Annotated in this window: 41 protein-coding genes and 1 pseudogene; 30 read left to right on the plus strand and 12 right to left on the minus strand. The window is 46.7% G+C overall.

The features are described 5' to 3' along the window. The 5 genes from ACZM6M_RS14230 to ACZM6M_RS14250 all read left to right on the plus strand — a co-directional run. The coding region (locus ACZM6M_RS14230; protein WP_489490513.1) for an efflux RND transporter permease subunit at window positions 1–1,694 on the plus strand (1,694 nt) is incomplete at its 5' end. Then, window positions 1,684–3,909 (plus strand): hypothetical protein, encoded by a 2,226-nt coding sequence (locus tag ACZM6M_RS14235; RefSeq protein ID WP_489490514.1) that lies wholly within the window; start codon window positions 1,684–1,686, stop codon window positions 3,907–3,909. The genes ACZM6M_RS14230 and ACZM6M_RS14235, both read left to right, overlap by 11 nt. An 82-nt stretch (window positions 3,910–3,991) precedes the next feature. Further along, the gene (locus ACZM6M_RS14240) at window positions 3,992–4,555 is read left to right on the plus strand and encodes a TetR/AcrR family transcriptional regulator C-terminal domain-containing protein (protein WP_066543702.1); all 564 of its coding nucleotides are present in this window, start codon (window positions 3,992–3,994) and stop codon (window positions 4,553–4,555) included. Window positions 4,556–4,701: 146 nt separating this feature from the next. Further along, a complete protein-coding gene (gene fucO, locus ACZM6M_RS14245; RefSeq protein ID WP_066543707.1) occupies window positions 4,702–5,850 on the plus strand; it encodes a lactaldehyde reductase in 1,149 nt (382 codons plus the stop codon). A gap of 314 nt (window positions 5,851–6,164) precedes the next feature. Then, on the plus strand, window positions 6,165–7,835 hold the full coding sequence (locus ACZM6M_RS14250; protein WP_066543708.1) for a Na/Pi cotransporter family protein: 1,671 nt from the start codon (window positions 6,165–6,167) through the stop codon (window positions 7,833–7,835). Window positions 7,836–7,942: 107 nt separating this feature from the next. Here ACZM6M_RS14250 and ACZM6M_RS14255 read toward each other — a convergent pair whose 3' ends face one another. The 4 genes and pseudogenes from ACZM6M_RS14255 to ACZM6M_RS14270 form a co-directional block, all read right to left on the minus strand. Further along, complete coding sequence (locus ACZM6M_RS14255) at window positions 7,943–8,599, minus strand: trimeric intracellular cation channel family protein (RefSeq protein WP_066543710.1); 657 nt, start codon at window positions 8,597–8,599, stop codon at window positions 7,943–7,945. A gap of 20 nt (window positions 8,600–8,619) precedes the next feature. Further along, window positions 8,620–9,627: an aspartate--ammonia ligase gene (gene asnA / locus ACZM6M_RS14260; RefSeq protein WP_066543711.1), complete on the minus strand. Its 1,008-nt coding sequence runs from the start codon at window positions 9,625–9,627 to the stop codon at window positions 8,620–8,622. Window positions 9,628–9,699: 72 nt separating this feature from the next. Then, window positions 9,700–9,930: a DUF3006 domain-containing protein gene (locus ACZM6M_RS14265; protein WP_066543713.1), complete on the minus strand. Its 231-nt coding sequence runs from the start codon at window positions 9,928–9,930 to the stop codon at window positions 9,700–9,702. A 48-nt stretch (window positions 9,931–9,978) separates the two neighbouring features. Continuing rightward, window positions 9,979–10,728, minus strand: a pseudogene (locus ACZM6M_RS14270) (ComEC/Rec2 family competence protein); the annotation flags it as partial. Window positions 10,729–11,038: 310 nt separating this feature from the next. On the opposite strand from ACZM6M_RS14270, the gene ACZM6M_RS14275 reads away from it, so the two are divergent. Beyond that, the gene (locus ACZM6M_RS14275; RefSeq protein WP_066543717.1) at window positions 11,039–11,284 is read left to right on the plus strand and encodes a nuclease; all 246 of its coding nucleotides are present in this window, start codon (window positions 11,039–11,041) and stop codon (window positions 11,282–11,284) included. Window positions 11,285–11,288: 4 nt separating this feature from the next. Here the strand turns inward: ACZM6M_RS14275 and ACZM6M_RS14280 are convergent, their stop codons facing one another. Beyond that, window positions 11,289–13,037 carry an ABC-ATPase domain-containing protein gene (locus tag ACZM6M_RS14280; protein WP_296037239.1) on the minus strand — a complete coding sequence of 583 codons (1,749 nt, stop codon included), beginning with the start codon at window positions 13,035–13,037 and terminating at the stop codon, window positions 11,289–11,291. A gap of 258 nt (window positions 13,038–13,295) precedes the next feature. Here ACZM6M_RS14280 and ACZM6M_RS14285 point away from each other — a divergent pair, with 258 nt between their 5' ends. The 4 genes from ACZM6M_RS14285 (at window position 13,296) to ACZM6M_RS14300 (ending at window position 16,915) form a co-directional block, all read left to right on the plus strand. Continuing rightward, entirely contained in the window at window positions 13,296–14,486 is a 1,191-nt protein-coding gene (locus ACZM6M_RS14285; RefSeq protein WP_066543719.1) for a coenzyme F420-0:L-glutamate ligase, read from the plus strand. 135 nt (window positions 14,487–14,621) lie between these two features. After that, window positions 14,622–15,326: a hypothetical protein gene (locus tag ACZM6M_RS14290; RefSeq protein ID WP_418493831.1), complete on the plus strand. Its 705-nt coding sequence runs from the start codon at window positions 14,622–14,624 to the stop codon at window positions 15,324–15,326. After that, a complete protein-coding gene (locus ACZM6M_RS14295; protein WP_066543722.1) occupies window positions 15,307–15,981 on the plus strand; it encodes a uracil-DNA glycosylase in 675 nt (224 codons plus the stop codon). The genes ACZM6M_RS14290 and ACZM6M_RS14295 overlap by 20 nt, the downstream gene beginning before the upstream one ends. A gap of 91 nt (window positions 15,982–16,072) precedes the next feature. Beyond that, the gene (locus ACZM6M_RS14300; protein ID WP_066543724.1) at window positions 16,073–16,915 is read left to right on the plus strand and encodes an undecaprenyl-diphosphate phosphatase; all 843 of its coding nucleotides are present in this window, start codon (window positions 16,073–16,075) and stop codon (window positions 16,913–16,915) included. 70 nt (window positions 16,916–16,985) lie between these two features. Here the strand turns inward: ACZM6M_RS14300 and ACZM6M_RS14305 are convergent, their stop codons facing one another. Then, a complete protein-coding gene (locus tag ACZM6M_RS14305) occupies window positions 16,986–18,017 on the minus strand; it encodes a 3-deoxy-7-phosphoheptulonate synthase (protein ID WP_337932765.1) in 1,032 nt (343 codons plus the stop codon). A gap of 582 nt (window positions 18,018–18,599) precedes the next feature. Between ACZM6M_RS14305 and tyrS the strand changes: the two genes are divergently transcribed. Both tyrS and ACZM6M_RS14315 read left to right on the plus strand, forming a co-directional pair. Beyond that, the gene (gene tyrS, locus ACZM6M_RS14310; RefSeq protein ID WP_066543728.1) at window positions 18,600–19,826 is read left to right on the plus strand and encodes a tyrosine--tRNA ligase; all 1,227 of its coding nucleotides are present in this window, start codon (window positions 18,600–18,602) and stop codon (window positions 19,824–19,826) included. Between the two features lie 25 nt (window positions 19,827–19,851). Continuing rightward, window positions 19,852–20,595 carry a hypothetical protein gene (locus ACZM6M_RS14315; protein WP_066543729.1) on the plus strand — a complete coding sequence of 248 codons (744 nt, stop codon included), beginning with the start codon at window positions 19,852–19,854 and terminating at the stop codon, window positions 20,593–20,595. A gap of 81 nt (window positions 20,596–20,676) precedes the next feature. Here the strand turns inward: ACZM6M_RS14315 and ACZM6M_RS14320 are convergent, their stop codons facing one another. Then, window positions 20,677–21,240: a manganese efflux pump MntP gene (locus tag ACZM6M_RS14320; RefSeq protein WP_066543730.1), complete on the minus strand. Its 564-nt coding sequence runs from the start codon at window positions 21,238–21,240 to the stop codon at window positions 20,677–20,679. Window positions 21,241–21,375: 135 nt separating this feature from the next. Here ACZM6M_RS14320 and ACZM6M_RS14325 point away from each other — a divergent pair, with 135 nt between their 5' ends. Then, window positions 21,376–22,728: an MATE family efflux transporter gene (locus tag ACZM6M_RS14325; protein WP_296037222.1), complete on the plus strand. Its 1,353-nt coding sequence runs from the start codon at window positions 21,376–21,378 to the stop codon at window positions 22,726–22,728. Window positions 22,729–23,532: 804 nt separating this feature from the next. On the opposite strand, the gene ACZM6M_RS14330 is transcribed toward ACZM6M_RS14325, so the two are convergent. Both ACZM6M_RS14330 and ACZM6M_RS14335 read right to left on the minus strand, forming a co-directional pair. Beyond that, window positions 23,533–24,477 carry a radical SAM protein gene (locus tag ACZM6M_RS14330; protein WP_066543735.1) on the minus strand — a complete coding sequence of 315 codons (945 nt, stop codon included), beginning with the start codon at window positions 24,475–24,477 and terminating at the stop codon, window positions 23,533–23,535. Beyond that, on the minus strand, window positions 24,474–25,712 hold the full coding sequence (locus tag ACZM6M_RS14335) for a 6-phosphofructokinase (RefSeq protein WP_066543737.1): 1,239 nt from the start codon (window positions 25,710–25,712) through the stop codon (window positions 24,474–24,476). Before ACZM6M_RS14335 ends, ACZM6M_RS14330 begins: the two co-directional genes overlap by 4 nt. A 252-nt stretch (window positions 25,713–25,964) precedes the next feature. Here ACZM6M_RS14335 and kduI point away from each other — a divergent pair, with 252 nt between their 5' ends. The 3 genes from kduI (at window position 25,965) to ACZM6M_RS14350 (ending at window position 28,465) form a co-directional block, all read left to right on the plus strand. Then, complete coding sequence (gene kduI, locus ACZM6M_RS14340; protein WP_066543739.1) at window positions 25,965–26,807, plus strand: 5-dehydro-4-deoxy-D-glucuronate isomerase; 843 nt, start codon at window positions 25,965–25,967, stop codon at window positions 26,805–26,807. Window positions 26,808–26,851: 44 nt separating this feature from the next. Next, window positions 26,852–27,658, plus strand: a complete 807-nt coding sequence (locus tag ACZM6M_RS14345) for a gluconate 5-dehydrogenase (protein WP_066543741.1) — start codon at window positions 26,852–26,854, stop codon at window positions 27,656–27,658. A gap of 99 nt (window positions 27,659–27,757) precedes the next feature. Continuing rightward, complete coding sequence (locus ACZM6M_RS14350) at window positions 27,758–28,465, plus strand: GntR family transcriptional regulator (protein ID WP_066543743.1); 708 nt, start codon at window positions 27,758–27,760, stop codon at window positions 28,463–28,465. Between the two features lie 19 nt (window positions 28,466–28,484). On the opposite strand, the gene ACZM6M_RS14355 is transcribed toward ACZM6M_RS14350, so the two are convergent. Further along, a complete protein-coding gene (locus ACZM6M_RS14355; protein WP_066543747.1) occupies window positions 28,485–28,685 on the minus strand; it encodes a hypothetical protein in 201 nt (66 codons plus the stop codon). Between the two features lie 175 nt (window positions 28,686–28,860). Here ACZM6M_RS14355 and ACZM6M_RS14360 point away from each other — a divergent pair, with 175 nt between their 5' ends. From ACZM6M_RS14360 to ACZM6M_RS14390, 7 genes are all read left to right on the plus strand, one after another. Next, the gene (locus ACZM6M_RS14360) at window positions 28,861–29,079 is read left to right on the plus strand and encodes a helix-turn-helix domain-containing protein (protein ID WP_066543748.1); all 219 of its coding nucleotides are present in this window, start codon (window positions 28,861–28,863) and stop codon (window positions 29,077–29,079) included. Window positions 29,080–29,208: 129 nt separating this feature from the next. Continuing rightward, on the plus strand, window positions 29,209–30,648 hold the full coding sequence (locus ACZM6M_RS14365) for a sensor histidine kinase (RefSeq protein ID WP_337433188.1): 1,440 nt from the start codon (window positions 29,209–29,211) through the stop codon (window positions 30,646–30,648). A 65-nt stretch (window positions 30,649–30,713) separates the two neighbouring features. After that, window positions 30,714–31,484: a response regulator transcription factor gene (locus ACZM6M_RS14370; protein ID WP_417045676.1), complete on the plus strand. Its 771-nt coding sequence runs from the start codon at window positions 30,714–30,716 to the stop codon at window positions 31,482–31,484. Window positions 31,485–31,558: 74 nt separating this feature from the next. Then, window positions 31,559–32,608, plus strand: a complete 1,050-nt coding sequence (locus ACZM6M_RS14375) for a TRAP transporter substrate-binding protein (protein ID WP_066543751.1) — start codon at window positions 31,559–31,561, stop codon at window positions 32,606–32,608. 1 nt (window position 32,609) lies between these two features. After that, on the plus strand, window positions 32,610–33,113 hold the full coding sequence (locus tag ACZM6M_RS14380; protein WP_066543752.1) for a TRAP transporter small permease: 504 nt from the start codon (window positions 32,610–32,612) through the stop codon (window positions 33,111–33,113). Beyond that, the gene (locus ACZM6M_RS14385) at window positions 33,110–34,417 is read left to right on the plus strand and encodes a TRAP transporter large permease (RefSeq protein ID WP_337433187.1); all 1,308 of its coding nucleotides are present in this window, start codon (window positions 33,110–33,112) and stop codon (window positions 34,415–34,417) included. Before ACZM6M_RS14380 ends, ACZM6M_RS14385 begins: the two co-directional genes overlap by 4 nt. Window positions 34,418–34,533: 116 nt before the next feature. Beyond that, window positions 34,534–35,442, plus strand: coding sequence for an AEC family transporter (locus tag ACZM6M_RS14390; protein WP_296037197.1), 909 nt, complete (start codon window positions 34,534–34,536; stop codon window positions 35,440–35,442). A 123-nt stretch (window positions 35,443–35,565) separates the two neighbouring features. Here the strand turns inward: ACZM6M_RS14390 and ACZM6M_RS14395 are convergent, their stop codons facing one another. Continuing rightward, window positions 35,566–36,507 carry a helix-turn-helix domain-containing protein gene (locus tag ACZM6M_RS14395; protein WP_317438829.1) on the minus strand — a complete coding sequence of 314 codons (942 nt, stop codon included), beginning with the start codon at window positions 36,505–36,507 and terminating at the stop codon, window positions 35,566–35,568. 169 nt (window positions 36,508–36,676) lie between these two features. On the opposite strand from ACZM6M_RS14395, the gene ACZM6M_RS14400 reads away from it, so the two are divergent. The 6 genes from ACZM6M_RS14400 (at window position 36,677) to ACZM6M_RS14425 (ending at window position 42,950) form a co-directional block, all read left to right on the plus strand. Next, window positions 36,677–38,056, plus strand: coding sequence for an MFS transporter (locus ACZM6M_RS14400; RefSeq protein ID WP_066543761.1), 1,380 nt, complete (start codon window positions 36,677–36,679; stop codon window positions 38,054–38,056). Window positions 38,057–38,100: 44 nt separating this feature from the next. Beyond that, window positions 38,101–38,970, plus strand: coding sequence for an amidohydrolase family protein (locus ACZM6M_RS14405; protein ID WP_337433186.1), 870 nt, complete (start codon window positions 38,101–38,103; stop codon window positions 38,968–38,970). A gap of 32 nt (window positions 38,971–39,002) precedes the next feature. Beyond that, window positions 39,003–39,851 (plus strand): creatininase family protein, encoded by an 849-nt coding sequence (locus tag ACZM6M_RS14410; protein ID WP_296037190.1) that lies wholly within the window; start codon window positions 39,003–39,005, stop codon window positions 39,849–39,851. A 163-nt stretch (window positions 39,852–40,014) separates the two neighbouring features. Then, window positions 40,015–40,977 (plus strand): tRNA dihydrouridine synthase, encoded by a 963-nt coding sequence (locus ACZM6M_RS14415; protein ID WP_489490515.1) that lies wholly within the window; start codon window positions 40,015–40,017, stop codon window positions 40,975–40,977. A gap of 253 nt (window positions 40,978–41,230) precedes the next feature. Then, complete coding sequence (locus ACZM6M_RS14420; RefSeq protein ID WP_296037183.1) at window positions 41,231–41,734, plus strand: GreA/GreB family elongation factor; 504 nt, start codon at window positions 41,231–41,233, stop codon at window positions 41,732–41,734. A 37-nt stretch (window positions 41,735–41,771) separates the two neighbouring features. Next, complete coding sequence (locus ACZM6M_RS14425) at window positions 41,772–42,950, plus strand: AfsR/SARP family transcriptional regulator (protein ID WP_337433183.1); 1,179 nt, start codon at window positions 41,772–41,774, stop codon at window positions 42,948–42,950. Between the two features lie 2 nt (window positions 42,951–42,952). On the opposite strand, the gene ACZM6M_RS14430 is transcribed toward ACZM6M_RS14425, so the two are convergent. Beyond that, a complete protein-coding gene (locus tag ACZM6M_RS14430; RefSeq protein ID WP_489490516.1) occupies window positions 42,953–44,125 on the minus strand; it encodes an AAA family ATPase in 1,173 nt (390 codons plus the stop codon). Between the two features lie 405 nt (window positions 44,126–44,530). On the opposite strand from ACZM6M_RS14430, the gene ACZM6M_RS14435 reads away from it, so the two are divergent. Further along, the coding region (locus ACZM6M_RS14435) for an InlB B-repeat-containing protein (protein ID WP_489490517.1) at window positions 44,531–51,840 on the plus strand (7,310 nt) is incomplete at its 3' end.

The following is a 51,840-nucleotide window of genomic DNA, read 5'->3' on the forward strand; positions in this document are numbered from 1 at the left end:
ATCTTTTAGGGGAAAAGGGCTGCTATACCGGGATGGCCGTGCAGAACAAATCCTTAAAGGAAAATATAGAAAGCGAAATGCAGCTGATCATGCTGGTAGCGGTGATCATGATTTTTACGATCCTATGTATTACCACGGCCGCCTGGTCCGAACCGTTCCTGTTTTTGATCGTTATGGGCGTTGCCATTCTTTTAAATCAGGGAACCAATATTTTTCTAGGAACTGTATCCTTTCTTACCAACAATGTGGCTATGGTGCTGCAGCTTGCAACGTCCATGGATTATTCCATTTTCCTGTTGGATGCATTTGAAAGGAAGAGGAAAAAGGGGCTGGGAAACAAAGAGGCCATGACAAATGCCATTGACGCTGCCATCAACTCTATTTTTGCCAGCAGCCTTACTACCGTAGTAGGCTTTCTGGCTCTCGTATCCATGAAGTTCAGCATTGGTTTTGATATGGGACTGGTGCTTGCAAAGGGGATTGTATTCAGTCTTCTTACTGTGGTATTTTTTATGCCGGCCATGATCTTGAAGTTTGCAGACTGGAATGAAAAGACGGCTCACCGTCCCTTTCTTCCGGCGTTTAACCGTTTAAGCCGGGGAATTTACCGGTTTCGCTATGCGGCCTTGATCATTATGGCTCTTTTGGTGCCTCCGGCTTATGTGGCCCAGGGGATGAATGATTATCTTTACGGAAACAGTGCAGTGGGTGCCAGTGAGGGAACAAGGGTTTATGAGGATGAGAAGGAGATAGCAGCCATTTTCGGGCGGAGCAATATGCTCTTGGTGATGTATCCAAACACCTCCATGGTGACGGAAAAAGCACTGTCCGGGGAGCTTGAGGATCTTCCCTATGTAAAAAGCGTCACTTCCATGGCCAATACGCTTCCGGAGGGTATCCCTGAGGAATTTCTTCCATATTCTCTTACCAGTGAGCTTCACAGGGGAGATAAAGGCAGGATGCTGGTGTACATCCGTACAAAGACAGAGAGCAGGGAAGCATTTCAGGATACAGGGAAGATTGAAGAAATTGTAAAGAAATATTATCCGGAGGATTCTTTTGTGCTGGGAGAAACTCCCTCTACTATGGATATTAAAACCTTTATTACAGCCGATAATACACGCGTAAATATCCTGTCCCTGCTGGGCGTATTTTTAGTCGTCATGTTCAGTTTCCGTTCTCTTTTGGTGCCGGTGATCGTTATGATCCCCATTGAGGCGGCTATTTTCCTGAATATGGCAATGCCGTATCTGGCCGGAGATACCATGGTATATATGGGATATATCATTGTGAGCAGTATTCAGCTGGGAGCCACTGTGGATTATTCTATCCTGCTGACGAACAGCTATATGGCATGCCGAAAAGAGATGGAGAAGAAAAAAGCCTGCATTCAGGCAGTGAAAATGTCGTGTACTTCCATTTTTACCTCAGGAACTATTATGATTCTGGCCGGTTATATTATTCATTTTATATCGAATACGGCTGCCATCGGAGATCTGGGGCATCTGATCGGCCGTGGAGCTCTTTTCAGTGTGATCCTGGTGCTGACAGTGCTTCCGTCCCTTCTTGTTCTCTTTGATTCGATCATTACAAGAAAAGAATGGGAACGGATACGAAAGAAGTTTATGGGAAAGCGGCGTTCTTTGACAGACAGCAAAATGGAAGGAATGGAGGCGAAGAGCAATGAAAAGTAGAAAAAGACAGATGATGGCAGCTGTTCTTGCAGCTGTGGTTACAGCCGGAAATGCGCCCCTGTCCTATGGCGCTGCGGCTGCAGTGGAAACGGATGAGACCATGTATGTGAATCTGGATGTTTACGGAAAGGCTCAAAAGGTAAATGTAGTAAAGAGCTGCAGTTTAAACGGCGTCACAGATTTTACAGATTATGGAAATTATCTGGCGGTGGAAAATATGTCAACTCAGGATGAACCGCAGCTGGGAGAGGGGGAAGTGGTCTGGAAGCTTCCGCCGGATCGCAGGGAACGCTTTTACTATAAATGTACGCTGGATCAGGAGCAGACAGCGCTTCCGTGGAATTTTGATGTGTCCTATAAGCTCAACGGGGTTCCCACAGACGGGGAAAAGCTGGCCGGAGCTTCCGGGCTGGTGGAAATTCACATAAAGGCTGAGCCTAATGAACAGGCAGATCTGTATTACCGTAATAATATGCTTTTGCTGGTGGCAGTTCCCGTGGACATGTCCAAGTGCTTCAGCGTGGAAGCAGAGGGATCTCAGACCCAGAATATGGGGGAGCTTACAGCGGTTGTATTTACAGCTCTTCCGGGGGAAGAGGGGGATTATACGGTGCGCATCGGTTCGGATTCCTTTGAGACAACGGGAGTCATCATGGCAATGACGCCGGGAACGGTGGAGGATCTGGAGCATATTAAGGATTTAAAAGAGGCAAAGGATACCTGGCAGGATGCGGGAGATGAACTGTATGATAGCTTAGAGCAGATGGCTCAGTCCATAGAGGATATGAGGGGCGGAGTTGATCAGATGCAGTCCGGCCTGAATGCAGCAGAGAATGCAAGGCAGAAATGGAGCAGCTCAAAGGACGCCATACTGGCAGGAAACGATCGGTCACTGGAATCCCTCAGGGCTATGTCCGGCCAGCTGGAAACCCTGGTGCCTCATCTGCAGACGGCAAAGGAAGAGGCAGAGATCGTACATAAAAGTATGGGCGACATTGTGGGAACACTGGGAGAGATGCAGGAGCCTCTGGGAAAGCTGTATACAAGACTGAGAAATATTAAGAGCAGTACGGCTTCGATGGGAGAACAGCTGCCGGATCTGAGAGACGATCTGGGTTATCTGATAGAAACGAACGCATCTTTTCAGGTGCAGACCACAGAGGCTTTGGAGGCTCTGGGACAGCTGATTGGGGAGCTGGAGGAATATGATGATGAGGCCTTGGAAATAGAAGTGCCAGAGATTGAAATTCCAGAGGCTCAGGGAGAGGAAGAGTTAGAGGAACCGGAAGCTTCGGAACCGGAGGGCTCAGAGAAACCAGAGGAGTCGGAGGAGCAGGAGAAGCCGGAGGGCTCAGAAGAACCGGAGGCACCGGACGCTTCGGAACCAGAGAAAGACGAAAACTTGGAAATCAATGAGCCTGAGAACGAGAATACCGGCAGCCAGACCATCAGCCGTGCGGTTGTTCCAAAGGCACAGATTGAAAAACGAGAGGTGCCTTTTGTGGCTTCTTCAGGCTCCCAGCTGCAGCAGCTGATGCAGATGCTCAGAAAAATCGACAAAGACAGCCGGAAATTTACCCAGACAGCAGGAAACTTGATGGAGGATATTTCCGATTCTGCCCAGTACAGTGCGGATCTGGTGGACAATATGGACTTTCTTATTGAGGATCTTACGGCGCTCCATGATTCGTTGGATACATACTATCCGGATCTTCAGAGCGCATTGGACGATCTGAGTGCACTTACGGAAAGAACCACGGAGGCTTTAAACAGCACTACAGATACCCTGACACTGGTTCAGAATACGCTTAAAGCCTCCAGCGACGAGATGGATGTGGCAGCAAAAGACAGCCTTATGGCAAGTATGGAGCTTTTAAATAAAAGTCTGAATGTGCTTGACAGTACAGCCGGGATCCGTCGGGCCGGCCGTACCATGAAGGATGTGATCGACAGCCAGCTTGATAAATTCGATACGGAAAACAGATTCCTGTTTATGGATCCGGACGCGGAAAAGGTATCCTTTACATCTTCTAAAAATCCGGAACCCAGAACCCTGCAGGTTGTGCTCCGCACAGATGAGATCAGTTTGGAGAATGAGGAACACAAGACGCTGGACGCAGAAACAGAGGAGCCGGAGGTAAGTCCTCTGAAACGGATGTGGAACGTACTGGTAAAAATGTGGCGTTCTCTGGTGGACATCTTTAAAAACAGATAGAAAAGCAGCTGATTTTCTGGTATGCTTAAGAAAGAGCAGGCGGTACTCTCTTTGCACAGCAGTGCCGGAAAGGATGAGCTTCATGGAACTTACAAAACAGGAGAAAACAAAATACCGGCTGGCAGCTTCGGTGAAGGAGTGTATGAAGACTGCTTCGGTAGATAAGATAACCGTAAAAAATATTGTGGAAGGCTGCGGCCTTACCCGCCAGACATTTTACCGGAATTTTCTGGATAAATACGACTTAATTAACTGGTATTTTGACAAGCTGGTTCTTCAGTCCTTTGAGCAGATCGGCATGGGGCATACTGTGGGAGAAAGCCTGACACAGAAGTTTGCGTTTATCCGTGCAGAAAAGGTCTTCTTTACGGAAGCATTTCGAAGCGATGACCGCAATTCCGTAAAGGAACATGATTTTGAGCTGATCCTTCAGTTTTACAGGGATCTGATCAACCGCAGAACCAGCCGTCCTTTAAGTGAAGAAATACAGTTCCTTCTTGAGATGTACTGCCGTGGTTCCGTCTATATGACTGTAAAATGGGTTTTAGGGGGCATGAAGGACTCGCCTGAGGAAATGGCTAAAAAGCTGGTAGAAGCCCTGCCCCCCAAGCTTGCCAGAGTATTTGACGAATTGCAGCTTTTGTAACATCTGCATAAACCATTTTGTGATAATTCACAAAAAAGACATAGAAAGTGACAGACTACCCTGTTTGTCACTTTTATTTTTTTTAGGCGCTGTTATAATATTAACAAACAGGGAAGATCCTGAGAAAGAAAAGGAGAAGAGGAACCATGGCAAACAGAATTGTATTAAATGAAACTTCTTATCACGGTGCAGGTGCAATTGCAGAGATTGCAAATGAAGCAAAGGCAAGAGCCTTTAAGAAAGCATTCGTATGCTCGGATCCTGATTTGATCCGTTTTAACGTGACAAAAAAAGTGACAGATGTTCTGGATGAAGCAGGCCTGTCCTATGAGATTTACTCCAATATAAAGCCGAATCCTACGATTGAAAATGTACAGACCGGCGTAGCCGCTTTTAAGGCATCCGGCGCTGATTATCTGATCGCCATCGGCGGAGGATCCTCCATGGATACGGCCAAGGCCATTGGAATCATCATTGCAAATCCTGAGTTTGAGGACGTAAGAAGCTTAGAGGGTGTTGCTCCTACCAAGAACCCGTCTGTTCCGATCATTGCAGTTCCCACTACAGCAGGAACCGCAGCAGAGGTTACGATCAACTATGTCATTACAGATGTGGAGAAAAAGCGCAAATTCGTATGCGTAGATACACATGATATCCCTGTAGTAGCAGTAATTGACCCGGATATGATGGCTTCCATGCCAAAGGGTCTGACTGCATCTACCGGTATGGACGCTTTAACCCACGCCATTGAGGGATACACAACAAAGGGGGCATGGGAGATGACCGATATGTTCCACTTAAAGGCAATCGAGCTGATCTCAAAATATTTAAGAGGCGCCTGCGAAAATACAAAGGAAGGCCGCGAGGGTATGGCTCTGGGCCAGTACATCGCCGGAATGGGCTTTTCCAATGTAGGACTTGGTATTGTCCACTCTATGGCGCATGCTCTGGGCGCTGTATATGATACACCTCACGGCGTTGCAAATGCCATCCTTCTGCCGACTGTTATGGAGTATAACGCCCCCTGTACGGGAACCAAGTACAGGGACATCGCTATTGCCATGGGCGTAGAAGGAGCAGAGAACATGAGCCAGGAGGAATACCGGAAGGCTGCCGTAGAGGCTGTAAAGAAGCTGTCTGCAGATGTAGGTATTCCCGCTGACTTAAAGGAAATCGTTAAGCCTGAGGATGTAGATTTCCTGGCGCAGTCTGCAATGGATGATGCCTGCCGTCCCGGCAATCCAAAGGATCCGACCTTTGAGGATATCAAGGCGCTGTATCAGTCACTGATGTAACGATCATATCACAGAAAGGGGCTCTGGTTTTCAGAAGGAAACCGGAGCCTTTTTACATATAATTTACACAGACTTTACATTACCTCAGGGAAACTATATTGACTAGAAATGAAATATCCCGTATAATGAGAATACGTAAACAAAAGGTAAAGAAAATGTAAAAAAAAGGGAAAAGAGGACAGAGACATGGTGGAGCGTATCTGCTGCGGTATACAGGCTATGTCTTATATTTTGTGCCTGTTTTGATGGATAAATGGATATTATCCGAAAAACGATATCAAATGTCTCTGAATCTGAACCAAAAAGGAGAAATCATGGGATTTGAATTGCTTTTAGGACTTTTAGGCGGCCTGGCACTGTTCCTTTACGGAATGCAGATGATGAGTACCAATCTGGAAGCGGCAGCCGGAAACAAGATGAAGCAGATCTTGGAGCGTCTGACCTCCAACCGTTTTCTGGGCGTTTTAGTGGGAGCTGTGATCACGGCGCTGATCCAGTCCTCATCCGCTACCACGGTTATGGTAGTGGGCTTTGTTAACTCCGGTCTGATGACTTTAAATCAGGCTGTATGGGTTATCATGGGCGCCAATATCGGTACGACCATCACAGGTCAGCTGATCGCTCTGGATGTTGGAGCTCTGGCTCCTCTGATCGCCTTTGTCGGAGTAGCCATCCTTGTATTTGTAAAGAATAAGAAGATCCAGCATATTGCCGGTATTGTTGCAGGCATCGGCGTACTCTTTATTGGTATGGATATGATGAGCTCTGCAATGTCTCCTTTAAGAGAAGAACCGCAGTTTGTGGAAATGATGACGAAATTCAGCAATCCGCTTCTGGGCATTCTGGTAGGCGCGGGCTTCACGGCGCTGATCCAGTCCTCCTCCGCGTCTGTCGGTATCTTACAGGCTCTGGCCATGAGCGGCGTCATTGATCTGCACAGCGCGGTATTCGTTCTGTTCGGACAGAACATCGGTACCTGTATTACGGCAGTTCTGGCTTCCATTGGAACGACCCGCAACGCAAAGCGCGCTACAGCGATCCATCTGCTGTTTAACCTGATCGGTACAGTGGTATTTGTTGTATTAAGCCTTGTAACTCCATTTACAGATGTGATGATCAGCCTGGCTCCGGGAAATCCCATGGCGCAGATTGCAAATGTCCATACGGTATTCAATCTGGGAACGTCCCTGCTTTTGCTTCCCTTCGGCAGTGTGCTGGTTAAGATCGTAGAGCGGATTCTTCCTGATACCGAGGTTAAGGTTATGGACGAAGATCACTGGCTTCAGGGACTTATGGTTTCTAAGCATCACCTTGGAGTATCCACCATTGCCATCAGCCAGATCCATGAAGAAATCCGTGATATGTTGTCTGCGGCTTCTAAAAACGTAGACGCCAGCTTCCTGGCAGTAGAGCAGGGACCCGGCGAAGACGGGATCGGAGAGATTGAAAACAGAGAAGAGGAGATTGATCTTGCAAATGTCCGTCTTTCCAAAAAGATATCCCGTGTTCTTGTTTTGGACCAGACGCCAAAGGATATTGAAACACTGAATAAGATGTATTCTATTCTGGGAAATATTGAGCGTATCGGCGATCACGCCATGAACCTGGCTGAGTATGCCCAGACCATTTTAGAAAAGGATCTGTCCTTTTCCGAGTATGCCCAGAGCGAGTTTTCCGTTATGGCGGACAGTTGCTCCAAGGGAATGAAGCTTCTGGAGCAGGCGGCTGCAGGAGAGAAGAAGTTTGAATTGGCGAAGGTACAGGAAATCGAACAGAAGATTGATGATATTACCCGTAAATTCCGCCAGAATCAGATTGACCGCATGAGAGCGGGAAGCTGTAATGTTGAGGCGTCGATTCTTTATTCTGAGATGCTTACAGATTATGAGCGTATCGGCGATCATATGTTAAATATTGCAGAGGCTTATGATGTGATCAACAAAAATGACGAAGGGATTTCCGACACACAGCCGGCCAATGCCTGAAATGTAAATACTGAAATATAAAAATGCGTTTCCCGTGGGAGGAGTTTCTTCCTGAGGGAAACGCATTTTTGATTGATGCATTTGACAGATATGCGTTTTTAATGCATCTATCCGATCTCATCTGTTGTAGCCTTGGGGAGATCCCAGCAGTAGCGGGTAGCTAACAGGCGGATCAGAACCACCAGGAATGCAGCTGCTACCATGGAGATACTTTCTCCCAGGAAGTCGGACAGATATACATAAAACAGAGCCCCGGCTAAAGATGCGCAGGCATACACATGCTTTTTCAGGATATAGGGCGTCTGTCCGGCCATGATATCTCTGAGAACGCCGCCGCCTACTCCGGTAAGAACTCCCAGAAAGATAGACAGGAAACGATAATCGCCATAGCCTGCCATCATGGCAGTGTCGATGCCTGTGACCGTAAAGGCAGCCAGCCCGACGGCGTCAAAAATATTCATGATCCGTTCGTAGATTACAATGTAAGGGCCGGTAAGAATATGCTGGTTAAAACGGATGATAAGAAAAAGAACCAGCACGGTAACAAAGGCCATGATCACATAGATCGGGTTGATGAACAGGCTGGGAGGCACCCTTCCAAGAAGAATGTCTCTGAGCATACCGCCGCCGACGGCGGTTGTTTCCCCCAGGATGATCACTCCCAGAAGATCCAGACGCTTTCGGATCGCAGTCATAGCACCGGAGGAGGCAAAGGCAATAGTGCCGATAGCCTCAATGAGAAAGAAAAGAGAAATAGTTTCCATGGCGGCGCCCTCGTTTCTCTTTACAGAAGATAGATCTTATGCTGGCTGCATACAGCCCGCATATCAGCAGGCCAGATACTGGCCTGTACTTCTCCGATGTGGGCACGGTCAAGCAGAAGCATACACAGACGGGACTGTCCGATACCGCCTCCGATGGTGTAGGGAAGTTCTCCGTTTAACAGCATCCTGTGGTAAGGAAGGTTCATGCGGTCTTCGCAGCCGGCTTTTTTTAACTGCTCTTTAAGAGAAGCTTCATCCACGCGGATGCCCATGCTGGAGATTTCCAGGGCACAGTTTAAGGTATCAAACCAGAACAGGATATCGCCGTTTAATTTCCAGTCATCATAGTCCGGTGCGCGTCCGTCATGGGGCTTTCCATCTGCCAGCTTATCGCCGATCTGCATTAAGAATACGCAGCCATGCTCTTTGGTGATCAGGTTTTCTCTCTCCTTTGGCGTTTTGTCGGGATACATCTGTGCCAGCTCGCCTGTAGTAATAAAAAAGATGTCATCCGGAAGCTCTTTTACGGCCTGGGGATACTTGTACCAGACCTCATGCTGCATATGCTTGATGATCTTGAAGATTTCCCGTACCGTAGCCATCAGGGTTTCCATGGTGCGCTCTTCTTTGGTGATCACCTTTTCCCAGTCCCACTGGTCTACATAGCAGGAGTGGAGATTATCCAGCTCTTCATCCCTGCGGATGGCGTTCATATTGGTATAGAGACCTTCTCCCGGCTGAAAGCCGTATTCCTTTAAGGCAATGCGCTTCCATTTGGCCAGTGAATGGACAACCTCCAGAGTTTCACCGGGAAGGCCGGCCATATCAAACTGGACCGGACGCTCTACGCCGTTTAAGTTGTCGTTTAAACCGCTGCTTTGTTCTACAAACAAGGGAGCGGAGATACGCTCCAGATGAAGCTCACGCCCCATTTCCTTCTGAAAGGTATCGCGTATGTACTTGATGGCATCCTGTGTTTCACGGATCGTAAGCCTGGGGTCATATTTCTTGGGTAATATCAGTTCCATTGATCCATCCTCCATAAAAAAGCTCTGTATGCTGTGGGATACAGGCGTGATAAAATTACTCCTATGGTATCATTAAAGGAAAAAAGGTGCAAGAGAAAAAAGATTTTTCATTTTTTGCCGGATGCGTTTTCTTCGTTCACTGGTTTCGTCCGGGTCAGTTTTGAAAACTCCGTTTTCTTCCCGGAGGACATCTCCCTCCTTTACGCCCTGAGGCAGACAGGACAGCGGGAGAGTAAAGACAGAGCGGTCCTCTCTCTGGCATACAGCTGTGGTTTCTTCGATTCGGTCAACAATGCAGATCATAAAATATCCCTCCTATAGCGTTTCTATAATGTTTTATTTTTTGGTATAAGTCCAGGTAAGTCCTTCCGGAGAACTGGATGCGATGATGGTACCCTTTTCATCCGTACGCAGTACCTGAATGCGGTGTTCAGCGTATTTTTTTAAGGTTTCCTCATGGGGATGGCCGTAGGAATTGCCCTTGCCGCAGGAAATCACGGCCCAGGATGGAGATACAGCTTCTAAAAATTCAGGGCTGCTGGAGGTGCGGCTGCCATGATGGCCTGATTTTAATACATCAGCCGAAAGATTCAGGCCGCTGCGTGCCATATCTTCCTCAGCCTCTGTTTCCGCATCGCCGCACATGACAAAGGAATGATTTCCATCTGTGAGGCGGATGCCCACAGACCAGTCATTCAGCTCATCTGCGTAATCGCCCACAGGACCTAAGACGGTAAACTGGGACTGTCCCAGATCATAGGTATCACCGGGAACGGGCTTTGTGATCTTAAGCCCCTGGCCGGCCACTGCATCCAGAACATCTTCAAAGGTTGCAGTCGTATGTTCAACCGGCGGCATAATAACGGTTTTGGCCGGAAATGTTTCCAGTACGTCGTCCAGCCCGCCGATATGATCCGAGTGGGGATGGGTACCGATCACATAGTCCAGAGAGGTGACGCCCTGCTCTTTCAGGTAGTTTACAACCGTATCGCCCTGATCATTTTCCCCTGCATCGACCAGCATAAAATGAGTTCCGTCCTGGATCAGGATGCTGTCTCCCTGGCCCACATCAATAAAATGTACATTTAAGGTGCCGCTGCTGCTTTGTATTTCAGGGTTCGTCTTATCATTTAACTGCCCTTTTACCGCTTCCTTTGCATAATCCCAGGCAGCCGAAACTGCCTGATCGGCTGCGGATTCAAGGTATTTGGAGGCTTCCTCCTTTGAGCAGCCGCCAAGAGAGAGAAGAGAAGCGGTCAGTAAAATAGTCCCTATGAAACGATATGTCTGTTTTGTCATGTCTTATCAGCCTTTCTGTTATATTTTCCCATTCTGTCCCATATATAACTATTATGAGGGACGATTCCCCGAAGAAAACGAAACATACTAAATTATAAAGGAGTTAATACCTATGGCAAGAGGAGTAAGAAGAACCCACACAGAAAAACTTCAGTCTGAGCTTTCTGAGGTTCGGGCTGCGATTTCCCAGTATGAGGACAGCCTGGATGAGCTGCGTTCCCGGGAAAAGGAAATCAATTCCCAGATCGAGATCGAGCGTTTTAAGGAAGTCAGCGAGCTTTTAAAGCAGCGCGGAATGACGCTCTGCGATTTAAAGGAGCTTCTGTCTTCAAGGGAAACACAGGCAGCCGGAATCTGACTGCTCAGCCTCTGAACCGGTTAATGCAGGCGAAAATTTCCTGAGGTCTGGGCATACACAGTCCCATGGCGGCATAGGAGCAGCCGCTCACAGCAGTGAGGCCGCCCTTTGCCGTCTCTTTTTGGATATAGGCAACTGTTTCGGCAACCGTATACCGTTCCAGAAGCCGCTTTTCCATACAGAACCGCAGGATCTGCGCCAGCGCCTGGGTCTGCTCACTGTCAATAAGCTGTTCTACAAACCTCAGTTCTGACGGGCGGCGTCCTACTTCTATGGAATCTTTTCCATATACCTTTACCTTGATCCGGTCATCCCGTCCGCCCTGTTCTCTGCCGCGGCGGCCCTCTTTTACGTTCATATCCTGTTTCCGATGATCTTTTTCCGCTTTTATCTGGAATTTTCTTCCTGCTTTCGGAAGTGTAAAGCCGGGAGCCGGCTCAATGGATGGCCGGTTGTCTCCGGCGCAGATTTCCTTTACCTTTTTTGTAATATCCAGGGGGACATAGGAGTCCATCTGGATAATGGTATCTGCAATATAAAAATAGGCTCCTGAGCTTCCGGCTACTAAAACGGTAGAAATGCCTGCCTTATGAAACAGATCTTCCGCCCGGTTGGTAAATGGAGTGATCGGTTCCTGGCTGCGGTTTATGACCTTCTGCATCAGATCGTCCCGTACCATGAAATTGGTGGCGGAAGTGTCCTCATCAATGAGAAACACCCTGCTTCCGCTTTCGATTCCCTCGATGACAGCGGCTGCCTGGGAGGTACTGCCGCTGGCATCCTCTGTGGAAAAGCATCTGGTATCCTTTTTGTTTGGAAGATCATTGATGAACATGGAAATGTCAACATTCCGGATGCTTCTTCCGTCCTCAGCCCGAAGCTTTAAGGCTGTGTCATCGGTGATCACAAATTCACGCCCGTCTCCGGCGATATGGTCGTATACTCCGGCCTCCAGCGCCTTTAACAGGGTGGATTTTCCGTGATACCCTCCGCCCACGATCAGGGTGATCCCGCGGCGGACTGCCATGCCGGAGCAGTTTCCGTGATGAGGAAGAGTAAGTGTGATCCGCATGGATTCAGGGGAAGAAAAGGGAGTGCTGTTTTTCATGGGCCGGCTGGATATGCCGCTTTCCCTTGGAAGAATGGCGCCGTCTGCCACAAAGGAGACAAGCTCCAGACGTTTTAATTCCTGACGGATAAAATACTGATCCTCTGCAAGCTCTGCCACGGCCTCTGGTTCATGGACCGGTCTGTTTTTATAAAAAAGCACCTGTTTTACACACTGGGGCAGAAAATCAAAGAGGATCCGTATCAGTTCACCGCTGTTGATGGTGCGGCCGTTTGCGGGAAAACCGGCTTCCAGCCGGATCCAGATTCCATCTGAGCAGCATTCACAGGCAGTCCGTTCCAAAATTTCCGGTCCCGGACAGCTGATGGAAATAAGGCCGCTTTTTCCAGATCCCTTTGCTTTAAAATTGTACCGGGCGGTCTCCTTATAAAACCGGCGCACAAGATCGTCCTCAAAGGCTCTTTTTTTATGGGGAGCATCAAAAAGTGTTTTTGGATATCCGGCTTTTTGGTGGGTAATAAAAATACTCAGCTTGGAGGGAGAAGCAAAGGGGTCTCCCTGCACATGGTCAATACATAACTGGTAATCGCCAAAGTCATAGATGCCCTGGGCGGATTTATAGGCCGGATAGCTTTTCCGGTCAATGGATTCTAACAGACGTTTAAGCTCGTTTGATGATTTCATGCTTCCATACACCTTTCGCATCCGGAATTTTTCCCGGACTTTCAGGTATCATTTTAAGCGAACACACAGAAAAATGCAACGCCTGCAAACGTTCCTAAGGTTTTCTGATGACCTTCAAAGGCATCCTGCACACCAGATTTCAGGGAGCCCTGCAAAAAAATATTCCCAAAACCAATAATTTGAGTTATAATAAAATAGAGTCGTTTTGTGTGGCTTTTTACTCCACAAAAGAAATTTATAGACTAGGAGACAATACATATGGAAAGAAAAGTAGGAACAATCTCAAGAGGGATCCGCTGCCCGATCATCCGTGAAGGCGACGATCTTGCTGCGATCGTGGTAGACAGCGTACTGGACGCAGCTTCCAGCGAGGGCTTTGAACTGCGTGACAGGGACGTAATCTCTGTTACTGAGTCTGTAGTAGCCAGAGCTCAGGGAAACTACGCTTCCATCGATGCCATTGCCGAGGATGTAAAAGCAAAGCTGGGCGGAGAGACCATCGGCGTTATTTTCCCAATTTTATCCAGAAACCGTTTTTCCATCTGCTTAAAGGGAATTGCCAGAGGCGCAAAGAAGATTATTCTGATGCTCAGTTATCCAAGCGATGAGGTAGGAAACGCCCTGGTGTCTCTGGATCAGGTAGATGAGGCTGGAATCAATCCTTACAGCGATGTTCTGGATCTGAAGCGTTACAGGGAGCTTTTTGGAGAAAATAAGCATCCATTTACAGGCGTAGACTATGTAGATTACTACTGTGAGCTGATAAGAGAGCAGGGCGCAGAGGCAGAAGTTATCTTTGCAAATAATCCAAGAGAAATCGTAAAGCACACCAAGAACGTTCTTACCTGCGATATCCATTCCCGTATGCGCACCAAGCGCATCTTAAAAGAAGCAGGAGCAGAGAGAGTCTGCGGTATGGACGATATCCTGACAGCTCCTGTTAACGGCAGCGGCTGCAACGAGAAGTACGGACTTTTAGGCTCCAACAAGTCTACCGAGGATACCATCAAGCTGTTCCCAAGAGAGTGCAGCGATCTGGTATATGAGATCCAGAAGCAGATCCTGGATCGTACCGGAAAGCACGTTGAGGTTATGGTATACGGTGACGGTGCATTTAAAGATCCGGTAGGAAAAATCTGGGAGCTGGCTGACCCGGTTGTTGCGGTTGCAAATACCGAGGGTCTGGAAGGAACTCCAAACGAAATCAAGTTAAAATATCTGGCGGACAACGATTTTAAGGATCTGTCCGGCGCAGCATTAAAGGATGCGATCTCTCAGAGGATCAGAGAGAAGAAGTCCGACCTGGTGGGGGATATGGCTTCTCAGGGAACAACTCCGAGAAAACTTACAGATCTGATCGGATCTCTGTGTGACCTGACCAGCGGTTCCGGCGATAAGGGAACTCCTATTATTCTGGTTCAGGGATATTTTGATAACTATACCAATTAAAGCAGGCTTTTTTCAGAGTGATGCAGCAGCCTGATGCTTATGTGGGGCAAAATCCGGCAGAGGTTCTCGCAAGGGGATTTCTGCCGGATTTTTACCAGGCTGCAGCGGCAGAGGAACGTACACAATATGGAATATATAACACATACAGACCAGACCCTGTCAGCCAGACTGGCTGCTTCGGAGCGGATCCTCATCGGGATCGGGCCAGAGTGGGGGCTAAAGTCTGAAAAAAAGAAAATCCGGGATTGCAGGCTTTCAGACCCGGAGCATGCAGAGATAAAGGCCGCCTATGAAGCGCTGTACGAGATGGTGAAGGATAAGGATTACTATCTGGTCACGACTCTTACGGACGGAGCGGTTTATGATACGCCCTTTGACAGAGAGCGCATCACGGCTCCCTGCGGGAATATTCACTGGCGTCAGTGCAGCAGGGCCTGTACAAAGGATATCTGGGAGGAGGGAGAACTTCCAGATGAGTTCTGCCCCCACTGCGGCGCTCCTCTTGCGGGAAATACCATAAAGGAAGAAAACTATATTGAGGAAGGCTATCTTCCCGGGTGGAAGAGGTATCTTTCCTGGCAGGCCGGGACTGTGAACCGTACACTGACTATATTAGAGCTGGGAGAGGGCTTTGCTTCTCCTACGGTTATGCGCTGGCCTTTTGAAAAGATCATTTTCTTTAACAGAAAGGCTCTTTTGTACCGGGTCAATGAAGAATTTTATCAGATACCCAGGGAGGTACAGGAACGCAGCATTCCGGTGCATGGAAATTCTCTGGAATGGATTTTGAATGAAAAAACAAAGGAAGAGAGTGAGTGTGATGGCGGCAATATCCAATGACTGGCTGGGCCCTTTAAGCGGGGAATTTAAAAAGCCTTATTATAAAAAGCTGTATGAAACAGTAAAACATGAATATGAGACCAGAAAGATATTTCCCGATCCGGACGATATCTTCAACGCCTTCGCCTTTACACCTCTGGAAAAGGTAAAGGTAGTGATCCTGGGACAGGATCCCTATCACAATGACGGTCAGGCCCATGGCCTTTGCTTCTCCGTAAAACCGGATGTAGATGTGCCGCCGTCTCTTGTAAATATTTACCAGGAGCTTCACGACGATCTGGGCTGCTATATTCCCAATAACGGCTATCTGAAAAAATGGGCGGATCAGGGAGTGATGCTTTTGAATACGGTGCTTACGGTCCGGGCCCATCAGGCTAACTCCCACCATGATATAGGCTGGGAACAGTTTACGGATGCAGCCATACGGGTACTCAACGAGCAGGACCGCCCGATGGTATTTATCCTGTGGGGAAGGCCGGCCCAGGCCAAAGCCGCTATGCTGGATAATAAAAAACACCTTATTTTAAAAGCGCCTCATCCAAGCCCGCTGTCTGCCTATCGAGGATTTTTCGGAAGCCGTCCCTTCAGCCAGACCAATTATTTTCTCACGCAGAACGGTCTGGATCCCATTGACTGGCAGATTGAAAATATCTGACCGTCTGCAGAAGGCATGGGAGAGTGAGGAAACGCATACGATATACCGTCGGAAGACGGTTCTAAAACATACGGTGTAAAAAGGAGAAACTATGAGTTTGGTAGAAACATTAAAAATCATCGTACTGGGAATTGTGGAGGGATTTACAGAGTGGCTGCCTATCAGCAGCACCGGCCATATGATCCTGGTGGATGAGATCATCCGTCTGGACCAGCCGGAGGCATTTAAGGAAATGTTTCTGGTAGTGATCCAGCTGGGGGCAATCCTGGCAGTGGCAGTGATGTATTTTCACAGGCTCAATCCATTCAGCCCTTCAAAAAACCGCAGGCAGAGGGAAGCAACCTGGGCTCTGTGGATCAAGATCATCATTGCCTGCATTCCGGCGGCTGTTCTGGGGCTTTTGCTGGATGACTGGATGGAGGCCCATCTGTATAATGCCTATGTGGTAGCGGCAATGCTGATCCTCTATGGTATTTTGTTCATTGTACTGGAAAACAGTCCCATCACTTCCAGTCCATCAATCCAGAAGGTGGGACAGATTTCTGTGAAAACAGGCTTCCTGATCGGCGTATTTCAGCTGCTTTCGTTGATTCCCGGTACCTCCCGCTCAGGCTCTACGATTTTAGGCGCTATGATCCTGGGCTGTTCAAGAAGCGCTGCCGCTGAGTTTTCCTTTTTCCTGGGAATCCCGGTGATGTTTGGAGCCAGCTTTTTGAAAATTGTAAAATTTTTCCTGGATGGAAATTCCTTTACAGGATCTCAGATTTTCTATACGCTTTTAGGAATGGCTGTGGCATTTGGAGTTTCGGTTTACTCGATCCAGTTCCTGATGAGCTATGTCCGCAGACATAATTTCAAATTTTTCGGATATTACAGAATTATTCTGGGAGCTATCGTGCTGGCATACTTTGGTATTACGGCTCTCGCCGTATAAAAGAAATGCTCCGTTTCTGAACATCTGCCGGAACAGACGGATGGAACAGAAACGGAGCATTTTTTATTTATTATTCAACCATATCGGCAATCTCATAGATCAGGCGTTCGCTTTCCTCCCAGCCAAGACAGGGATCGGTGATGGACTGTCCGTAGCAGTGCTGTCCGATCTTATGGCTGCCGGGCTCGATGTAGCTTTCAATCATCAGGCCCTTTACCAGATGGCGGATATCGTTGGAGTAGCGGCGGCTGTGAAGTACCTCTTTTGCAATGCGCACCTGCTCTTTGTACTGTTTGTTGGAGTTGGAATGATTGGTGTCCACGATGCAGGCCGGATTTTTAAGCTCTCTCTGGGAATAGAGATCATAGAGCAGCCTTAAATCCTCATAGTGATAGTTGGGGCTGCACTGACCGCGCTTATTAACTGCGCCGCGCAGGATCACATGGGTGAGAGGATTGCCGGGGCAGCTTACCTCATCTCCTCGGAAGATAAAGTCATGGGGAAGCTGGGCTGCAACAACAGAGTTTAACATAACAGTCATGTCGCCGCTGGTAGGGTTTTTCATACCAACAGGTACGTCGCAGCCGCTGGCTACCAGCCGATGGTATTGGTTTTCAACCGAGCGGGCGCCGACGGCAATATAGGACATGATATCGGACAGATACTGCAGGTTGTCCGGATAAAGCATCTCATCGGCTGTAGACATACCGGTTTCCTGGAGCACACGCATATGCATATGGCGGATGGCAAGGATCCCCTGAAGCATATCCGGCTTTTTTTCGGGATCCGGTTGATGGAGCATACCCATATAACCTTCTCCAGTGGTCCGCGGCTTATTCGTATAGACTCTGGGGATGATGATCAGCTGATCCTTTGTAGCCTCCTGAACCTTTGCAAGGCGGTTCGCATAGTCGCAGACCGCATCCTCATTATCAGCGGAGCAGGGACCGATGATCACCAGGAATTTATTACTCTGGCCGGTAATGACCTTTTTAATTTCTTCATCTCTTTCTTTTTTTAAAGCTGCCAGATGATCCGCAAGAGGAAACTGTTCAAGAATCTCTGCGGGAGTTGGCAGTTCATTTACAAGTGTAAATCCCATCTCATATTCCTCCCTTTGTGTGTAAATTCGATAATGCAACATTATAATATACAAAAACAGATTCGTAAAGCAAAAGTGTACTGTCTTGACAAATCTATTTTACCTGCCTATAATAGTGATAATTTCATGAAATGGCTATGACGGGAAAAAGTAGTATTCTGCACAAGCATACAGAAAGCAGCCGGGGGATGAGAGGCGCATGGAAAGCAGGATATGAATACATCTCTGAGCTTCGCACCAAACGGACGGAATCTGCACAGGTTTTTCCGGCTCAGTAGGCTGCGACGGATCCGGCACACGTTATCGTGCCTGAGTATCTGCCGGCTGGAAAGCGGTTTATTTATTTTACGGCATGTACTTAAGGAGGCAGTCAGTGCGAGCTGGCTGTAAACATCAGGTGGTAACACGGGCTTTCTGCTCCGTCCTTTTGAACAGGGGACGGAGCTTTTTTAGTTCCATAGAGAAGCGAGGCTTATGAAATAAAAACGCTTCCCAGCCTGAAGCCGCCGAAACTGTAAGAAATCAGGCCTTTGCATGAAAATAGAAATATGGTAAAATAAAAACAGTAAAGGAGAGAAGACAATGCAGATCTACGAAGAACTGATTGCCAGAGGCTTAATTGCCCAGGTAACAAACGAAGAAGAAATCAAAAAAATGGTGAATGAGGGAAAGGCCGTATTCTATATTGGATTTGACCCGACCGCAGACAGCCTTCATGTAGGCCACTTTATGGCTCTTTGTCTGATGAAGCGCCTTCAGATGGCAGGAAATAAGCCTATTGCCCTGATCGGAGGCGGCACCGGTATGGTAGGAGATCCTTCCGGCCGTACGGATATGCGTACTATGATGACACCAGAGATCATCCAGCACAACTGCGACTGCTTTAAAAAGCAGATGAGCCGTTTCATCGACTTTTCCGAAGGAAAGGCCATGATGGTAAACAATGCTGAATGGCTGATGGATTTAAATTACATTGAGTTTTTACGGGAGATCGGTCCTCATTTCTCTGTAAATAATATGTTAAGGGCTGAGTGCTATAAGCAGCGGATGGAAAAGGGTTTAAGCTTCCTTGAGTTCAACTACATGCTCATGCAGAGTTATGACTTCTATGAGCTGTTCCAGCGCTACGGCTGCAATATGCAGTTCGGCGGCGACGATCAGTGGAGCAATATGCTGGGAGGTACAGAGCTTATCCGCCGCAAGCTGGGAAAAGACGCCCACGCTATGACCATTACCCTTCTGTTAAACTCAGAGGGAAAAAAGATGGGGAAGACCCAGTCCGGCGCCGTATGGCTGGATCCAAACAAGACTTCCCCATTCGATTTCTATCAGTACTGGAGAAATGTGGCAGATGCCGATGTGCTTAAGTGCCTGCGTATGCTTACATTCCTTCCATTAGAGCAGATTGACGAGATGGACAAATGGGAAGGCAGCCAGTTAAATCAGGCAAAGGAAATCCTGGCATTTGAGCTTACCAAGCTGGTGCACGGCGAGGAAGAGGCTGCAAAGGCACAGGAGGGCGCAAGAGCGCTGTTTTCAGCTGGAGGAAGCACCATCAATATGCCTACCAGCGAGCTGACGGAAGAGGATTTTAAAGAAAATGCCATGGATATCCTGACGATCCTGACGAAATCAGGACTGGCTTCTTCACGTTCTGAGGCAAGACGAAATGTAGAGCAGGGCGGCGTATCTGTAGACGGAGAGACTGTAAAGGATATTCACGCTGCCTTTGAAAAGGACCGTTTTGCCGGAGAGGGCCTTGTAGTAAAGAGAGGCAAAAAGAATTTCAGAAAAGTGATATTAAAGTAATGAAGCAGTGGGAGGAGGTGGCCGGATGAAAAAGGCAGGGATTCTGCGTTGCATGAAAGCGCTGGCTGCGGCAGCAACCTTAACCATCGTGGGCGCCTTTACCGCCCTGGCGGGTTCTGCCGGAAAAACGCCGGTTCCGGTAACGCTCCATCTGGATGTAAATAACCGGCAGACGGCCATCTATGACGGCTATACGTCCTATGTAATGGGAAACCGCGTATCGGATAAGGATACCTTTACCATTACAAAGGACAGAAATGATGTAAATCTGGATGAGATTGTTTTAAATTATTATCTCATCACCTACGAGGGAGATACTCAAAAGAGCCTGGAGTGCCGGGTGTACGGATTGGAGGAGGGAGAGAATTATCCGGTCGTACGCCCGGAAACACTGGCAAAGGAAAGCGAAAGCCGGCTCTATGATTCTCTGGAGCGGTGCTATGTTCTTGAATTTGCCAGAGGAGATGAGCGAAGATCCTATTATTTTATGCTTCTTCCCGAGGCAGAGATGCCTTCCTATCGGAATATCCATCTAGGAAGCTGGGAAAAGGATAAAAAGGGCTGGAGATATCTTTATCAGGAAAATTATCTTACCTCCTGGGCCTTGATCAATGACAGCTGGTATTTTTTCGGTATGGACGGCTATATGAAAACCGGCTGGCAGGAGTACAAAGAAAATTGGTATTATCTGAATCCTGATAATGGCGTTATGATGACGAACTGTACTATAGATGGATATCAGGTGGATGGAAGCGGTGTGAGAATCTGACCAGTTACATTAAAAAAGCATCCGGGCAGTCCGGGAACGGTATCGTTCCGGAATGTCCGGATGCTTTTTTAAATCTCTGTTTTATCCCAGAAAGCCCAGATGCTCCAAAAGGATTTTAAGCCCCATGAGGATCAGGATCAGGCCGCCGGCAAATTCGGCTTTTTTCTGATAACGGCAGCCAAATACATTTCCAATCTTAACACCTGCGGCAGACAGAAGGAAGGTAATGCTTCCGATAAAGAGTACGGCAGGCAGGATCCGGACCTGAAGGAAGGCAAAGGTTACGCCTACGGCCAGGGCATCAATGCTGGTTGCCACAGCCATCAGGGTCATGGTTTTTATATCCAGAGAGGGATCTGCTGCTTCTTCGCCGTTTTCAAAGGCTTCCTTTATCATATTTCCTCCGATAAGAGCCAGAAGCACAAAGGCGATCCAGTGGTCATAGGACTCGATGGTTCCGCTGAACTTGGAACCCAGCAGATATCCCAGAAAGGGCATAAGGCCCTGAAAGCCGCCAAAATAAAGTCCTACGATTCCGGCGTTTTTCCAGCTCATTTCCGGCATGGCAAGCCCCTTACAGACCGCTACGGCAAAGGCGTCCATAGACAGCCCAACTGCAATAATAAACAATTCCGTTAATGACATGATCATTTCCTCCCAAATGGCACAGTTTATGAAACAGTGTAGGAGAGGAACCGAAAAATGTCAAGAAAAATATAGGAGCTTGTAAAACGAATTTGCCTGTGCTAAAGTATAGCTGAAACGGAGGTAAATAGGATTATGAAAAAATCATATGAAATTGATATGTGCAATGGCCCGCTTTTAGGCAAGATCCTGCTGTTTTCCATTCCGCTGATGCTTTCCGGTATTTTACAGCTTTTGTTTAATGCGGCTGATATTATTGTAGTAGGAAGGTTTTCCGGAAGTACGGCGCTGGCGGCTGTGGGCTCTACCTCATCCCTGATCAATCTTCTGATCAACATTTTTGTAGGCTTGTCTGTAGGTGTAAATGTGCTGGTAGCCAGATATTATGGCGGACAGAAGGAAAGAGATGTTCAGGAAACCATACATACGGCGGTTTTGACGGCCATTTTAAGCGGCCTGTTTCTGGTTGCGGTGGGAGAGCTTGCCGCAGGCCCCATGCTTCGGATCATGGGAACCCCGGAGGATGTGCTGGATCAATCTGTGCTCTATATGCGGATTTATTTCCTTGGAATGCCTGTTTTAATGCTTTATAACTTCGGCGCTGCGATCCTCAGAGCAGTAGGAGATACCAGGCGGCCTCTTTATTTCCTCTTTGCCGCCGGAGCGGTCAATGTGGTTTTGAATCTGTTCTTTGTAATAGGCCTTGGAATGGGAGTGGACGGAGTAGCCTGGGCTACTGTGATTTCTGAGCACATTTCCGCATTTCTTGTCTTTAAGAGCCTGATGGCGGAAGAGGGAATGATGAAGCTCCATCTAAAGAAACTTACCATTCATATGGATAAGCTGAAGCGGATTGTGAAGATCGGTCTTCCGGCCGGTATGCAGGGCGCGATCTTCTCTGTATCCAATGTGCTGATCCAGTCCTCTGTCAATTCCTTTGGTTCTGTGGCCATGGCAGGCAATACGGCTTCTGCAAATATCGAGGGCTTTGTCTATACGGCTATGAATGCGGTTTATCAGACCAGCTTAAGCTTTACCAGCCAGAATCTTGGCGGAGGAAAGTACAGCCGTATTAATAAGGTAAAAAATATCTGTCTGGCTGTTGTTACGGCAGTGGGGCTGGTTCTTGGCCTGGCAGCAGTAGGCGCGGGCACTCATCTTCTGGGAATTTATTCTTCAGACTCTGAGGTGCTTAAATACGGGATGCTCCGTCTGGAGATTATCTGTGGGACCTATTTTATCTGCGGGCTGATGGACTGTATGGTAGGAAGCTTGAGAGGATTGGGATACTCGGTGATTCCCATGATCGTCTCTCTTACCGGAGCATGTGGTTTTCGTATTCTCTGGATTTTTACAGTATTTGCCGTTTACCGTTCACTGGCAGTTCTTTATCTGTCATATCCGGTATCTTGGCTCATTACGGCAGCGGCTCACATGGTTACCTTTAAACTGATCCGCAGGAAATTCCCCAAAGAAGATATAAAATAATAAATATTCTGAAAATTATAAGTAAATACCCAAATATAACAGGTAAATATTATATAAAAATATAAACAATTACAATAAATATACACAATTTATAAAAAGACAAAAAATAATTAAAAATTACAAAAAGAGTCTTGACAAATAGGGACTCTTTTTGTATAATAAAGTCAACAAAAGAGAAGAGAACACGAGATACAAAAGAGAATAAGGAGTTGTAGACAGTCAACTCAATGTAATAAAATCTAAGCAAAGGAGGTACGGACCACCAGAAAGAGAATGTTCGTTTCATTTATAAGCTAAAGTGATTTAGTTATAGATGAAACAGGGAAAGCACTCTGTGAGAGTAACTGCTCATACATAGTACAGACAGATGAAACGGAAATTGATTTAAGAAACAAAAGAAAGTCCAATCGATTGGTAAAAGAATTGCAGTCTTAAAGAAACGAAAGAGAATGTCTGTAATAAAAGATAGGAACAAGCAGATGATCGTATTTTCAAAGTGATCCATAAGCGTATCAAAGGCAATAAATGCCCGGTCTGGTGAAAAGTATCATCAGGACGGAGAGAGATACCGGATCAAAGAAAGAAAAGCAAGGTGGAAAATAGATCCGAAGCAAGTGAATATACAAAAGAGAGCAGAAGAAAACCAGAGTGGATACAATTAAATATAGAGTCACAAAAGAAACAATTGTTTCGAAAGAGAGGCTTGGTCCAATGGACGAGATAGTTAAAAGACGGATATCGTAATCGAGAACGTGGTTAGTCAAAGATTCGATATCCGTCTTTTGTTGTATTTAATATAGGGGATCACAGACCTTTTAGATCAAAGGGCGGCGTATATTCTTCTTTTGCGCTGCTTTTTTCCTGTATAAATCCCTCAGTAAGTCCCAGAGAGAGCGCTGCATCCACTACCTTCTGGTATTCATAGGAGGTGATCCGACGATTGATATCCGGATGGTCGCAGCTATGGTAGAAGGGGGTGTACTGGCTTAAAAGGCTTAACAGGTACTGGCCTTTTGGAAGCTCTCTGCTGACCCATTCCATCAGGGCGATGGAATCATCCCTGTGTCCGGGGAGAACCATATGGCGCAGGATTACGCCTTTTTTCATAAGCAGGAAGGAAGGCTGGGAGGGCTCCTCAGGGGCGTGTTCCTCAAATACCGGAGCGCCTGTCTGAAGGATCATCTGATAGATAGCACGGGAAGCGGCTTCAAAGTAGTTCCCGCAGTTTGACAGACGGGCAGAAAGAGCGCTGTCATGGTACTTTAAATCAGGAAGCCAGATATCTACATAATCCTTTAAATATTCTACGATCTCAGGACGTTCATAGCCGCCGCAGTTATATACGATCGGGATCGAAAGGCGGGAGCGAACCTGATCCAGAGCAGGAAGGATTGAGGGGAGAAACTGAGTGGGGGTGACAAGATTGATATTATAGGCCCCCTGATCTTCCAGACGGAGAAAGATATCAGCCAACTCATTAGAAGTCAGCTCCTTTCCGAATTGTTCGCTGCTGATGGGATAATTCTGGCAGAAGCAGCATTTAAGGGTACATCCGGAAAAAAAGACGGTTCCGCTTCCGCCTCTGGCCCACTCCGGCCCGCTCAGACAGGGTTCTTCCCATTTGTGGAGTGCTGCCCTGGCAGCCTTTAACTGAACGGTACATCCGCAGTAGCCGGTTTTGCGGCTGCGGTCAATGCGGCACATTCTGGGGCAGAGGGTACAGGATTCATAAGTGGGAAAACGGATCATGGCAAAAGCCCCTGCTCTTTGCGGTACAGATATCTTGGAAGTCCGTCCTCCAGAATATGCTGTGGCTGCCCTTGGATGAGCGGAAGAGCATAGGCGGTAAATTCCGGGCCGATATCGTTGTGATTGCCGGTGATCCAGTGAGGCGGGAAGGTCTTTTCCTTATTGCAGACATTGGAAACATCTGTAAGGCCGAAACGGATGGAATAATCCGCTCCTTCTTCGCGTTCAAAGGTGATCATCTTTGCGGTCACGCCCTCAAGTGCGGCACGGACTGCAAAGCGTCCGGCCTCGCTGGCTTCGTTAATGTCCGTAAGAGAGGAGATAAGGCTGCTGCAGCGCTGGTTTACATTTAATTCTACAGAGCGAACCTTGACTCCGAAACGGCCTCTGACATAGCTTTCGAGCAGCTTTCCGCAGCCTGTAAGCATCTTGTGGCCAAAGGTATCGACCTGAGCTTCAGTAGAATATTCACATACCAGACGGCCGGAAGCATCGTGGATGCCTTCAGAAACACAGACAACCACAGCGGTGCTTTTCTTTAAAGCGCCTTCGATATCATTTAAAAACGCTTCCATATCAAAATCAGATTCCGGCAGATAGATGAGCAGGGGATTGTCGCCGGGAAACTTTCTTGCCAGGGCGCTGGCAGCAGTGACCCAGCCTGCATGACGGCCCATGAGTTCAATAATGGTGACAGCCGGCTGCTGATAGACAGAAGCATCCAGAACGATTTCACGGACAGTAGACGCTACATATCGGGCAGCGCTGCCGTAGCCGGGGGTGTGGTCGGTTACAGGAAGATCGTTGTCAATGGTTTTTGGAACGCCGATAAAAACGATATCCTCTTTTGCCATGGCAGCATATCTGGACAATTTGTCTGCGGTGTCCATGGAATCATTTCCGCCGATGTAGAATACAGCTCCGATATTCATGGCTTTAAATTTTTCAAATAACAAGGGGTATACGGAAGCATCCATATTTTCAGGAAGCTTATAGCGGCAGGAGCCCAGATATGCGGCGGGCGTCAGGCGCAGAAGTTCCAAATCCTCTTTGGAAAGCTCTGCGGAGAGATTTATGGTATGGCCGGACAGAAAGCCTTCGATGCCGTTTATCATGCCATAGACAGCTCCAATCTCATCCGGATGGGAAAGTCCTTCCTGGATCACGCCGTATAAGCTGGCGTTGATCACAGCTGTGGGACCGCCGGACTGGCCTACAAGTATATTTTTCTTCAAGGGAAAATCCTCCTCTCATGTATACAGTGATCGTCTGGACAGCTGCAGAAGAAGTCCAGATTCTTTTGTAAGTATATCTGATAAAAATGGGAAATGCAATCCGTTTGTGATATTGCATATAAAACCCGTATTTTTTTGTAACATATTTCCTATTGCATTTTAGGTAAAAAAATGATAGTCTGTATACAGATAAAAAAGTTGTATACAAACTCAAAAAGTTAAATACAAATATTTCAAAGGAGGAATCGGAGAATGGATATTCGCTATTCTGCCAACCAGAGGGATGTAAAGCGCTACACAACAGAGGAATTAAGAAACGAATTCCTCATCACAGATCTGTACAAGGCTAATGAGGTAGTTGCCGTATACTCTCATGTAGACCGTATGGTTACTCTGGGATGTATGCCTACTACAGAGAAGGTTTCTATTGATAAGGGAATCGACTGCTGGAAGAACTTCGGCACCCATTACTTTTTAGAGCGCCGTGAGATCGGTATTTTTAATATCGGCGGCGAGGGAACCATCACAGCAGACGGCCAGACCTTTAAGATGGGATACAAGGACTGCCTGTACATTACAAAGGGCACAAAGGAAGTTTATTTTGAGAGCACCGACGCTGAGAAGCCTGCAAAGTTCTACATGGTCAGCGCACCGGCTCATACTTCCTACACAACTACCTTTATTCCGATTGAGAAGGCTGCAAAGAGACCCTGCGGCGAGGCAGAGACCTCCAATAAGCGTACCATCAATCAGTTCATCCATCCGGATGTACTTAAGACCTGCCAGCTGTCCATGGGCATGACCGTATTAGAGCCAGGCAGCGTATGGAACACCATGCCGTCTCATACACATGAGCGCCGTATGGAGATTTATATGTACTTTGAGGTTCCGGGCGACAACGTAGTATTCCATATGATGGGAGAACCCACTGAGACAAGACATATTGTCATGAAGAATGAGGAGGCTGTGATCAGCCCGTCCTGGAGCATCCACAGCGGCGCCGGCACTTCCAACTATACCTTTATCTGGGCTATGGGCGGAGAGAACATGGAGTTCGACGATATGGATACCATGATGCCAAACGAGATGATGTAAGTTCATCCGAACGATTCTGTTAAAAATATATGGAGGATAAAGAAATGGCTGATTATTTAAACAACTTTTCACTTGAAGGCAAGGTAGCCCTGGTAACAGGCGCTTCCTACGGCATCGGCTTTGCAATCGCAAAGGCAATGGCAGGCGCAGGCGCTACCATCGTTTTCAACGATATCAAGCAGGAACTGGTAGATAAGGGAATCGCAGCGTACAAGGAAGAGGGCATCGAGGCTCACGGCTATGTATGCGACGTAACCAATGAGGATGCAGTAAACGCGATGGTTGCTCAGATCGAGGCAGAGGTAGGCGTAGTTGATATCCTGGTAAATAACGCAGGAATCATCAAGAGAATCCCAATGTGCGAGATGAGTGCAGCTGAGTTCCGCCAGGTAATCGATGTTGACTTAAACGCTCCGTTTATTGTTTCCAAGGCTGTTATCCCAAGCATGATCAAGAAGGGCCACGGAAAGATCATCAACATCTGCTCCATGATGAGTGAGCTGGGCCGTGAGACCGTATCTGCTTATGCAGCAGCTAAGGGCGGCTTAAAGATGCTGACAAAGAACATTGCTTCTGAGTACGGTGAGTACAATATCCAGTGTAACGGTATCGGACCTGGCTATATCGCTACTCCCCAGACAGCTCCTCTGCGTGAGATCCAGCCAGACGGCTCCAGACATCCATTTGACCAGTTCATCGTTTCCAAGACTCCTGCAGGACGCTGGGGTGAGGCTGAGGATCTGGGCGGACCTGCAGTATTCCTGGCATCTGATGCTTCCAATTTTGTAAATGGTCTGGTACTGTATGTAGACGGCGGTATCCTGGCTTACATCGGCAAGCAGCCTAAGTAATCGATTACGCAATTAAACCAATAAAACCAATCAGGGCCCGTCATGCCATGACCGCATGGCGGGTCCTGATTCATCTGAGAAAAGGAACAGGGGTGCTGCATGGGAGAAGTGAATTTTAAAAACAGAGGGGAACTGGTTTTTGAAACCTTAAAGCGGGAGATACTGGATCTGAAGCTGAAACCAGGCTGCCTGATCAGCGAAAGTGATATCTGTGAGCGGTTTGGCGTGTCGCGGACTCCGGTGCGGGACGCCCTGCGTCTTTTGCAGGAACAGGGATTTGCGGAGACGATTCCCTATCGGGGAACGTATGTGACTCTTTTGAGCCTGGATAATATCAAGCAGATGATCTATATGAGGGTAGCGGTGGAAACCATGGTTTTAAGGGATTTTATGGAAATCCAGACGCCCATGGTGATGGAGGAAATCCGTCATGCCATTGCCGTTCAGAAGGCCTTGATCCAGACGCCGGGGTTTGAACCGGAACAGTTTTACCGCATGGACGCCCAGATGCACTCTCTCTGGTTCACAGCTGTAAAGCGACAGAAGCTCTGGGATATGCTCCAGGCCCAGCAGCTTCATTATACCCGGTTTCGTATGCTGGATTTTATTACAGAAACAGATTTTCCAAGGATTATCGGAGAGCATGAGCAGCTGTTTGAGCTGATCTGCAAAAAAGATCTTTCCGGCCTGGAACAGGTATTAAAAGATCACCTCTACTACAGTATGAAGCGGATGCGTCATTCTATAGAGGTGGATTATAAGGACTATTTTGAAGAAGAACCAGAAGAGAATCGGTTTGTCATTTAATGGCAGGCCGTTTTTTGTTTTATTTGTGGGGGGGAGTCATAAGATAGATCCGCTCTTCCGGATTTTCTTCCAGATATTCTTCCAGTTCCTCCGGTGACAGGCGGGACTGAACCTCTCTGAAAAATTCTTTTCCGCTCATGGAGGCAAAGCTTAGGAGCCGCTTTCTTACTTCCGGATCATCTGCCAGCAATTCCTTTTCCTTCTGTGTATAAATTCCCATATCCAATCCCTTCCTTTCCCGTCTCTTATTTTGACGCAAAACGGTTAGAATAGTCTGATAATTTCAGAATATGCATCTGTTTACCTATAGTATATTCGCTATTCCGAAGATATTCAATATGCAAATTCTAACTTATGCTTATTTCAGGTAAAATAAGCATAGGAGCAATAAAAATATGATCGACTATTCGCCTTTCTGGGAAACTCTGGAGGCGTCGGAGGAAAGCTGGTACACACTGACGAAGAAGCATAAAATTTCTGACAGTACTCTGCACCGGCTTAAGCATAATAAAGATGTGACCATGAAAACGATCAATGATCTCTGCAGGATTTTAAACTGCCGCATTGAGGATATCGCCAGGTATGTGCCCTCAGAGGAGGATCAGATTCTTTAGGAATGTTAAAAAGACATAAAAGGAACGGTCCGGGTCTGTTCAAAAGGATATAAGCTGTGATATACTATGTGGGCTTATAGGAGATTTTGTGGACAATCTTCCTAAAAGGAACGGATCCGGAGGAAATATATGGAAAAAAGTGGAGTTTCGCTGGAGAAAAAAGTAAAACGGATCGCTGTCTGTGCCGGGGCAGTGGTCTTTTTTTCGATTGGAGTCAATCTGGCAGTAAGCTGGTTCGGCCTTGGGAGCTTCGGAAGCATCCTGGAACAGAACGCCGGCAGTCTGGCCTTCTGGTCTGCGATGGAGGAGGAGCGCCTGGCCTTTGCGCGTTATGTGGGAACTGCCCTTCCGGAAGAGCGGGAGCGGTTTGAGCAGTCCAGAATGGAAACGCGCCGGTGGCTGGAAGAGCTTCCCGTTGATTACAGAGAAACGGGCTCTGAGCGGTATGCCCGTACCTGGTCCATCCGGAATATGTATGAAAATTACGAGACAGAGCTGGAAGTCCTTGAAGAAACAGACCGGGAGGATCCGGAATATGTGAACCGGCTGTATCGGATCTACCGGGTTCAAAATTATCTCAAGGATAAGGCCGGACAGCTGGAACAGATGACAATGGAGGACGGAAGCGAACGCTACGAGAAGCATCGTTTCCTTTTTTCAGTCCTTCCGGCTGCCAGTATCCTGTGGGGGATCGCTGCGCTGTGGATGGTTAAGCGGCTGAATGGCTCCGTACGCCGTAACATCGTAGAGCCAGTGGTAATGCTGGCCGGGCAGGCAGACCGTATCCGGAAAAATGATTTTTCAGGGCCTGAACTTACAGCTGAGGGAGAAGATGAGATCAGCCGTCTTATCCGTTCCTTTAATAAAATGAAGCAGGCGACAAGAGGATATATTGAGGCTTTAAAAGAAAAAAACGAAACAGAACGGCAGCTGGAGGCGGTCCGGCTGCAGCTTTTAAAAAATCAGATCAATCCCCATTTTCTTTTCAATACCTTAAATATGATCGCCGGAACGGCTCAGATCGAAGATGCGGCTGCCACGGAAAAGATGATACAGGCATTAAGCCGCCTGTTCCGCTACAATTTAAAATCAACTGCATCTGTGATGCCTCTGGAACGTGAGCTTAAGGTTGTTCAGGATTATATGTATCTGCAGCAGATGCGGTTTGGAAAGAGAGTGCAGTATGAGACAGGCTGTGACCCGGAAACAATGGAGATACTGGTTCCTTCCTTTATGCTCCAGCCTTTGGTGGAAAATGCAGTAAAGCATGGGATTTCTGCAAGAAGCAAAGGCGGAAGGATTGTGGTGCGGACCTGGAAACAGGGGCAGAGGCTGTGGATCTCGGTGGCGGATACGGGAGAAGGGATTGATGAGGACAAACTGGAAAAGATAAAAAGAGCCTTAAAGGAAGGAGATGGATCCGGCGTTGGGATTGGTCTGGGAAACATTGCCCGCCGGCTGAAGGCAATGTATGAGGATGGAGAAGTGAGGATCGAGAGCCGAAAGGGCTGCGCGACGGTGGTACAGCTGGCGTTTACACCGGAAAACTGTAAGGAGGATGAACCGTGATACAGAATGAGGATAAGAACGAGACGTACAAGGTGCTTTTGGCAGATGATGAGCAGATTGAACGTATGGCTCTTGCCAAACGACTGCATAAGCATTTTGGAGACAGCCTGGTCATCTGGCAGGCAGCAGACGGAAATGAGGCGGTCCGCCTGTGTTTTAAAGAACGGTGCCAGATCGTGATCATGGATATTTCCATGCCGGAATTAAACGGTGTGGAGGCGGCAGAACAGATCCGAAGGCTGGATGAGGACTGCGAGATCATTTTCCTTACCGCATATGACGAATTTTCCTATGCAAAGAGAGCCATTGCCATTCATGCGCTGGACTATCTTTTAAAGCCCTGTGAGGAAGAGGAGCTTACTGCGGTGATGGAGGAAGCCGTGGGGCGGATCCAAAAGAGGGAGCAGTTTGAAAAGCTGCATATGGAACAGGAGATGCCGGAAGAGACCGGGGCAGAGATGCCGGAGCCGGACTTAGAGGAGGAGCCGGACGAGCCTGACCGGCTTGGACAGGCGGCTGAAAAGATACGCCGGTATATACGGAAAAATTATATGAAGGATATTTCCATGCAGGATGCGGCACGGATGATGAATTATTCTGACGCCTATTTCTGCAAGCTGTTTAAACAGTGCTTTGACCAGAATTTTACCGCCTATCTGGCCCGCTTCAGGATCAATGAGGCCAGACGGCTTTTACAGGATAAAAATGCCAGCGTAAGAGAGGTCAGCATGCTGGTAGGGTATTATGACGCCAATTACTTTGCAAAGGTATTTAAAAGGATTGCAGGTATGAACCCTTCTGAATACAGAGACAGCTTTCACACAGACAGCGTATGACAAAATTTTCTCCCTCAATGTCAAAGATTTACGGTACAAAACAGAAAATCCTTTTTTTATAATTATTTAATAAAATGTGTATAAAGAAAGGAAGCAGTAAAGTGAGGAAGATGATGAAAAAGCTGACAGCGCTTGCTTTTGGGATAGCAGTGGCAGTCAGTCTGACAGGCTGCGGTTCTTTAACCGGCGGCAAGCGTATTATCCGCGTTTCCCATGCACAGTCAGAGACGCATCCGGAGCATCTGGGGCTTCTGGCATTTAAAGAGTATGTGGAAGAGAAGCTGGGAGACAAATATGAGGTCCAGATATTTCCAAATGAACTTTTAGGCTCAGCCCAGAAGGCCATTGAGCTGACACAGACGGGAGCCATTGACTTTGTAGTAGCCGGCACAGCGAATCTGGAGACCTTTGCTGACGTATATGAGATTTTCAGTATGCCGTATCTGTTTGACTCAGAGGAGGTATACAAATCCGTGATGCAGGATACGGAATACATGGAAAATGTCTATGCATCGACGGATGAAGCCGGTTTCCGCGTAGTAACCTGGTACAATGCAGGTACCCGTAATTTCTACGGAAAATCCCCGATACGGACGCCGGAGGATTTAAAGGGCAAAAAGATCCGCGTACAGCAGAGTCCTGCCAGCGTAGAGATGGTAAAGGCATTTGGAGCGGCAGCGGCGCCAATGGGATTTGGCGAGGTATATACGGCTATCCAGCAGGGTGTCATCGACGGTGCAGAGAATAACGAACTGGCTCTTACCAACAACAAGCACGGCGAAGTTGCAAAATATTATTCTTATAACAAGCATCAGATGGTGCCGGATATGCTGGTAGCCAATCTGAAGTTCTTAAACAGCTTAAGCCCTGAGGATTATCAGGTATTTAAAGAGGCGGCGGCTCTTTCCACGGAAGTAGAGATGGAAGAGTGGGACAAGAGTATAGAAGAGGCTAAAAAAATCGCCACAGATGAAATGGGCGTAGAGTTTATTGACGTGGATGTGGAAGCGTTTAAAGAAAAGGTTCTTCCTCTCCATGAGTCTATGCTTCAGGAAAATGAGAAGATCCGCGATCTCTATGACCATATTCAGGCTGCCAATGAAAAAGCAAAAGGAGGACAGTAGGATGGAGACCATGCACAAAGTAAAAGCAGGGATCATGCAGGTTCTGGGATTTGTAATCATCGCTCTGTTCGCCTTTATGACCCTGATCGGAACGTATCAGATCGTAACCCGTTATTTCTTTAACCGTCCAAGTACGGTATCAGAGGAGCTTTTAACCTACGCTTTTACCTGGATGGCCCTTCTGGCTTCCGCCTATGTGTTCGGAAAGAGAGACCATATGCGTATGGGCTTTCTGGCAGACAAGCTCATCGGAGCGCCCAGAAAATATCTGGAGATTACCATTGACCTTCTTACTTTTTTGTTAGCAGCGGTTGTGATGGTATACGGCGGTATTTCCATTACAAAGCTGACCATGATCCAAAAAACTGCTTCTTTGCAGGTGCCTATGGCCTATGTTTATGTGATCGTGCCTGTTACGGGAGTGCTGATCATGATTTTCAGCCTTATGAATGCCATAGACGTGGCTCATATGGAATTTAAGGAGAAGGGAGAGGTTCGGTTATGACGATTGCAGTTGCCTGCGGGCTGATTATTTTAGTGCTTCTTGTGATTATGCTCTTAGCTGGAGTACCAATCGCAGTAGCTCTGGCTGTTTCTTCCATCGGAGCGATCCTTCCGGTGCTTGATACCGGCGCATCCGTGCTTACGGGAGCACAGAGGATTTTTTCCGGTATTTCCGTATTCAGCCTTCTTGCCATTCCGTTTTTTATCCTGGCAGGAAACTTGATGAATAAGGGCGGTATTGCTATCCGTCTGATCAATTTTGCAAAATTATTTACAGGAAGTATTCCGGGAGCTCTGGCACACACCAACGCCGTTGCCAATATGCTTTTCGGTGCCATCTCAGGTTCCGGTACGGCGGCAGCTTCCGCCATGGGTTCGATCATCGGCCCTATCGAAGAGGAAGAAGGCTATGACAGGGATTTCTCAGCAGCGGCTAATATCGCTACCGCTCCTACCGGTCTTTTAATCCCTCCGAGCAACGTTATGATCACCTATTCACTTGTCAGCGGAGGAACCTCCGTAGCGGCTCTTTTCATGGCGGGCTATATTCCCGGGATCCTCTGGGGACTGGCATGTATGATCGTAATCTATATTTTTGCTAAAAAGAAGGGCTACCGCAGTACAAAGAAGTTTACAAACAGCGAGAAGCTTAAGGTATTTTTACAGGCCATCCCTTGTCTGTTTATGATCGTTGTGGTAATCGGCGGGATCATTTCCGGTATCTTTACCGCTACAGAAGGAAGCGTGGTGGCAGTTATATACAGCATGGTGTTGTCTGTATTCTTCTATAAGTCCATCAAACCCTCTGAGCTGCCGAAAATCTTCCTTGACAGCGCGGAGATGACTGGTATTATCATTTTTCTTATCGGCGTGTCAAGCATCATGAGCTGGGTTATGGCATTTACAGGCATTCCCACTGCTGTATCCGAGGCAATGCTGGGAATCAGCGACAACCGGTATGTGATCCTCGTTATCATCAATATCCTCCTTCTGATCGTGGGAACCTTTATGGATATGACGCCGGCCTGCCTGATCTTCACTCCTATTTTCCTGCCCATCTGCCAGACTCTGGGTATGAATACCATTCACTTTGGTATTATGATGATCTTTAACCTGTGTATCGGAACCATCACCCCGCCTGTGGGAACCACTCTGTTTGTGGGTGTAAAAGTGGGACAGACTAAGATTGAGCAGGTGATAAAGCCGCTTTTAGCTTACTTTGCGGCAATCTTCATTGTGCTGATGCTGGTATCCTATATTCCCGCCTTGTCCATGTGGCTGCCGGGACTTTTGGGATATGTATAAATGAAATGTGCGCTCCGCCGGGCTGGCGGGGCGTATTTTTTCGGAAACGGTATTGAAGACAGCGCTGGTTTCTGCTATAGTACACAATGGAATGAAAAAGTGTAAGGAGAATCATCATGGCTGAAATACTGATGAAGGCGGCTGCCTTCGTTGCGATCATTTTTATGGGATATCTGCTGAGAAAAAAAGGATTTTTTAAAGAAGAGGATTTTCATGTGCTTTCAAAGATCGTTTTGAAGATAACTCTTCCGGCTGCGATCGTAGCCAATTTTTCAGGGGTTGATCTTCAGGCGTCTCTTTTGATCCTGTCGGTTCTTGGTCTGGGGGGAGGCCTGATGCTTATAACCTCAGCCTATCTGGCAGCGGGAAAAAACCGTGAGGAAAAAGCATTTTTCATGTTGAACACCTCGGGCTATAATATAGGAAACTTCACTATGCCCTTTGCCCAGAGCTTTCTAGGGCCAGCCGGGGTAATCACAACCAGCCTTTTTGATACGGGAAATTCCTTTATCTGTCTGGGCGGAGCCTTTAGTGCGGCAAAGATGGTAAAGGAGGGAGAGGGAAAGATATCCCTGATCCCTATTATAAAAACCCTGGTGCGTTCCGTACCCTTTGACGCTTATATAACCATGACGGCGCTGTCCCTGCTCCACATCAGCCTTCCGGCTCCGGTGATCACATTTTCAGAGGTGGTTTCAGGGGCGAATGCCTTTATCGCCATGCTGATGATGGGAGTAGGCTTTAAAATTTCCGGAGATACCAGCCAGAAGGGAAAAATCGTAAAGATCCTGGCAGTGCGTTACGGCGTCTCGATCGCAGTGGCGGCGGCCCTCTATTTTTTTATGCCTCTTCCTCTGGAATACCGTCAGGCTCTGGCAATCCTGCCCTTGAGCCCTATTGCGTCTGCAGCGCCGGCCTTTACGGCAGATTTAAAGGGCGACTTTGGACTTGCCAGTGCAGTCAATTCCATTTCCATTGTAATCAGTATTGTACTGATCACGGCAACTCTCCTGATAATTCTTTGATACGGAGTGTATAACTTTGACAGAAGCGGGGATAATGAGATTATCACAAAAGAGAAAATAAATACTTATCCTCCCCTTTTTAATACCTCGTTTATTGGCCTTGTGCAGTAGACGGGGTATTTTTTATGCCTTCTGCAATTTCTTAAACTGCTGGGGCGATATAGAAAAGGCCTGTTTAAACGCCCTGTAAAAGGTGGAGTAGTCGGAAAACCCTACCTGTTCTCCTATGGTTTCCAGGGAATCTCCATTGATAATCCTGGTTTTTGCGGCAATCAGCCGGCGCTGGGTTACGTACCGGTAAAAGCTGACGTCCATTTTTTCGCTGAACAGGCGCGATATGGCCCGTTCACTGATGTAAAAATCAGTAGCCGCTGATTTTAAGGTTATTTTTTCAGCCAGGTGGTCTTCTATATAGCGGATCAGCTCATCCAGCAGCTCTTTTTTCTCAGTTAGCGGTTCCGTAGCCTTGCTGTGGGTACACGCCCTGGTCAGGTGGATTAAAAGCTGCACCGTTATGGAAGAAATACAGGCTTCATATCCTTCCTGTCTGATTTTAGCCTCCCTGCAGGCAGATTGAAAATATCTTTCCATGTACTCCCACCCGCTGTCCTGGGTTCTTAACAGAACCGGATCCGATAATGGGATAAAACCTAAAAACTGCTGGATATTCTTCATAAATTCCGGGTGGATCCATATCACATAGCGGGAATAGGGTTCTGCAAGCTGATCTAAGTACAGGGGCCTGTGGCTGATCCCGGGCGGTATGAAAATAATATCTCCCCTGCGGACCCGATACCGTTCTGCTCCCAGAAGATATTGTACATTTCCGCTGCGGCAATATAACATCTCATAAAACGTATGACTGTGAAGCTGGATGCTGTCTTTCGTATAATTCACATCATCATGGCAGTCTACAGAATCTGAATCCATTTCCATTTCTTGATAAAGATTGGATAAAATTGCCCCGTCGGTAATAAACGTTTTCTGAAGTTCTTCATTGCTGATTTCCGATCTCTTATGCGCAGAAACCAGTTCTTTATATTTTTGCATTTCTGATAATTTCATTGCTTTTCCTGTTCCTTCCTCCTTCTTATCATAATCTAATTTGGCTTAATTTGCAATATATTATGCGATATTTGCAATAGTAATTGCAATAACAGTATAGTATTCTTAAAACACAATAAGTTAATGGTCTGCGGTTATCTGCCGCAGCAAAGACAAGGAGGAACATGATATGAATGACAAATCTTTACGCCCCTTTGGAGTAAAGGATCAGATCGGTTATGTCTTCGGGGATATGGCCGGAAGCTTTGTAAACTTGTTCGTAGATGCCTATTTTCTTACATTCTGTACCTATGTTCTGGGAATTTCGCCAGGATGGATGGCGGGACTGTTTTTAGCCGCCCGACTCTGGGACGCCATCAACGACCCGATCATGGGTTCTTTCCCAGACCGCTGGAGACTTGGCAAAAGCGGCGACAAGTTCAAACCATGGATAAAACTGTTTATGATTCCTCTGGCCCTTTCCGGTATTTTATGTTTTGCCAACGTTCCATTTGAAGGAATTGCCCTTCATGCATGGGTAGCGTTTGCTTATGTATTCTATGGAATGTCCTATACCGGAACCAGTATGCCCTTCGGCGCTATGGCAAGCGTTGTTTCTACGGATCCCATTGACCGTTCCAAGCTTTCCAGAGCCAGAAGTATCGGCGGTACGGTAGTCGGGATCGGCGCGCTTTCCGTTGTTCCGATTTTATGTTTTGACAAGGATTCCAATATTATTCCGGAGCGTTTTGGCCTGATCGCAGTAATATTCGGCATTCTGTGTGTTATTTCTTACCTTCTGTTATGTAACCTGACCATAGAGCGTGTCCGCCAGCCAAAACAGAAGGGGGAAAAATTCAACTATGGAAATGTATTAAAAGCAGCTGTCAAGAACCGTCCGTTAATCGGCGTTATGGTTGCAACCATCGGAAGCATGCTTTACATTACTGGAAGCGGACAGTTAAAAAGTTATATTTACAAAGAATTCTATCAGGATACCAGCTTGATGACCCTGGCAAGTATCGGAACCCTTCCGGTTATGATTATCTGCTTTATCCTGGTCCCTAAGATTGTGCAGAAATTTGGGAAGAGAAATGTAATCCTGGTTATGAGTACCTATAACCTGCTGCTTTCCACTTATATTTTACTGTTCCCGATTCAGAGCGCGCTGCTTTACACAATTTTAAACCTGTTAGCTACGATCGGACAGACCGCTTTTACCATTTTGATCTGGGCTCTGGTTACCGACTGTCTGGACTACAGCGAATGGAAAATGAATTTCCGCGCAGACGGAAGCATGTACAGCCTCTATACGTTCAGCCGTAAGATTGGTTCTACCATCGCTTCTACCGGCGCTGCATCCGCACTGGCTGCGATCGGCTACGTTTCCGGCGTAGGCGCTGTACAGAGCGCGGCAACGATCAATAACATTTACTACCTGGTAAATGCAGTTCCGGTTATTACCTGTATCTTAGAACTCATCGGAATCGGTCTGATCTTCAACCTGAATCAGAAAAAGACCGCTGAAATGTATGCAGCCCTGGCGGAACGCCGGAATTCCCAGAACTGATCAAGAACCATTTGTGCGTACCCGAAACCGGAGGAATAAAATCTATGAAAAAAATTGATCTGCATCTGCATTTAAGCTTTGATCCTGTTCCCAAAAGCGATACTCTTCTAGTAAGTACCTACAAAGAAATGCTGCCTCATTTAGAAGAACTGGGGATCGGAAAAGGCGTGCTCATGTCCAGCGGAGAACGGAATTTCTCCATGCCTATGGGGTCCAATGAAGAAAACTGCCGGATTGCTGCAGCGGATCCGGAGCATTATGCCTGGATGTGCAATCTGGATTATGACGGAGATCCCAAAACTGTTTATGACCGGCTGTCTGTCTGCAAAGAAAAAGGCGCTGTCGGCATCGGGGAACTGATGATAAACCGAAGGCTGGATGATCCCTTTTTAAACGCCGTATTTGAAGCGGCTGGAAAATTAAATCTTCCGGTTACTTTTCATATGAGTCCGGAAACTGGCTACAGCTACGGTGTTGTAGACGACCCTGGTCTTCCTCTTTTGGAAGCCTGCCTGAAACGCCACCCTCACACGCAATTTCTTGGTCACAGCCAGACTTTCTGGATTGAAATGAGCGCAGATGCACCTACGGACAAAGAAAGCCGGAATCAGTGGGGAAAAGGCCCCGTTATCCCAGGCGGACGGGTTCCGGAACTATTTAAAAAATATCCCAACCTATACGGAGACCTAAGCGCCAACAGCGCCGGATGCGCCATTATGCGGGATCCTGCCTTTGGCCTGGAATTCTTAGAAACTTATGCAGACCGGCTGTTCTTTGCCACAGATATGGTAAATACCGAAATGGTCTTTCCCCTGGGACAATGGCTGGACGAACAGGCAGCAAACGGCGCCTTAAGCCGCCGGGCCTATGAAAAAATCTGCTTTAAAAATGCCCAGGCAGTCTTTGGACTGTAAGAAAACCTGTTGTTAAATGAAAGGAGAAACATATGGAACTTCGCACACGGATTCTTCCACGTATGTTAAACAGTGAAGTAGAAGCGTATTTAAAAGAAAACGACATTATTATCGTCCCTGTAGGCACTGTTGAAATGCACGGTGGAATGCCTTTAGACAGTGAAACTGTAATCAGCGAGGCTTATGCCTTAAAAATGGCGGAAGCCTGCAACGGATTAGTTCTGACTGGACTGCCTTATTTCTATGCCGGCGCAACTGCTTCTGGCCGCGGCACGGTACAGGTGTCTATCCGTCAGGGTATCGATTATTTAAGCGCAATTGCCCACAGCCTGCTGCGTCAGGGCTTTAAACGCCAGATTTACATCAGCTTTCATGGCCCTGCCCATATGACCTGCAGTCCTATGGTAAGAGATTTCTTTGATGAAACCGGAGTCCCCATTCTTTACATGGATCTGACCATGCAGATGTTAAAGAACGCGAAAGATTTATTTAAAAGCATGGACAGCTTCCACGCCATTACTGTAGGCGCCTACCAGATTATGAACCGTCTGGAAGATGTGCCGCTGACCACCGGATATTACCATCAGAATCCTCAGACCTGCAAGCCTTTTGATGATATTTTCGGACTGGCTTATCAGAGCGCTGCCATCGGCTACTGCTTTGGAACTCCGGAAGACCACATGAGCACCACTGCCATTCCGGATAAGGAAACCCGCAAACGTCTTGCCGACGAAGGCCAGGAGTTGATCGAGACCCTGGTAAACCGTATGGATCTGCCTCACATTGCAGAGCAGATGCGTTCCCTGGAAACTTATAATCATGCTAACGAGGAAAAATATCCCTGGATGCCCAGTGCATTCCGGAAAAATTTCCGGAAATAAACCATAACGTTATGCCGCCTGCTGAAACTGGCTTCTGCTGTTTTGGCTGGCGGCATTTTCTGTGTCTGTCTATCCTGCGCAGCGGACAGGCCTGGATATTCTTGACTTTTTATCTGGCGTGATTTAAGATACTGAGAGCATAAAAAGAGAAGGAGAACACAGTATGAAATTTTACCTTGCTCCTATGGAAGGCGTGACGGGATATATATACAGAAATGCTTACCATGCCCATTTCCGTCCCATGGATAAATACTTTACCCCCTTTCTGGCACCCAAACACAATGGCGGGTTCAGCCATAGAGAGATAAATGATATTTTGCCGGAGCATAATGAGGGAATGGATATGGTGCCTCAGCTTCTGACTGGAAACAGTGAGGATTTTCTGCGGGCAGCGCGGGAATTGAAGGAATACGGCTATAAGGAAGTGAATTTAAATCTGGGCTGTCCCTCCGGTACGGTAGCTGCCAAGGGAAAGGGAGCAGGATTTTTAAGAGACCCTGAGGGACTGGAGCTGTTTTTAGAGCAGGTCTGCGAGGGGATGGAGCGTCTGGGGCTGGAGCTTTCGGTGAAAACAAGACTGGGAATCGAAGAACCGGAGGAATTTGACAGACTTCTTTCTATTTATAATCGGTTCCCCTTAAAAGAGCTGATCATCCATCCAAGGGTTTTGAAGGATTTTTATAAATATACGCCCAGAATGGAGGCGTTTAGAAATGCCTTTGCAAACAGTGCGGCTCCAGTGTGTTATAATGGCGATATTGTTGACCGGGAGTCCTATGAACGACTTACAGCCGCGTATCCTGCGCTGGATGCAGTAATGATCGGCAGAGGCCTTTTAGCAGATCCATTTCTCATCGAAACACTGTCGGGGCAGGCAGGCACAGAGAGAAGGAGAACGCAGATAGAACGTCTGAGTGCATTCCATCAGCAGATTTTGGAAGGATACTGCCAAACGATGTCAGGGGATAAGAATGTACTCTTTAAAATGAAGGAACTGTGGGCTCATTTGATCCATTTTGATCCGGAATGGGAGCCTTATATAAAGAAAATCCGCAAGGCACAGCGTCTGGGAGAGTATAAGATCATAACCGGTCAGATGTTCAGAGAAAGGAAAGCAGCACTTTAGGCTTTCCTATAAAATGGAGGGAGCCGGCAGAAAAAGGGGGGAATCTGCCGGCTTAGGTATGAAAAAGTGTCTTCCTGTATGGTAAAAGGTCTCATCAACCTTACAATCATAATATACAGGATAAATGTGGACAAAGTTTGATCAGAGGCTAAATAAATCATAAAATTATTAAAGGGAAAATGAAGAGAATCTTAAGCAATTTTGTGGTAGAATAGATATGTCAGCCAAAGGACATATAAAAGGAGTAAATACCATGTTTGATAATCTTACAAAAAGCGATATAGAAAAGATGCAGGAGGAAATCGAGTACCGTAAGCTGGTTGTCCGCAAGGAGGCCTTAGAGGCGGTAAAGGAAGCGAGAGCACACGGGGATCTGAGTGAAAATTTTGAATACAAAGCAGCAAAGCAGGATAAGAACCGCAATGAAAGCCGTATCCGTTATCTGGAAAAGATGATAAAGACGGCCAGGATCATTTCCGATGAATCAAAGGAGGACGAGGTAGGACTGGGAGACCGGGTGGAGCTGTACATCCCGGAGGATGATGAAACAGAAACCTACAAGCTGGTTACAACGGTTCGGGGAAATTCCCTAAAGGGACTGATCAGCATTGATTCTCCGCTGGGAAAGGCCATCCGCGGCCATAGAGTGGGGGAGCGGGTTTATATAAAGGTAAATTCGGACTTTGGATATGAGGCTGAGATACGGGCCATAGATAAGACGGCAGAGGCCGAGGAGGACACCCTCCGAAGTTTTTAATCTGCAGACGGCCGGATTTACAGAGGGGAAATGAGATATGAGCGAAGAGGCACAGTTAAAGATACATATGATGGGAAAAATTTCTGCAGAGTACAATGGGAAATCCCTTCCCGTAGGCACAGCCCTTTCAGGGCGTGTCCTGCAGTTGTTTTTGATCCTGCTGTATTATCACGACAGCGGCATCAGCCGGGAGGAACTCCTTGATATGATGTACGGGAGTGGGGAATATGCCAATCCGGCGGGGAGTCTCAGAGCGGTTGTATTCCGTCTCCGCCGTATTATGGAGGAATGTCTTCCTGCCGGAGAGCATATCCAGACGGAGGGAGGCGTTTACCGCTGGGTCAGCAAAAGCGTTAGCGTATATGTAGACGCCAGAGACTTTCAGGCAACAGCCGAGAAAGGACTGGAGAAAGAAAATGAGGAAGAACTCCTCCGTGCCTGCGGACTTTATCAGGGGGAATTTCTGGCACAGCTGGCCGGAGAAAAGTGGGTTACAATTGTAAGTGTCCGCTGCCAGGAACTTTATTTCCGCTGCCTGCGCAGCCTCAGCCGTCAGATGCAGGAAAACAGAGAGTACCAGTCCCTTTTGAATATTGTCAATAATGCCTGCCAGCTTTATCCCTATGAAGAATGTCAGATCATGAAAATGGATTGTCTGATCGCCATGAAGCGTTTCAGGGAGGCAATGCAGGTGTATAAATGGGTGGTGCGTCAGTATTTTGAAGAACAGGGACTTCCACCTTCAGAAAAGATGCTGGAACGTTTCCGCACTATGAGCAGCCAGATCCGTTATACGACAGATATGCTGAAGGATGTGCGGGAAAGCTTAAAGGAACGGGATGCAGTCAACGGTCCCTATTACTGCTCCTATCCCTCTTTTATTGACAGCTACCGTCTTTTAAACCGGCTTTCCGAGCGGATTTCTTTTGAAAAGGTGCTTATCTGTATATTTTTTGTAGATATAAGGGGAAAAGCGTTAGATGATGGAAATGATCTTCTAAAGGAAGCCTCCAGTCAGCTGAGAAAGGCTGTGGGAATCTCCTTGCGCAAGGGAGATCTGTTTACCTGCTACAGTCCAAGTCAGTATCTGATCCTGTTAAGCGGAGCAGATCAGGAGGAGTGTCAGAACATTTTTCAACGGATCGAGCAGAATCTGCGCTGTTGGGAAGACTGGCGCAGAATCCGCTTGAAATATGAAGTTTTGAGTCAGGTCTGAATTCAGGCATCTGCCTCTGTAAGTTTTGGGGCTGCTCCATAGCGGCCTTCCAGATACTGTTTTCCATAGGCCTCGTCATTTCTTGGGATGAGGCCGTTTTCCTTTTTATAGGAGGAGAGCGGGTAGAGGACGGCATCTTTTCCCTCAGGACGGCAGCACAGATAAATCTCGTCCCTGCGCATTACTCCGGGAGTGAGGATCGCCGTATTGTGGGCAGTGAAAACAAGCTGCGCATTGTGAGGATTTTTTTCACGGTTTTTATACAGAGATATGAGATAACGCAGCAGGTGGGGGTGAAGGGCCTGATCCAGATCATCAGCCAGCAAAAGCCCTCCGCAGTCTAGGCTTTTAAGAACCGGTGGAAGAAGGCAGAGGAGCTTTCTGATCCCCTCAGATTCTTCTTCATAGGACACCGCAAAGGTGGGATGGCCCGGACGGCCGTGGGTGAGAAAGAGGGAGGACTGAGAAAAGCCCGATTCTTTTCGGTAGGAATAGTCCAGTATATCAATATCCATATTTTGTAAAAGACGGCACAGCCGTCCTTTTTTTTCTTCTTTTTCCGGCAGCAGAGGGACGTTGTTCGTTCTGTTTGAACGGAAAAAGTCAGCCTGGGAGAACCATCCTGCGGCAGCCTGGATACAGGGAGCGCCAGAACGTCCTGACAAAATCGGAAGAAGGGGAGCGGCAGAGGGAACTCCTGTAAGAACCAGTCCGCCGGCGGCAGTTCCCAGATGGATATCGTTTCCTGTGCGGCTAAAGAGCACGCCTGCATCCTCCGTACCGGGTTTTCCGTAAAACATATGCTCCTCTTTAATGTCTCCCTTTAAAATCTGAAGCTGGTATCGGAAAAGGAAGCTTCCATTTCTGAAAAGCAGGTCAAAGGAAATTGGCTTTTTTGCTGCTTCCGGATCCAGACGGCAGCTGCTGCGGGAGCTGGAGAGAATGAGAGAGCAGTCCTTGTCCATAAATCGGCACAGTCCCCAAAGTGCTTCCAGGACAGAGGACTTCCCACAGCCATTTGGCCCATACAGAGCGATCACGGGGAGGAAGGTTTCCTGATCCCCCGGAGCGGTCAGAAGAGAGCGTTTGTGTTCATTGATGGGAGCAGGGAAAAAATCAAGAAGCGTTTCATTTTGAAAAATACGGTAATTTTGAAAAATAAACTGATTCAGCATAGCAGTAACCCTCCAAAAACATGAGAAAAAAACTCATAAAATACAGCTGATTTTATGTTAACACAGCAGAAAAACAAATGCAATAAATGAGAAAAAATCTCACAAAAATTCCGCCAGGGAGGGAATGAAACGAATGGGTTATTCCTATCTGCAGCGTTGAATATAAGATAAGATAGAGAAAATATAATGAGAAAAAATTCAATGGTAAAAAATAGAAATATAACGCCTGGTATAACGCGGTATCTGTTATGATAGGGTTAAGCAAATTTTAGAAGGAAAATGGAAATAAATTAATCTTTTTTTAATGAAACCTTAATTTGTAACCAGATTGTAACTCCTGTATGGTATGATTTGCTTATACGGACCGGGGAGGCCGTAAAAATCTTAAGAGAGAGGAGAAAAAGTATGGAAGGACAGAAAAGACCAAGGGTGTTTCTGCAGAAGCGCTATAACACCCAAAAGCGTTTCCTGGCGCTGATGCTGGCGTTCGCGATGATCTTTACCAGTGTGGGTACAGATCTGAACGTGGCCTATGCAGCAGAAGGAAACAGAGTCGACTTCGAGATCTACGGAGCAGATCTGGTGGAAGCCATCAATGATGCAGTAGAAACCCAAAGCCCGGTGACAGCGGATGATCTGAACTTTACCAATGGAGCCATTGAAAAGTTCGATGCCCTGTTCTTTGGCGAGGGCAAGGTCTACGAAGTATTTCCCCCGGTGGAAGGCGGAGATATGGACGCAGAAGTAAGAGTGTTCGTTCGTCTTCCTGAGGATGCCGATGATATGTATATGGTCACAGGCGATGAGGAAGTCATCTTCTTATACATAAATAACGGAGAAGACACCATTAGCTGTTCCACAAAGATCATCCGCACGGTAGATGGGGAAGAAAAGGTCAAGAGCACCAAGCGGATCACAGTCAAGAGCTATGAAGACAAATTTGGTGAAGAAGAGAGCAATATCATTTCAAAGCCGGAAGAAACATTGCCGGCTGTGCCTGAAACAAGTGCTCCGGAAAGTCAGCCGGAGGAAACCCCGGCCGAAACACTGAACCCGGCTGAGACAACAGCTCCTGAGGAGACCACCATCCCTGAGGAAACGGAAGCTCCCGATGCGACAGAAGAATCTTCCGAGACAGAAGAAACAACCGAAGCGCCGGAGAGCACAGAGGCTCAGGAAACAGAAACCTCCGAAGAAACAAAGGAAGAGGTTACAGAGGCTGAAACAGAAGCCACAGAGGCAGAGAAAGAGGAAACGGAGGCTGTTGAGGAGACTGAAGAGCCGGAGACAGAGACTGATGAGGAAAAATCTCAGGATGATTCCGCAGTAACCCTTTCCTCCATTTCCCGTCATCAGGTACCTGTGGTAGCTGTGAAGGAAGATGCAGAGCTGATCGAAACTGAGGCTGAAGAAACCGAGAAGGAAACTACAGCTGCTCCTGAAAAAGAGACAACGGCCGCTGAGGAAACCACTTCCAAAGAAACAACCGCAGCGCCGGAGGAAAGCACAGAAGCAACAGAGGAAACCTCCACAGAGGCTGAAAGTAGTGAAGAGGCTACAGAGTCTGAGGAAGCTACAACTGCTCCTGAAACTCAGGAGACAGAGGAAACTACAGAAGCTGAGACCGAAGTTCCTGCCGAGACGGAGACGACAGCGCCTGCTGAGACAGAGACTCAGGCACCCGTTCAGTCGGCAACTCCAGCTGAACCGGAAGAGGGAAGCAAGCCCGCTGCCACAGATACCGACCTGGTTGGTATGGGATGGTGCAGTACGGCGAAGGCGTATACGACAACTTTAAAGGCTTTAAAGGTATTTGAAAGTCAGATTGAGCTTACAGCAGATGTAGCCGGTGCTGAAAATGTTACGGTTACACTGAGCGCAATGCCTGGAGTAGTTCCGGAAGGAAGTTATGTTGAGGCAGAGGCGATTACAGATGAAGATCAGCTGAATTTGATGAAGAAGGAAGCTGATAAAAAGCTTATGAAGAAAAATTTGGCTGCAGTAGATATCTTTGCAGCTGATGTTATGCTTTATGACGCAGACGGCAATGAGATTTGGCCGGACGGAAATGTAAAGGTTACATTTGAGGGAACCGGAATAGACGGTGGTTCTTCGACTGTATACCATATAAATGAAGGTTCCACGTATGCTAAGATTGAAGCTGAGGAAACCTATTATTATGAAGTAAACTTCTATTACAACAATGGACAGGAAGATGTACTTATCTCTGGCGTTCAGTATGTAAAAGAAGGTGAAAGGGCAATCGTACCGGATGCTCCTGAACAGGAAGGAAAGAATTTTGTGGGATGGGAGCCGGAATTGGGCCCGATCACAGAAGACACAAACTTTTATGCTCAGTATGCAGAAAATGCTGAACAGATCCATTTGACAGTTAACTACCAGTATAAGGATGGTTCATCTGCAGCACAGCCGTGGGTTGCAGAGGTTCAGGCAGGTGTAAAATGTGATTATACCGTAGAATCACCGTCAATTGATGGATTTGAGCCAGATCAGAAAGAAGTCGTATTTAAGGATGCATATGATACAGACCAGACAGTAACAGTAACATATACGGGTGCTGAGGGCAGATATCAGATTGAGCATTGGTTATTAGATGTTCAGGGAAATAAAACCGGAGAGCCGGCAGAGACAGAGACAGCAGTTGGTGAGGTAGGAAACTATACTCAGGCTGTATCTAAGGAGTATGAGGGCTTTACTGCAAGAGAGATTTCTCAGGTGAAGATTGGCTCTGACGGCAATACGGTTGTAGAGGTTCTGTATGAGCGAAATAGCTATACTTTGACCTGGAATACCGGAGAGGGTGGAAGTTATATCGCACCGTCTGAAATCGTATATGGTGCAGCAGTTGAAACACCTGCAAAAGATCCGAGCAGATTAGGATATGATTTTGCAGGCTGGGAGAATCTGCCTGCAACAATGCCTGCGCAGGATACAGTAGTGACAGCCAAGTGGAATCCTGCTCAAAAAGCAGACTACAAGGTTATCTACTGGAAGGAAACTCTGACAAAGGGTGAGTATGCAGTAGGTGAGATTACCTATGGTAAAGGCGGATTCGTTGGAAACAATATCCCATATTCTACACAAAAGAACTATGAGGGCTTCAAGCTGAATGAGACTAAGTCGGAAGGGAATGTAGAAATCACACCTGATGGTATGGCGGTAAAGAATGTATATTATGACCGCGAGACGTATACCATTAAGTTTATGAGAAAAAAGAGCAGGAAATGGTATGAGGATACAAACCTAAGAATCACAGCCCGCTATGGCGAAGATGTTTCCAAACAGTGGGAGAAAGCCTGTGAAAAAGATGGATGGGGACCCAATAAGGATGAAAGTTGGGGTGAATCTATTATCCAATATACTTTAATAGCTAATATGCCTGCTGATCATCTGACAATGTATGAGAAAGATCCAACTGGTTCTGAAAAGATGATTTACTATTATGTAGAAGGCTTAGAGGGAAACAAAGAGGTATATGCTAGGTTTAAAGTAGGGAGAGGCGTTTCTTTGTCAGAGGAAGACAAGCAGCCTATTACTGGATTTACATTTAGCGAATGGAAGAAAGAAAGTAATTCATTGCCGTGGGAGAAACCGGCTGATCTTTGGCTTTATTATACCCGAAATTCCTACGAACTCTACTTTGAAAACTGCGAAATGGATCCAGCATCCATCAAATTTGAGGCTTTGCTGTCAACAGGAAAACCATTGCGTGAACCAGGACGTCCGGCAAATGTAGATGATGATTACGAATTTGCTGGCTGGTATCTTGATCCTGCATTTGAAAATCCGGTTGACTGGAATGCTGCTATGCCTGCAGACAACATAAGGATTTATGCTAAATGGCAGGCTCCTGAATACACAGTATCTTTTGAAACAAATGGTGGTAATTTTATTGACCCTATTACAGTGACGAAGGGAGATCAGATTGAACTTCCGCGGGATCCTGAAAAGGAAGGAGATACTTTCCTGGGATGGTATACAGATGCTGACTTCGTTAAGAAGTTTATCTCCGAGTCAAAGATTGTAGAAGATATTACACTTTATGCTAAGTGGGAAAGCTCTGAAACAGTTACTTATACGGTACGATATGTTACAGAAGTAAATGGAGAGCAGAAAGATATTTGGGATTCAAAGGAAGGAACTGCTAAGTTAGGTACGTCTGTGACGGAAGAGGCAGTTGCTGTTGAAGGCTATTATCCCAGATCCATGTTCCTGACCAGAAATATTTCAAAGCCAGGTATGGTTATTACCTTTGAATATGATCCGGTTCAGACATGGCAGTATACTGTAAAATATCTTTTAAAAGATGACAGTATACCTGTTGCAGATGAAGAAACATTTGAAACCAGTAATCATGCAGTAGCAGTTAATTTTAAACACATTGACGGATATACTTTGGTATCCGATCCTGTGGTGACTGTAACAAAGGATTCGGCGGAAGCGGTATTCTATTACACAACTCAGAAGGCTATTTATCATACACAGCATTGGCGTGAGGGATTGACCGGAGAGTTTGGACTTTATTCTATAGATACTGTTTCTGATGTGGCAGCAGGAAATACTGTACAGGCAATACCAGCGACTTATGAAGGATTCACATATGATTCCAATCATGCTGGAACAGTAGCAAGCGGAACAACCGATATCCAGAATATTTTAACTATGAAGCTGTACTATACAAGAAATCAGCATCAGGTTAAATATGAGATTACAGGAGATATTCCTTATGGAGTTGTGCCGCCGGTAGAGAGTACACATAAGTATAAGACTCAGATAGACGTTGAAGTTCCTTTGAATGTTCCGGGATATACATTTAGTGGATGGACAACGGAAGATGTTCAGGTGAATAATAATAAGTTTGTAATGCCTGATAAAGACGTTGTTCTTAAGGGAAGCTTGACCGAGAATGCAGCAGTACGGATTAGCTACAGACCAGATGATGCAGAGCACGGAAGCGTAACCTTAGAGGGAGAAGATGTAGCACCTGCAACTGGAAATCCTGCTGGCTCCACAGCAAGTGAGAAGGAAGGCTGGGCATTCAAGTACTGGACGAAGGGAGACCAGATCGTAAGCTGGGATAAGACCCTCAGCAAAGAAGTAATCGATGCAAACAGCAAGGTTGACGGCCTGTATATAACAACTGATTATGTAGCAGTATTTGGAGAGGACGAAAACAGGGACAAGATCCCGGATGAGTACCAGGTAAAGGTAACATATGAGGCAGTAAACGGAAGTGTAAGTATTGCTGAAACGTATGTAACCCTTTATAAAGACGGCCATTATGCAACAAAAGCAGAAGGCGGAGTCGGATACCTTACAGAAGATCAGATTGCAGAAGCAACTGCAAATGCTGGTTACAATCAGGCAAGCGAAAGCTGGAAGCCTGAGAAACCGGAAGCAGGAGTAACTAAGATTACAACAGCAACCAATTATGTAATCACCTTCACGGAGAATGAAGCAGTACGGATCAGCTACAGCCCGGATGATGCAGAACATGGAAGTGTAAGCCCTGAGGGAGAAGAGGTAAAACCTGCAACAGGAACACCTGTTGGCTCCACAGCAACAGCGAAAGACGGCTGGGCATTCAAGCACTGGACGAAGGACGGAGAGATCGTAAGCTGGGATAGAAACCTTAGCAAAGAAGTAATCGATGCAAACAGCAAGGATGCAAATGATCTTTATGTAGAATCCGGGTATGTGGCAGTTTTTGGCGAGGACAAGAATAAGGATAACATTCCGGATGATCTTCAGATTGTTTTTACTTATGTGGCAGATAATAATGGAACACTTGAAGGAATTACAAGCGAGTATCATAATAAGTACAAGGTAAAAGCAGATGGAACGCTTGAACTGGGTTCAGACGGTAATCCGATTCCGGTAGAAGGAATGATTAACCCAGAGGTTAACGTTACAATTACCCCATCCACTGGATATAAGTTTGACAGTTGGACAGATAGCAACAACAATACTTATAATACAACAGATGCGTTAAAAGCGGCACAGTATGCGGTGAAAGATGAAACCTTTACCGCTCACTTTACCAAAGATGAATTTGCATATAAAGTATACAAGCATTATGAAAAGGCTGAAACGGTAGTTGCTAAGGAAGGAACAGGAACATTCGAAGAGAATATCCTGAGTGTTTCAGGAATTGTTCTGGCTGACGCAGAGGATTACAATGGTCACCATTACATCCTGGAAAAAGTAGATGGAACAGGTTCAGTTATCACAGCAAATGTTGATTCAAACCGGGTTGACATTTACTATGTACTGGATGAAAAGGGTGGAACAGACCCGACTGATCCAACAAATCCGAATAGGCCGGATGGCGTGGCTGATAAGTATCAGACAGTATTTAAGTATGTAAGCGCTGGAAATGGAAGCGTTACCGGAACTACATATGAAGTGCATACTTTTAAAGAGAATGGGAAGTATACAGAAGCATCTAAGATGCCGGTATCTCCTAAGGCTGAGGTAAGTGTAACACCAGTAGATAAGTATGCATTTGACTACTGGACAATTGATGAAAGCCAGAAGGATTATTCTTCTGAAATGGTTGCTTTGAAGTCACAGAAGTACAATCAGGATACAACATTTGTAGTGCACTTTGATACGGACGGTAATGGAGATCGTATACCGGATAAGTATCAGGTAATCGTTAGCTATGAAGCTGTGAATGGTACGGTAACAATTACAGAACCTGTTTATGTAACTCTTTACAAAGATGGGCATTATGCGACACCGGAAGAGGGTGGAGCAGGTAAGCTCGAAGCAGATCAGATTGCTGATGCAAGTCCGTTAGATGGATTTGATCCGTCTACTGAGCAATGGAAAGCAAATGACAAAGTAGCTGAAAAGCCAACCACAGAAACACAGATTACCGAAAATACGAAATATGTAGTTACTTTTGGAAAGAACGGATATGTGTATGATGTGGTAAAGAGATATCTGGATGTTAATGGAAATCTGGTAGATGAAATAGTTACCAGTGCAACTGCACTTTATGGTGAGAACATTCTGGAAGTATCTGGTGTAACTGTATTGCAGGAAGAGGTTTTCAGAGACGAGTTCTACGAGTTAGTGAGCGTAGACGGAGCTGATCGTTTGATTACAAGTGATCTGGAAGCAAATCATGTAGAAATAGTCTACCAGCAAAAAGAATATGGCTATGACGTAGTGAAGAGATTCCTGAATGCGGCAGGAGAAGAGGTAGATGCTGTAACTAAGCTGGGAACTGCTTTATATGGTGATAATATTCTGGAAGTGTCAAAAGTAACAACAGAGCAGGAAGAACTTTACAAGGACAATCTTTATGAATTAGTAGAGATTAAGGGAGCTGATCTGCTGATCACTAATGATATCCAGGCCAACCATGTAGAAGTGATTTACCAGCAGAAGGAATACGGCTACGATGTAGTGAAGAGATTCCTGAATGCAGCAGGAGAAGAAGTAGACACAGTAACCAAGTTAGGAACCGCAGCATACGGAACCAACATACTGGAGGCATCTGATGTAACGGTGCTGCAGGAAGAGCTTCATGATGGAAACCTTTACGAGTTAGTGAAGGTGGAGGGAGCAGACCTTCTGATCAGCAATGATATCCAGGCCAACCATGTAGAAGTGATTTACCAGCAGAAGGAATACGGCTACGATGTAGTGAAGAGATTCCTGAATGCAGCAGGAGAAGAAGTAGA

Source organism: Enterocloster sp. (genome assembly GCF_057861365.1).

What these genes read in the sequence shown, in the direction of transcription:
- ACZM6M_RS14235 (WP_489490514.1), top strand. Translation starts at nt 1,684, where the DNA reads ATGAAAAGTAGAAAAAGACAGATGATGGCAGCTGTTCTTGCAGCTGTG.
- ACZM6M_RS14240 (WP_066543702.1), top strand. Translation starts at nt 3,992, where the DNA reads ATGGAACTTACAAAACAGGAGAAAACAAAATACCGGCTGGCAGCTTCG.
- fucO (WP_066543707.1), top strand. Translation starts at nt 4,702, where the DNA reads ATGGCAAACAGAATTGTATTAAATGAAACTTCTTATCACGGTGCAGGT.
- ACZM6M_RS14250 (WP_066543708.1), top strand. Translation starts at nt 6,165, where the DNA reads ATGGGATTTGAATTGCTTTTAGGACTTTTAGGCGGCCTGGCACTGTTC.
- ACZM6M_RS14255 (WP_066543710.1), bottom strand. Translation starts at nt 8,599, where the DNA reads ATGGAAACTATTTCTCTTTTCTTTCTCATTGAGGCTATCGGCACTATT.
- asnA (WP_066543711.1), bottom strand. Translation starts at nt 9,627, where the DNA reads ATGGAACTGATATTACCCAAGAAATATGACCCCAGGCTTACGATCCGT.
- ACZM6M_RS14265 (WP_066543713.1), bottom strand. Translation starts at nt 9,930, where the DNA reads ATGATCTGCATTGTTGACCGAATCGAAGAAACCACAGCTGTATGCCAG.
- ACZM6M_RS14275 (WP_066543717.1), top strand. Translation starts at nt 11,039, where the DNA reads ATGGCAAGAGGAGTAAGAAGAACCCACACAGAAAAACTTCAGTCTGAG.
- ACZM6M_RS14280 (WP_296037239.1), bottom strand. Translation starts at nt 13,037, where the DNA reads ATGAAATCATCAAACGAGCTTAAACGTCTGTTAGAATCCATTGACCGG.
- ACZM6M_RS14285 (WP_066543719.1), top strand. Translation starts at nt 13,296, where the DNA reads ATGGAAAGAAAAGTAGGAACAATCTCAAGAGGGATCCGCTGCCCGATC.
- ACZM6M_RS14295 (WP_066543722.1), top strand. Translation starts at nt 15,307, where the DNA reads ATGGCGGCAATATCCAATGACTGGCTGGGCCCTTTAAGCGGGGAATTT.
- ACZM6M_RS14300 (WP_066543724.1), top strand. Translation starts at nt 16,073, where the DNA reads ATGAGTTTGGTAGAAACATTAAAAATCATCGTACTGGGAATTGTGGAG.
- ACZM6M_RS14305 (WP_337932765.1), bottom strand. Translation starts at nt 18,017, where the DNA reads ATGGGATTTACACTTGTAAATGAACTGCCAACTCCCGCAGAGATTCTT.
- tyrS (WP_066543728.1), top strand. Translation starts at nt 18,600, where the DNA reads ATGCAGATCTACGAAGAACTGATTGCCAGAGGCTTAATTGCCCAGGTA.
- ACZM6M_RS14315 (WP_066543729.1), top strand. Translation starts at nt 19,852, where the DNA reads ATGAAAAAGGCAGGGATTCTGCGTTGCATGAAAGCGCTGGCTGCGGCA.
- ACZM6M_RS14320 (WP_066543730.1), bottom strand. Translation starts at nt 21,240, where the DNA reads ATGTCATTAACGGAATTGTTTATTATTGCAGTTGGGCTGTCTATGGAC.
- ACZM6M_RS14325 (WP_296037222.1), top strand. Translation starts at nt 21,376, where the DNA reads ATGAAAAAATCATATGAAATTGATATGTGCAATGGCCCGCTTTTAGGC.
- ACZM6M_RS14330 (WP_066543735.1), bottom strand. Translation starts at nt 24,477, where the DNA reads ATGATCCGTTTTCCCACTTATGAATCCTGTACCCTCTGCCCCAGAATG.
- kduI (WP_066543739.1), top strand. Translation starts at nt 25,965, where the DNA reads ATGGATATTCGCTATTCTGCCAACCAGAGGGATGTAAAGCGCTACACA.
- ACZM6M_RS14345 (WP_066543741.1), top strand. Translation starts at nt 26,852, where the DNA reads ATGGCTGATTATTTAAACAACTTTTCACTTGAAGGCAAGGTAGCCCTG.
- ACZM6M_RS14350 (WP_066543743.1), top strand. Translation starts at nt 27,758, where the DNA reads ATGGGAGAAGTGAATTTTAAAAACAGAGGGGAACTGGTTTTTGAAACC.
- ACZM6M_RS14355 (WP_066543747.1), bottom strand. Translation starts at nt 28,685, where the DNA reads ATGGGAATTTATACACAGAAGGAAAAGGAATTGCTGGCAGATGATCCG.
- ACZM6M_RS14360 (WP_066543748.1), top strand. Translation starts at nt 28,861, where the DNA reads ATGATCGACTATTCGCCTTTCTGGGAAACTCTGGAGGCGTCGGAGGAA.
- ACZM6M_RS14365 (WP_337433188.1), top strand. Translation starts at nt 29,209, where the DNA reads ATGGAAAAAAGTGGAGTTTCGCTGGAGAAAAAAGTAAAACGGATCGCT.
- ACZM6M_RS14370 (WP_417045676.1), top strand. Translation starts at nt 30,714, where the DNA reads ATGGCTCTTGCCAAACGACTGCATAAGCATTTTGGAGACAGCCTGGTC.
- ACZM6M_RS14375 (WP_066543751.1), top strand. Translation starts at nt 31,559, where the DNA reads ATGTGTATAAAGAAAGGAAGCAGTAAAGTGAGGAAGATGATGAAAAAG.
- ACZM6M_RS14380 (WP_066543752.1), top strand. Translation starts at nt 32,610, where the DNA reads ATGGAGACCATGCACAAAGTAAAAGCAGGGATCATGCAGGTTCTGGGA.
- ACZM6M_RS14385 (WP_337433187.1), top strand. Translation starts at nt 33,110, where the DNA reads ATGACGATTGCAGTTGCCTGCGGGCTGATTATTTTAGTGCTTCTTGTG.
- ACZM6M_RS14390 (WP_296037197.1), top strand. Translation starts at nt 34,534, where the DNA reads ATGGCTGAAATACTGATGAAGGCGGCTGCCTTCGTTGCGATCATTTTT.
- ACZM6M_RS14395 (WP_317438829.1), bottom strand. Translation starts at nt 36,507, where the DNA reads ATGAAATTATCAGAAATGCAAAAATATAAAGAACTGGTTTCTGCGCAT.
- ACZM6M_RS14400 (WP_066543761.1), top strand. Translation starts at nt 36,677, where the DNA reads ATGAATGACAAATCTTTACGCCCCTTTGGAGTAAAGGATCAGATCGGT.
- ACZM6M_RS14405 (WP_337433186.1), top strand. Translation starts at nt 38,101, where the DNA reads ATGAAAAAAATTGATCTGCATCTGCATTTAAGCTTTGATCCTGTTCCC.
- ACZM6M_RS14410 (WP_296037190.1), top strand. Translation starts at nt 39,003, where the DNA reads ATGGAACTTCGCACACGGATTCTTCCACGTATGTTAAACAGTGAAGTA.
- ACZM6M_RS14415 (WP_489490515.1), top strand. Translation starts at nt 40,015, where the DNA reads ATGAAATTTTACCTTGCTCCTATGGAAGGCGTGACGGGATATATATAC.
- ACZM6M_RS14420 (WP_296037183.1), top strand. Translation starts at nt 41,231, where the DNA reads ATGTTTGATAATCTTACAAAAAGCGATATAGAAAAGATGCAGGAGGAA.
- ACZM6M_RS14425 (WP_337433183.1), top strand. Translation starts at nt 41,772, where the DNA reads ATGAGCGAAGAGGCACAGTTAAAGATACATATGATGGGAAAAATTTCT.
- ACZM6M_RS14430 (WP_489490516.1), bottom strand. Translation starts at nt 44,125, where the DNA reads ATGCTGAATCAGTTTATTTTTCAAAATTACCGTATTTTTCAAAATGAA.